At 73.5% G+C, this 57,332-nt stretch carries 50 protein-coding genes and 1 riboswitch (1 of these 51 only partly in view); of the genes, 34 read left to right on the forward strand and 16 right to left on the reverse strand.

The annotated features are described in order from the left end of the window. Positions 1–291: 291 nt before the first annotated feature. Complete coding sequence (locus ABZ920_RS24685) at positions 292–1,494, reverse strand: bifunctional adenosylcobinamide kinase/adenosylcobinamide-phosphate guanylyltransferase (RefSeq protein WP_361508890.1); 1,203 nt, start codon at positions 1,492–1,494, stop codon at positions 292–294. Positions 1,495–1,819: 325 nt separating this feature from the next. Between ABZ920_RS24685 and ABZ920_RS24690 the strand changes: the two genes are divergently transcribed. After that, positions 1,820–2,032, forward strand: coding sequence for a hypothetical protein (locus ABZ920_RS24690; RefSeq protein WP_361508892.1), 213 nt, complete (start codon positions 1,820–1,822; stop codon positions 2,030–2,032). A gap of 57 nt (positions 2,033–2,089) precedes the next feature. Here ABZ920_RS24690 and ABZ920_RS24695 read toward each other — a convergent pair whose 3' ends face one another. The 3 genes from ABZ920_RS24695 to ABZ920_RS24705 all read right to left on the reverse strand — a co-directional run bounded on the left by ABZ920_RS24695 (position 2,090) and on the right by ABZ920_RS24705 (position 4,933). Next, complete coding sequence (locus tag ABZ920_RS24695) at positions 2,090–3,187, reverse strand: trypsin-like peptidase domain-containing protein (RefSeq protein ID WP_361508895.1); 1,098 nt, start codon at positions 3,185–3,187, stop codon at positions 2,090–2,092. 361 nt (positions 3,188–3,548) lie between these two features. Further along, positions 3,549–4,253 (reverse strand): methyltransferase domain-containing protein, encoded by a 705-nt coding sequence (locus ABZ920_RS24700; RefSeq protein WP_361509044.1) that lies wholly within the window; start codon positions 4,251–4,253, stop codon positions 3,549–3,551. Positions 4,254–4,333: 80 nt separating this feature from the next. Then, positions 4,334–4,933 (reverse strand): DUF3043 domain-containing protein, encoded by a 600-nt coding sequence (locus ABZ920_RS24705; RefSeq protein ID WP_361508898.1) that lies wholly within the window; start codon positions 4,931–4,933, stop codon positions 4,334–4,336. Between the two features lie 324 nt (positions 4,934–5,257). Between ABZ920_RS24705 and ABZ920_RS24710 the strand changes: the two genes are divergently transcribed. The 5 genes from ABZ920_RS24710 to ABZ920_RS24730 all read left to right on the forward strand — a co-directional run bounded on the left by ABZ920_RS24710 (position 5,258) and on the right by ABZ920_RS24730 (position 12,376). Continuing rightward, positions 5,258–6,028, forward strand: a complete 771-nt coding sequence (locus ABZ920_RS24710) for a PspA/IM30 family protein (RefSeq protein WP_361509047.1) — start codon at positions 5,258–5,260, stop codon at positions 6,026–6,028. 40 nt (positions 6,029–6,068) lie between these two features. Further along, positions 6,069–6,347, forward strand: a complete 279-nt coding sequence (locus ABZ920_RS24715) for a hypothetical protein (protein WP_361508901.1) — start codon at positions 6,069–6,071, stop codon at positions 6,345–6,347. Positions 6,348–7,173: 826 nt separating this feature from the next. After that, complete coding sequence (locus tag ABZ920_RS24720) at positions 7,174–8,406, forward strand: histidine kinase (protein WP_361508903.1); 1,233 nt, start codon at positions 7,174–7,176, stop codon at positions 8,404–8,406. Continuing rightward, positions 8,403–9,071 (forward strand): response regulator transcription factor, encoded by a 669-nt coding sequence (locus ABZ920_RS24725; protein WP_361508906.1) that lies wholly within the window; start codon positions 8,403–8,405, stop codon positions 9,069–9,071. Before ABZ920_RS24720 ends, ABZ920_RS24725 begins: the two co-directional genes overlap by 4 nt. 194 nt (positions 9,072–9,265) lie before the next feature. Next, positions 9,266–12,376 carry an efflux RND transporter permease subunit gene (locus tag ABZ920_RS24730; protein WP_361508909.1) on the forward strand — a complete coding sequence of 1,037 codons (3,111 nt, stop codon included), beginning with the start codon at positions 9,266–9,268 and terminating at the stop codon, positions 12,374–12,376. 269 nt (positions 12,377–12,645) lie between these two features. Here the strand turns inward: ABZ920_RS24730 and nadA are convergent, their stop codons facing one another. Beyond that, positions 12,646–13,830 carry a quinolinate synthase NadA gene (gene nadA / locus ABZ920_RS24735; RefSeq protein WP_361508912.1) on the reverse strand — a complete coding sequence of 395 codons (1,185 nt, stop codon included), beginning with the start codon at positions 13,828–13,830 and terminating at the stop codon, positions 12,646–12,648. 300 nt (positions 13,831–14,130) lie between these two features. Between nadA and ABZ920_RS24740 the strand changes: the two genes are divergently transcribed. Beyond that, complete coding sequence (locus ABZ920_RS24740) at positions 14,131–14,487, forward strand: iron-sulfur cluster assembly accessory protein (protein WP_006135694.1); 357 nt, start codon at positions 14,131–14,133, stop codon at positions 14,485–14,487. Positions 14,488–14,560: 73 nt separating this feature from the next. Here the strand turns inward: ABZ920_RS24740 and ABZ920_RS24745 are convergent, their stop codons facing one another. Together ABZ920_RS24745 and ABZ920_RS24750 are read right to left on the reverse strand one after the other, a co-directional pair. Further along, positions 14,561–16,465, reverse strand: coding sequence for a hypothetical protein (locus tag ABZ920_RS24745; protein ID WP_361508915.1), 1,905 nt, complete (start codon positions 16,463–16,465; stop codon positions 14,561–14,563). A 176-nt stretch (positions 16,466–16,641) separates the two neighbouring features. Further along, positions 16,642–16,854, reverse strand: a complete 213-nt coding sequence (locus tag ABZ920_RS24750; RefSeq protein ID WP_361508918.1) for a hypothetical protein — start codon at positions 16,852–16,854, stop codon at positions 16,642–16,644. Positions 16,855–17,032: 178 nt separating this feature from the next. On the opposite strand from ABZ920_RS24750, the gene ABZ920_RS24755 reads away from it, so the two are divergent. After that, on the forward strand, positions 17,033–18,007 hold the full coding sequence (locus ABZ920_RS24755; protein ID WP_361508921.1) for a carbohydrate kinase family protein: 975 nt from the start codon (positions 17,033–17,035) through the stop codon (positions 18,005–18,007). A 77-nt stretch (positions 18,008–18,084) separates the two neighbouring features. Here the strand turns inward: ABZ920_RS24755 and ABZ920_RS24760 are convergent, their stop codons facing one another. Next, positions 18,085–19,470, reverse strand: coding sequence for an aminotransferase class V-fold PLP-dependent enzyme (locus ABZ920_RS24760; protein WP_361508924.1), 1,386 nt, complete (start codon positions 19,468–19,470; stop codon positions 18,085–18,087). A gap of 327 nt (positions 19,471–19,797) precedes the next feature. On the opposite strand from ABZ920_RS24760, the gene coxB reads away from it, so the two are divergent. From coxB to ABZ920_RS24780, 4 genes are all read left to right on the forward strand, one after another. Continuing rightward, on the forward strand, positions 19,798–20,757 hold the full coding sequence (gene coxB, locus ABZ920_RS24765) for a cytochrome c oxidase subunit II (RefSeq protein ID WP_361508927.1): 960 nt from the start codon (positions 19,798–19,800) through the stop codon (positions 20,755–20,757). Then, positions 20,754–22,487 carry a cytochrome c oxidase subunit I gene (gene ctaD, locus ABZ920_RS24770; RefSeq protein WP_361508930.1) on the forward strand — a complete coding sequence of 578 codons (1,734 nt, stop codon included), beginning with the start codon at positions 20,754–20,756 and terminating at the stop codon, positions 22,485–22,487. The genes coxB and ctaD overlap by 4 nt, the downstream gene beginning before the upstream one ends. Continuing rightward, positions 22,484–22,882 carry a cytochrome c oxidase subunit 4 gene (locus ABZ920_RS24775; protein ID WP_361508932.1) on the forward strand — a complete coding sequence of 133 codons (399 nt, stop codon included), beginning with the start codon at positions 22,484–22,486 and terminating at the stop codon, positions 22,880–22,882. Before ctaD ends, ABZ920_RS24775 begins: the two co-directional genes overlap by 4 nt. 130 nt (positions 22,883–23,012) lie before the next feature. Continuing rightward, a complete protein-coding gene (locus ABZ920_RS24780) occupies positions 23,013–24,365 on the forward strand; it encodes an Ig-like domain-containing protein (RefSeq protein ID WP_361508935.1) in 1,353 nt (450 codons plus the stop codon). A gap of 335 nt (positions 24,366–24,700) precedes the next feature. On the opposite strand, the gene ABZ920_RS24785 is transcribed toward ABZ920_RS24780, so the two are convergent. After that, positions 24,701–25,102 carry a hypothetical protein gene (locus tag ABZ920_RS24785; RefSeq protein ID WP_361508938.1) on the reverse strand — a complete coding sequence of 134 codons (402 nt, stop codon included), beginning with the start codon at positions 25,100–25,102 and terminating at the stop codon, positions 24,701–24,703. A gap of 202 nt (positions 25,103–25,304) precedes the next feature. Between ABZ920_RS24785 and ABZ920_RS24790 the strand changes: the two genes are divergently transcribed. The 6 genes from ABZ920_RS24790 (at position 25,305) to ABZ920_RS24815 (ending at position 32,634) form a co-directional block, all read left to right on the forward strand. After that, on the forward strand, positions 25,305–25,916 hold the full coding sequence (locus tag ABZ920_RS24790) for a heme-copper oxidase subunit III (RefSeq protein ID WP_361508940.1): 612 nt from the start codon (positions 25,305–25,307) through the stop codon (positions 25,914–25,916). 114 nt (positions 25,917–26,030) lie between these two features. Then, positions 26,031–26,840: a c-type cytochrome gene (locus ABZ920_RS24795; RefSeq protein WP_361508943.1), complete on the forward strand. Its 810-nt coding sequence runs from the start codon at positions 26,031–26,033 to the stop codon at positions 26,838–26,840. Further along, a complete protein-coding gene (locus ABZ920_RS24800) occupies positions 26,837–27,895 on the forward strand; it encodes a Rieske 2Fe-2S domain-containing protein (protein ID WP_361508946.1) in 1,059 nt (352 codons plus the stop codon). The genes ABZ920_RS24795 and ABZ920_RS24800 overlap by 4 nt, the downstream gene beginning before the upstream one ends. After that, the gene (locus ABZ920_RS24805) at positions 27,892–29,553 is read left to right on the forward strand and encodes a cytochrome bc complex cytochrome b subunit (RefSeq protein ID WP_361508949.1); all 1,662 of its coding nucleotides are present in this window, start codon (positions 27,892–27,894) and stop codon (positions 29,551–29,553) included. Before ABZ920_RS24800 ends, ABZ920_RS24805 begins: the two co-directional genes overlap by 4 nt. Positions 29,554–29,719: 166 nt before the next feature. Next, a complete protein-coding gene (gene trpD, locus ABZ920_RS24810) occupies positions 29,720–30,784 on the forward strand; it encodes an anthranilate phosphoribosyltransferase (RefSeq protein ID WP_361508952.1) in 1,065 nt (354 codons plus the stop codon). A gap of 134 nt (positions 30,785–30,918) precedes the next feature. Next, positions 30,919–31,035, forward strand: a riboswitch (SAM riboswitch). Between the two features lie 216 nt (positions 31,036–31,251). After that, positions 31,252–32,634, forward strand: a complete 1,383-nt coding sequence (locus ABZ920_RS24815) for an aminotransferase class V-fold PLP-dependent enzyme (RefSeq protein ID WP_361508955.1) — start codon at positions 31,252–31,254, stop codon at positions 32,632–32,634. Between the two features lie 441 nt (positions 32,635–33,075). Here the strand turns inward: ABZ920_RS24815 and ABZ920_RS24820 are convergent, their stop codons facing one another. Both ABZ920_RS24820 and ABZ920_RS24825 read right to left on the reverse strand, forming a co-directional pair. Next, on the reverse strand, positions 33,076–33,357 hold the full coding sequence (locus ABZ920_RS24820) for an Lrp/AsnC ligand binding domain-containing protein (protein ID WP_361508958.1): 282 nt from the start codon (positions 33,355–33,357) through the stop codon (positions 33,076–33,078). Positions 33,358–33,611: 254 nt separating this feature from the next. Continuing rightward, positions 33,612–34,373 carry a rhomboid family intramembrane serine protease gene (locus ABZ920_RS24825; RefSeq protein ID WP_361508960.1) on the reverse strand — a complete coding sequence of 254 codons (762 nt, stop codon included), beginning with the start codon at positions 34,371–34,373 and terminating at the stop codon, positions 33,612–33,614. 147 nt (positions 34,374–34,520) lie between these two features. Between ABZ920_RS24825 and ABZ920_RS24830 the strand changes: the two genes are divergently transcribed. The 5 genes from ABZ920_RS24830 to ABZ920_RS24850 all read left to right on the forward strand — a co-directional run bounded on the left by ABZ920_RS24830 (position 34,521) and on the right by ABZ920_RS24850 (position 40,055). After that, positions 34,521–34,760, forward strand: coding sequence for a hypothetical protein (locus ABZ920_RS24830; protein WP_361508963.1), 240 nt, complete (start codon positions 34,521–34,523; stop codon positions 34,758–34,760). A gap of 59 nt (positions 34,761–34,819) precedes the next feature. Further along, positions 34,820–36,169: an NYN domain-containing protein gene (locus ABZ920_RS24835; RefSeq protein WP_361508966.1), complete on the forward strand. Its 1,350-nt coding sequence runs from the start codon at positions 34,820–34,822 to the stop codon at positions 36,167–36,169. Positions 36,170–36,498: 329 nt separating this feature from the next. Further along, a complete protein-coding gene (locus tag ABZ920_RS24840; protein WP_361508969.1) occupies positions 36,499–37,551 on the forward strand; it encodes an NlpC/P60 family protein in 1,053 nt (350 codons plus the stop codon). A gap of 247 nt (positions 37,552–37,798) precedes the next feature. Next, entirely contained in the window at positions 37,799–38,797 is a 999-nt protein-coding gene (locus ABZ920_RS24845; RefSeq protein WP_361508972.1) for a C40 family peptidase, read from the forward strand. A 31-nt stretch (positions 38,798–38,828) separates the two neighbouring features. Further along, positions 38,829–40,055, forward strand: coding sequence for a hypothetical protein (locus ABZ920_RS24850; protein ID WP_361508975.1), 1,227 nt, complete (start codon positions 38,829–38,831; stop codon positions 40,053–40,055). A 45-nt stretch (positions 40,056–40,100) separates the two neighbouring features. Here the strand turns inward: ABZ920_RS24850 and ABZ920_RS24855 are convergent, their stop codons facing one another. Then, positions 40,101–41,354 carry a glycosyltransferase family 87 protein gene (locus ABZ920_RS24855; RefSeq protein ID WP_361508978.1) on the reverse strand — a complete coding sequence of 418 codons (1,254 nt, stop codon included), beginning with the start codon at positions 41,352–41,354 and terminating at the stop codon, positions 40,101–40,103. Positions 41,355–41,484: 130 nt separating this feature from the next. On the opposite strand from ABZ920_RS24855, the gene ABZ920_RS24860 reads away from it, so the two are divergent. Continuing rightward, positions 41,485–42,627 carry a glycosyltransferase family 4 protein gene (locus ABZ920_RS24860; RefSeq protein WP_361508981.1) on the forward strand — a complete coding sequence of 381 codons (1,143 nt, stop codon included), beginning with the start codon at positions 41,485–41,487 and terminating at the stop codon, positions 42,625–42,627. Between the two features lie 463 nt (positions 42,628–43,090). On the opposite strand, the gene ABZ920_RS24865 is transcribed toward ABZ920_RS24860, so the two are convergent. Further along, positions 43,091–44,887: an AMP-dependent synthetase/ligase gene (locus ABZ920_RS24865; protein WP_361508984.1), complete on the reverse strand. Its 1,797-nt coding sequence runs from the start codon at positions 44,885–44,887 to the stop codon at positions 43,091–43,093. Between the two features lie 315 nt (positions 44,888–45,202). On the opposite strand from ABZ920_RS24865, the gene ABZ920_RS24870 reads away from it, so the two are divergent. The 6 genes from ABZ920_RS24870 (at position 45,203) to ABZ920_RS24895 (ending at position 50,333) form a co-directional block, all read left to right on the forward strand. Beyond that, entirely contained in the window at positions 45,203–46,018 is an 816-nt protein-coding gene (locus ABZ920_RS24870) for a metallophosphoesterase (protein WP_361508987.1), read from the forward strand. Positions 46,019–46,168: 150 nt separating this feature from the next. Further along, positions 46,169–46,612, forward strand: a complete 444-nt coding sequence (locus ABZ920_RS24875) for an SRPBCC family protein (protein WP_361508990.1) — start codon at positions 46,169–46,171, stop codon at positions 46,610–46,612. 49 nt (positions 46,613–46,661) lie between these two features. Continuing rightward, complete coding sequence (locus ABZ920_RS24880) at positions 46,662–47,837, forward strand: ArsA-related P-loop ATPase (protein WP_361508993.1); 1,176 nt, start codon at positions 46,662–46,664, stop codon at positions 47,835–47,837. 57 nt (positions 47,838–47,894) lie between these two features. Continuing rightward, positions 47,895–48,422 carry a DUF5304 family protein gene (locus ABZ920_RS24885; RefSeq protein ID WP_361508996.1) on the forward strand — a complete coding sequence of 176 codons (528 nt, stop codon included), beginning with the start codon at positions 47,895–47,897 and terminating at the stop codon, positions 48,420–48,422. A gap of 55 nt (positions 48,423–48,477) precedes the next feature. After that, entirely contained in the window at positions 48,478–49,431 is a 954-nt protein-coding gene (locus ABZ920_RS24890) for an ROK family glucokinase (protein WP_361508999.1), read from the forward strand. Between the two features lie 113 nt (positions 49,432–49,544). Next, positions 49,545–50,333, forward strand: a complete 789-nt coding sequence (locus ABZ920_RS24895) for an endonuclease/exonuclease/phosphatase family protein (RefSeq protein ID WP_361509002.1) — start codon at positions 49,545–49,547, stop codon at positions 50,331–50,333. 25 nt (positions 50,334–50,358) lie between these two features. On the opposite strand, the gene ABZ920_RS24900 is transcribed toward ABZ920_RS24895, so the two are convergent. Continuing rightward, positions 50,359–51,042: a hypothetical protein gene (locus ABZ920_RS24900; protein WP_361509005.1), complete on the reverse strand. Its 684-nt coding sequence runs from the start codon at positions 51,040–51,042 to the stop codon at positions 50,359–50,361. Further along, a complete protein-coding gene (locus tag ABZ920_RS24905) occupies positions 51,035–51,814 on the reverse strand; it encodes an alpha/beta fold hydrolase (protein WP_361509008.1) in 780 nt (259 codons plus the stop codon). The genes ABZ920_RS24900 and ABZ920_RS24905 overlap by 8 nt, the downstream gene beginning before the upstream one ends. A gap of 190 nt (positions 51,815–52,004) precedes the next feature. Between ABZ920_RS24905 and ABZ920_RS24910 the strand changes: the two genes are divergently transcribed. The 4 genes from ABZ920_RS24910 to ABZ920_RS24925 all read left to right on the forward strand — a co-directional run bounded on the left by ABZ920_RS24910 (position 52,005) and on the right by ABZ920_RS24925 (position 55,963). Continuing rightward, on the forward strand, positions 52,005–52,787 hold the full coding sequence (locus ABZ920_RS24910) for a lysophospholipid acyltransferase family protein (protein WP_361509050.1): 783 nt from the start codon (positions 52,005–52,007) through the stop codon (positions 52,785–52,787). Positions 52,788–52,829: 42 nt separating this feature from the next. After that, complete coding sequence (locus tag ABZ920_RS24915; RefSeq protein WP_361509011.1) at positions 52,830–54,119, forward strand: DUF5931 domain-containing protein; 1,290 nt, start codon at positions 52,830–52,832, stop codon at positions 54,117–54,119. Positions 54,120–54,151: 32 nt separating this feature from the next. Then, the gene (locus ABZ920_RS24920) at positions 54,152–54,799 is read left to right on the forward strand and encodes a response regulator transcription factor (RefSeq protein WP_361509053.1); all 648 of its coding nucleotides are present in this window, start codon (positions 54,152–54,154) and stop codon (positions 54,797–54,799) included. A 168-nt stretch (positions 54,800–54,967) separates the two neighbouring features. Continuing rightward, complete coding sequence (locus ABZ920_RS24925; RefSeq protein ID WP_361509014.1) at positions 54,968–55,963, forward strand: 2-hydroxyacid dehydrogenase; 996 nt, start codon at positions 54,968–54,970, stop codon at positions 55,961–55,963. Here the strand turns inward: ABZ920_RS24925 and ABZ920_RS24930 are convergent. Then, positions 55,915–57,332 carry the 3' portion of an anthranilate synthase family protein gene (locus ABZ920_RS24930; RefSeq protein WP_361509017.1) on the reverse strand. It continues 556 nt past the right edge of the window, so only the last 1,418 of its 1,974 coding nucleotides appear in the window; its start codon lies off the right edge, out of view; its stop codon occupies positions 55,915–55,917. The two genes, ABZ920_RS24925 and ABZ920_RS24930, sit on opposite strands and share 49 nt — an antisense overlap.

The raw sequence follows: 57,332 nt of genomic DNA on the forward strand, positions 1-57,332 counted from the left end.
CGGTGGCACGCGGCCGGGTGGCCGGAGTGGTTCGTGGGGTCGTGTTCGGGTGGGGTGCGGTCTGTGGCACGCGGCCGGGTGGCCGGAGTGGTTCGTGCGGCCGTGGCCGGATGGCGGCCCGGTCTGTGGCACGCGGCCGGGTGGCCGAGGCGGTTCGTGCCGCCGTGCCGGGTGGCGGTGCGGTCTGCTCCTCGCCGGCCGGGTGGCCGGGCGTCCACGGGCGCGCGGCCGGGGCACGGCCCGGCGACGGGACGGTCCGCCGGCGCGGCGCGGCCGACGGGGCCGTGGTCGTCAGCCGCGCAGGATCAGTGCCTGGCCCGCCACCACCAGCAGCACGTGCTCGCACTCGTCCGCGAACGCCGCGTTCAGGCGCCCGAGTTCGTCACGGTAGCGGCGGCCCGAGGCGGTCGCCGGGACGATGCCCGAGCCCACCTCGTTGGAGACCGCGACCACGGTCCGCCGGGTCGCCCGCACCGCGGACGTCAGCCGTGCCACCCGCTCCCGCAGCGCCCGTTCACCGCCGTCCGCCCACTGCGCGTCGTCCCAGGCCCCGACCGAGTCCATCGCGTCCGTCAGCCACAGCGACAGGCAGTCGATCAGCAGCGGCGGTCCGTCCTGCTCCAGCAGCGGCACCAGGTCGCAGGTCTCGGCCGTGCGCCACGACCCCGGCCGCCGCTCCCGGTGCGCCGTGACCCGCGCCGCCCACTCGGTGTCCCCGTTGCGCGACCCGCCCGTGGCCACGTACAGCACGTCGGGGAAGGACTCCAGCCGCCGTTCGGCCTCCACCGACTTGCCCGACCGGGCCCCGCCGAGCACCAGTGTCCGCCGCGGCACGTCCGGCACCTCCTCGTACGCCCCGACCACCAGCGTGGTCCCGTCCGGCACGGCCCGCGCACCCGCCGCCGCGAGCCGGCGCCGCAGTTCCGCGCCCGGCGGCACGTCGTGGTCGAGGTGCACGGCGACGACGTCCGTGGTCGGCCCGACCGCCCCCACCGCCCGCAGCTTGGCCAGGGCGTCCGGCCGTGCGACGACGTCGGCGAGGACCATGTCGTACCGTTCGGCCGAGCCCTCCTCCAGCCCGGCCGGCGCGCCGCCCGGCGGCAGGTACAGCAGCCGCTGCCCGTCCGGCGCGGTCACCGCGTACCCGGTGCCCGGGGCGTCCAGGGCCACCGCCCGCACCCGGTGCCCCGTCAGCAGGGTCAGTTCGCGCCCGTCCGGCACCCGGCCGGGCTGCGGCAGCCCGTCCGGCACCTCGACCGCGGGACCGTCGTGCGGGTGCGACAGCAGCACCTGGCCCACGCCCGCCAGCGAATGCCCGGCGCGGGCGGCCGCGAACGCCGCGCCGGGCGTCAGGTCCAGCAGCAGCGCCCCGTCGACGAGCAGCGCGGTCGCCGACCGCACGTCGACGCCGAGCGACGTCGCGCACGCCGCGCAGGGACAGTCGGGGCGGGGCAGTCCCGCGGGGGCACCGGTGCCGAGCAGAGTCACATCCACGGACCGATTTTCCCGTCTCGCCGCGGGACCTGCGCGCCCGAGTCCGCCACGGGGTGCCGCCGTACCGAGGCGGGGGCCGCCGGGCGTCGCCGCCTCCCGCCGCACCTGGGGCCGCCGCTTCCTGCCGCCGGGGCGTCACAAGCCCTCGGCCGGGCCGCCCTGCGCGGCCGTCGCCGGCCGGGCGCCCGCCCCGGGCAGCACCGGAGTGCCACCGATCACCCACGGCGTGCTGACGGCGCACCCGGGGCAGCACATAGGCTGCGGGACGGGAGCCGGACCACCATCCGGCTTCCGCTGTGCAGTGTGCTCACACAGGGAGGCGTACATGGCGGCATGGACGTGGCGGTTCGAGACGACCGACGGGACGGAGGTCCAGCCCGCGGTGCAGCCCGAGGAGTTCGGCACGCAGGGCGACGCCGAGTCCTGGATCGGGGAGAACTGGAAGGCCCTGCTCGACGGCGGCACGGACCAGGTCCGGCTGTTCGAGGACGCCACGGAGATCTACGGCCCGATGAGCCTGCACGCGGACGAGTCGTAGCCCGCCGGGCGGGAGCGGGGGAGGGACGGTGCCGGCCGCGGCCGGCACCGTCCCCCCTCACTGCTCGCCCAGCGTCACCTCCGCGGTCCGCTCCTGGCCGTCGCGCACGTACGTCACGGTGGTCTTCTGCCCGGGTTTCCGGGCGGCCAGGGCCTCCGCCAGCGAGGTCATGGTGGTGATGTCCGCATCGCCCAGCCGGGTGATGACGTCCCCGGGCCGCAGACCCGCCGCCTCGGCGGCGCCGCCCCGCTGCACCTCCACGACGACGACTCCGGCGGCCTGGAAGCCGGCGTCGGTGAAGGTGCGGCCCGTGATGTCCAGCGCCGCCCGGCCCGAGTCCGTGACCCTGCCGTCCTTGACGATCTGGCCGGCGACCGTCTTCACCAGCGAGGCGGGGATCGCGAAGCCGATGCCGGGCGCCGCGCTGCCGCCGAGGACGGGGTCGACGGCGGCGAGCGTCGGGATGCCGACGACCTGCCCGGCGAGATCGGCCAGCGCGCCCCCGCTGTTGCCGGGGTTGATGGCGGCCGACGTCTGCACCATGTTGCCGATGGTGGCCCCCGTGCCGCCCTCGCTCTCCCCCTCGCTGACGGTCCGTCCGGTCGCCGACACGATGCCCTGCGTCACGCTCGACGACAGTCCGAGCGGCGAGCCCATCGCCAGCACGATCTGCCCCACCTCGACCTTGGCGGAGTCGGCGAAGGAGGCGGCCTTCAGCCCGCGGGGCACCCGGTCCAGCTTGACGACCGCGAGGTCCTGCTCGGGATACGAGTAGACGAGGCGGGCGGTGAGCACCTCCTGGCTGTTGGCGGTGGTCACCTGGAACGTCCTGTCGTTGCCGACGACGTGCGCGTTGGTGACGATGTGCCCCTTGCCGTCGTACACCACCCCCGACCCCAGGTCGCTGCCGGCCCGGATCTGCACGACCGAGGGCAGGACGGCCCTGATCACCCGCTGGTAGTCCTTCTCGAGCGCGTTGGCCGCCTGCGGGACGACGCTCTGCCGGCTGCGGGGGGCCGCCTTCGTGGCGGCCGCGTTCTCCTCGGGCGCCGAGTCGGTGCATCCGGACAGCGCCGCCGCGGCGCAGACCAGGGCGGCGAGGGCACCGGCCGGCCCGAGGGCACGGCTGCGGACACGGGCGTGGGGAAGGTCCATGTCCCGAGTCTCCCCGCGGGGTGGAGGTCCGGCTTGCGGGACTCACCCGGACGAGCCACGCGCCCGGCGTTCGCCGCACCCGGCCGCCCGGCCCGCTCGGGTCGCGCCGTCCCAGGTCCCGTACCGGCCCTGGTCGCGCGCCGGGCCCCCGTACCGGTACGGGTCGCGCGTCGCAGCCGGCGAACCGGTTCCGGTCGCGCGCGGTGCCCGGCCCCCGCACCGGCGTGTTCCGGTTCCGTACCGTGCCGGGACCCTCACCACCACCCCGTCGGCCCGTGCTCCGGCACGGCGCGGCCCGTCCTCGCCCTCGGGACGGGCCCCACGTTCGCTCCGGGCGCCCCCCGCCCGGTCGCCCCGTTCGTCAGCCGCGTACTCCGCACAGGTGCAGCAGCGCCGCGACCGCGCGGTAGGGATCCGTGCGCCCGGCCCGCTCCTCGGCCGCCAGCAGCGTCTCCAGGTCGGCCGGCGGCTCCGTGCCGTCCGCCGCCGCGTCCGTGAAGACCCGCACGCCGTACCAGGCGTGCAGCGGCGCCCCGATGCCGGCCAGGGTCGCCGTCAGGGTCTCGCGCCGGTCCGCCCGGACGTCCACCCCCAGCCGGTTCCGGTAGGCGGTCGAACCGAAGGCGGCCAGCGACCCCGCCCAGTCCCCGGACAGGCCCGGCCGCATGGCGAGCGCGTCGCCGTTGCGCACCAGCAGCGACAGCAGACCGCCCGGCGCGAGCATGCGCGCCAGCCCCGCCAGCAGCGGATCCGGCTCCTCGACGTACATGAGCACGCCGTGGCAGAGCACCACGTCGAAACTGCCCGGCAGGAAGTGCACGCCGGTCTCCTGGCCGTCACCCTCGACGATCCGCATGCGCGCGCGTATGCCCTCCGGCTCGGCGGCGAGGGCCGCACGCGCCGTGGAGATCATCTTCGCGTCCCGTTCGAGCCCGGTGACCTGGTGCCCGGCCCGGGCCAGGCGCAGCGCCTGCGTCCCCTGGCCCATCCCCACGTCGAGCACCCGCAGCCGCTGCCCCACCGGGAACCGCCCGGCTATCTGCTCCTCGAGCTGGCGGGCGACCAGCTCCTGCCGTACGACGTCACGCAGACCGCCCAGCCTGCTCAGCCAGGCGTCCGCGGCACCCCCGGTGAAAGCGGTCCCGCTCAGGGCCGCTCCCCGCGCTTGACCTGCGGCTTGGGCAGACGCAGCCGGCGCATCTGGAGGGTGCGCATCAGCGCGTAGGCGACGGCGCCCTTCCGGTTCTGGTCCGGGAAGCGCTCGGCGAGCCGCTTCCTGAGGCGGAACCCGGTGGCGAGCGAGTCCAGGACGATCAGGACGATCACCACGAGCCACAGCAGCAGCGCGATGCTCTGCAGCGAGGCCACCCGGATCATGCTGAGCACGAGGATGACGACGGCCATCGGCAGGAAGAACTCGGCGATGCTGAACCGCGAGTCGACGAAGTCGCGGGCGAACTTGCGGACCGGGCCCTTGTCGCGGGCCGGCAGGTACCGCTCGTCCCCGCCGGCGAGCGCCTGGCGCTGCCGCTCCATCGCGGCACGGCGCTCCTCGCGCTGCCGCTTGGCGGCGTCCTTGCGCGTCATCGAGGTGTTGGCGACGCTGCGGCGCTGGGACTGGGCCTCACTGCGCTTGGGCGTGGGCCTGCCCTTCGGGGCCTGCGGGTCGCGGGGCTGCTTGGAGAAGTTGACCGGAGCCTTGTCGGCTGCCGGGGTCTTCTCTTCCTTGGCACGGCTACGGAACACAAAACCCAAGGGTAAGGGCTTGACCCGTATAGACCCCAGTCCCACGGGGAACGATCCGGCAACACAGTTCCGCTGCGGCGGGACGAGGGGAACGACGGACGTGCCCCGCCGTCCGCGGCCGGGGGGTGATCCCTGACGGACACCTCCTCCCTGCGCGGGAGCGCCGGACGTCCGCAGTCGTTCTTGGGGATGACCGCATCCGCAGCCGAACAGTGCGGTAATGGAGGCAGGGCCCGTACTGTGGGTTCTGTCGCAGAGCTGGAGCCGTAGTCCGTCAGAAGGGGGCGCGCGAAGCCCATGAGCGGTGTCATGAAGCGTATGGGGATGATCTTCCGCGCGAAGGCGAACAAGGCCCTTGACCGGGCTGAGGACCCGCGCGAGACCCTCGACTACTCGTACCAGAAGCAGCTGGAGCTCCTGCAGAAGGTGCGCCGTGGCGTCGCCGACGTGGCGACCTCCCGCAAGCGGCTGGAACTCCAGCTCAACCAGTTGCAGCAGCAGTCCACCAAGCTGGAGGACCAGGGCCGCAAGGCGCTGGCGCTGGGCCGGGAGGACCTGGCCCGTGAGGCGCTCTCCCGCCGGGCCGCGCTGCAGCAGCAGGTGACGGACCTCGAGACGCAGCACGCGACGCTCCAGGGCGAGGAGGAGAAGCTGACCCTGGCGGCCCAGCGGCTCCAGGCCAAGGTCGACGCCTTCCGCACGCGGAAGGAGACCATCAAGGCGACCTACACCGCGGCCCAGGCGCAGACCCGCATCGGCGAGGCCTTCTCCGGCATCTCGGAGGAGATGGGCGACGTCGGCCTGGCGATCCAGCGGGCCGAGGACAAGACGGCCCAGCTGCAGGCACGCGCCGGCGCGATCGACGAGCTGCTGGCCTCCGGCGCCCTGGACGACCCCTCCGGCACGCACAAGGACGACATCCAGGCCGAGCTGGACCGGCTCTCCGGTGGTACGGATGTAGAGCTGGAGCTGCAGCGCATGAAGGCGGAGCTGGCCGGTGGCACCTCGTCCCAGCAGCAGGCGATCGAGGGCGGCGCGGGCCAGAACCAGGCCCAGCAGCAGCCGCAGGACACCCCCCGCTTCGACAAGCAGTGACCGCGTCGGGCAGCCGGGGCCGGACGCCGAGGAGGCCGACATGATCGTGCGGATCATGGGAGAGGGGCAGGTGAGGCTGGCCGACAGCCACCTCGCCGAGCTGAGCACGCTGGACGACGAACTTCTGGCCGAGATGGAGAACGGCGACGGCCCGGGCTTCCGCCGCACCCTGCAGGCCCTGCTGTCGAAGGTCCGCGAGCTCGGCGAGCCGCTGCCCGACGACTCCCTGGAGCCGTCGGAGCTGATCCTTCCGTCCCCGGACGCGACGCTGGAGGAGGTCCGGGAGCTCCTCAGCGACGACGGTCTGATCCCGGGCTGACGCCCTCGCCGGCACGAAGTGCCGCCACCGGGCCGGCCCGTCCAGCGGCGCCGGGCCGGTTCGCCGTGCGTGGACGATCCTCCCGTCCGAGCCGGAGGCCCGCCTAGGCGTCACCCCGTACGCGGCGCGGCGGCCGTGCCCTGCGCCCGCCCGCCGGCGCCAGGTCCACTGGCCCCGCGTACACGAACCGGGGCCCCGGTTCAGGCGGGAGCCGGTCGAGAAGCCGCAGCTCGTACGAGGCGCGCTGAAATCCGCCCGCGCCACTGCCCCCGCCCGCCGGCGCCAGGTCCACTGGCCCCGCGTACACGAACCGGCGCCCCGGTTCAGGCGGGAGCCGCTCGAGAAGCCGCAGGCTCGTACGAACGCGCTGGAATCCGCCCGCGCCAGGTCCCCTCCAGCCGTCGGCGCCGGCGTCGGGTCGTCCTGCGTGCACGAACCCAGCGCCCCGGTTCAGTCGCGAGCCGGTCAGCAAGCCGCAGCCCGTACGAGGCGCGCTGCAGTGCGCCCGCACCGGGTCCCCCGCCCGTCGGCACGGGCTCCGCCCGTCCCGCGTAGACGAACCGGCCGTCCGGTCCAGGCCGGAGTCGGTCAAGGGGCGGCATCGCGGCGTACGAGGCTCGTCGTACCCGCCGGCGCCCGATGCCCCGGCCGTCGGCCTCGGCTGCGCCCGTCCCGCGTGGGCGAACCGGTCGTCCGGGCCAGGCGGGAGCCGCCGCACGGCACGGCAGCCCCCCGACGAGCGCGGCGGCGGTCCCGCCCGCGCTCGCCCAGCCGCCCGTCGTCGTGGTCGTCTTCCGCCCTCCGCGACCCCGTACGGTGGACCACCGTGAGTACCGCCGCCACGCCCTTCGCCCGCGCCCGATGCCGCCTCGCGGCACACCCCCTGGCGCTGGACGCGGCGCTCGCCGCCGGTGTGCTGGTGTGCATGGTCGCCGGCTCCTTCGTCGCCCCCCGCGCGGACCACGGCGGCAGCTGGGGCGTGCGCACTCCCGAGGTGCTCAGCCTCGTCCTGATGACCGCCGGCGCCGCCGCCCTGGTCTTCCGCCGCGGCGCTCCGCGCAGCGTGCTCGCCGTCACCGGCGGCGTCTCGCTCGTCGAGTGCGTCACCGGCGACCCGCGTGCCCCGGTCGCCATGTCCGCCGTCGTCGCCCTCTACACCGTCGCCGCGACCACCGACCGCCCCACCACCCGGCGCCTCGGCCTGCTCACCATGACCGTGCTGACCGGCGCGGCCATGCTCGCCGGCCCGCTGCCCTGGTACGCCCAGGAGAACCTCGCCATCTTCGCCTGGACCGGCATGGCCGCCGCCGGCGGTGACGCCGTGCGCAGCCGCCGCGCCTTCGTGCACGCCATCCGGGAGCGCGCCGAGCGGGCGGAACGCACCCGCGAGGAGGAGGCCCGCCGCCGGGTCGCCGAGGAGCGCCTGCGCATCGCCCGCGACCTGCACGACGTGGTCGCCCACCACATCGCCCTCGTCAACGTTCAGGCCGGTGTCGCCGCCCACATGATGGACAAGCGGCCCGACCAGGCCAGGGAGGCCCTCGCCCACGTCCGGGAGGCCGGCCGCAGCGCACTCGACGAGCTGCGCGCCACCGTCGGGCTGCTCCGGCAGTCCGGCGATCCGGAGGCGCCCACCGAACCCGCCCCCGGGCTGGACCGCCTCGACGAACTCGCCGGCACCTTCCGCAGCGCCGGCCTGCACCTGGAGGTCGCCCGCGCCGACCACGGCACCACCCTTCCCGCGGCCGTCGACCTGGCCGCCTACCGGGTCATCCAGGAGGCCCTGACCAACGTGCACAAGCACGCCGGCGGCACGGCGAAGGCCGAGGTCAGCGTCGTCCGCGTCGGACCCCACGTAGAGATCACCGTCCTCGACGACGGAGCGGGCGGCGACCCCGGTCCCGGGGCGGGCGGCGGGCACGGACTGCTCGGCATGCGGGAGCGGGTCACCGCGATCGGCGGCACCCTGACCACCGGTCCCCGCTACGGGGGCGGCTTCCGCGTCCATGCCATCCTGCCCGTCGAGACCCGCACCCGCGCCCCGGGGGACCCCGCATGACGATCCGCGTCCTGCTCGCCGACGACCAGGCGCTGCTGCGCAGCGCCTTCCGCGTGCTCGTCGACTCCGAGGTGGTCGGCGAGGCGTCCGACGGCGCGGAGGCGGTACGCCTGGCGGCGGAGCGGTGCGCGGACGTCGTGCTGATGGACATCCGCATGCCCGGCACCGACGGCCTCGCCGCCACCCGCATGATCAGCGCCGACCCGGCCCTCGCCCACGTCCGCGTGGTCATCCTGACCACCTTCGAGGTCGACGACTACGTCGTGCAGTCGCTGCGGGCGGGCGCCTCCGGGTTCCTCGGCAAGGGCAGCGAACCCGAGGAACTGCTCAGTGCCATCCGGGTCGCGGCCGGCGGCGAGGCGCTGCTGTCCCCGGCGGCCACCAAGGGCCTGATCGCCCGGTTCCTCGCGCAGGGCGACGCCGACGACGACGGCCGCGACCCCGCCCGCTCCGAGCGGCTCGCCGCGCTCACCGTCCGCGAGCGCGAGGTGCTCGTCCAGGTCGCCGGCGGCCACTCCAACGACGAGATCGCCGAACGGCTCCAGGTCAGCCCGCTGACGGTGAAGACGCACGTCAACCGCGCCATGGCCAAGCTGGGCGCCCGGGACCGGGCCCAGCTCGTGGTCATCGCCTACGAGTCCGGCCTGGTCCGCCCCCGGGCCTAGTGAGGGCGGCACGCGCCGGTACGTCCGAGGGTGGACCGCCCTCAGCGGCGCGTACTGCGGCCGGAGTAGGGGCGGCGGAAGAAATCGACCAGGGGGCTACGGTTCGCCGTGAGCCCATGGCCCAAGGTGGAGGGGCGGGCGCTCACCTGCGTCCGGTGCCGCATCCGCCGCTGACTGAAGAGAGACCCTGACCCATGTCCTGGCTGTCCAGATTCAGCCTCGCGCAACGGGCCCTGATCGGGCTGATGTCGATCGTCGCGCTCGTCTTCGGGGCGATAGCGATCCCCCAGCTCAAGCAGCAGCTGCTGCCCAGCATCGAACTGCCCGTCGTGTCGGTGCTCGCGCCCTACCGGGGCGCCGCCCCCGACGTGGTCGAGAAGCAGGTCGTCGAGCCGATCGAGAACAACCTCAAGGCCGTCGACGGCATCACCGGCGTCACGTCCACGGCCGCCGAGGGCAACGCCGTGATCATGGCGTCCTTCGACTACGGCAACGACACCAAGCAGCTCGTCGCGGACGTCCAGCAGGCCGTCAACCGGGCCCGCGCCCAGCTCCCCGACACCGTCGACCCCCAGGTCGTCGCCGGATCGACGGACGACATTCCGACCGTCGTCCTCGCCGTCACCTCCTCCCGGGACCAGCAGGCCCTGGCCGACCAGCTCGACACGACGGTCGTACCGGCGCTGAAGAACATCGACGGCGTCAGCCAGGTCACCGTCAACGGCGTACGGGACGTGCAGGTCACCGTCACACCCGACGAGACGGGGCTGGCCCGCGCCGGCCTCACCACCGCCGCCCTGGGCGACGCCCTGAAGGCGGGCGGCGCCACCGTCCCCGCCGGCTCCTTCGACGAGGGCGGTGCCAACCGCACCGTCCAGGTCGGCGGCGGCCTCACCTCCCTGCGGCAGATCCAGGACCTGATGGTCACCGGGGAGGGCGCCGCCGCGAAGAAGCCGGTCCGCCTCGGCGACGTGGCCACCGTCAAGGAGGAACCGGCCAAGGCCGACGCGATCACCCGCACCGACGGCCGGCCGAGTCTCGCCGTCGCCGTCACCATGGACCACGACGGCAGCGCCGTCGCCGTCTCCGACGCGGTCGAGGACAAGCTGCCTCAGCTGCGCACCAGCCTGGGCTCCGACGCGAGGATCACCGTCGTCAGCGACCAGGGCCCGGCCGTGGCCAAGTCCGTCGAGGGCCTGACCACCGAGGGCGCCCTCGGCCTGCTCTTCGCGGTCGTCGTCATCCTGGTCTTCCTGGCGTCGGTCCGCTCGACCCTGGTGACGGCGGTGAGCATCCCGCTGTCCGTGGTCCTCGCCCTGATCGTCCTGTGGACCCGCGACCTGTCGCTGAACATGCTGACCCTGGGCGCGCTGACCATCGCCATCGGCCGTGTCGTCGACGACTCGATCGTGGTCCTGGAGAACATCAAGCGGCACCTCGGCTACGGCGAGGAGCGCCGCGAGGCCATCCTCACCGCGGTCCGCGAGGTGGCCGGCGCGGTGACGTCCTCCACGCTCACCACGGTCGCCGTCTTCCTGCCGATCGGCCTGGTCGGCGGCATGGTGGGCGAGCTGTTCGGCCCGTTCAGCCTGACGGTCACCGCCGCCCTGCTGGCGTCGCTGCTGGTGTCGCTGACGGTCGTCCCGGTGCTGTCGTACTGGTTCCTGCGCGCCCCCAAGGGCACCCCCGCCCAGGCGGAGGAGGCCCGCCGCCGGGCCGAGGAGAAGGAGGCGAAGAGCCGGCTGCAGCGCCTCTACGTGCCCGTGCTGCGCTTCGCCACGCGCCGCCGCCTGACCAGCGTGGCCATCGCGGTGGTCGTGCTCGTCGGCACCTTCGGCATGACCCCGCTGCTGAAGACGAACTTCTTCGACCAGGGCGACCAGAAGGTCCTCACCGTCAGGCAGCAGCTGAAGCCGGGCACCAGCCTGGCCGCGACCGACGCGCAGGCGAAGAAGGTCGAGAAGCTCCTCGCGGGCATCGACGGCGTCGAGAACTACCAGGTGACCGTCGGCTCCTCCGGTTTCATGGCGGCCTTCGGCGGCGGCACGGACACCAACCGGGCCTCGTACCAGGTGATGCTGGACGACTCCGCCTCCTCCGCGGACGTGCGCGACCGCATCGAGGACGGCCTGGACCGGCTGTCCGGCATCGGCGCCACCACGGTCTCGACCGGCGACGGCTTCGGCGACCAGGACCTGAAGGTCGTCGTCAAGGCCGCCGACGCCGACGCGCTGCGCACGGCGGCGGAACGGGTCCGCAGGACCGTCGCGGGACTCGACGACGTCACCAACGTGACGAGCGACCTGTCCCAGAGCGTCCCGCGCATCTCGGTCCGCGCGAACGCGAAGGCCGCCGCCGCGGGGCTGAACGACCAGGTGCTCGGCGTCGTCGTCGCCCAGGCCGTGAACGGCACCCCGGCCGCCAAGGCGGTCCTGGACGACAGCGAGCGCGACGTCGTCATCCGGTCGGCGAAGCCGGCCACCACGCTCGCGCAGCTGCGCGACCTGCGGGTCGGGCCGGCCAGGCTGTCCGACGTCGCCACGGTCCGGCTCGTGGACGGCCCCGTGTCGATGACGCGCATCGACGGCCGCCGGGCGGCGACCGTCACGGCCAAGCCGACCGGCGACAACACCGGCGCGGTCAGCGCCGACCTCCAGTCCAGGATCAAGGCGCTGAAGCTCCCGGCGGGCGCCACCGCGGAGATCGGCGGTGTCACGCAGGACCAGGACGACGCCTTCGAGAACCTGGGCCTGGCGATGCTCGCGGCGATCGCGATCGTGTTCATGCTGCTGGTGGCGACCTTCCGCTCGCTGGCGCAGCCGCTGATCCTGCTGGTGTCGATCCCGTTCGCGGCGACCGGCGCGCTCGGCCTGCTGATCGCCACGGGCACGCCCCTGGGCGTACCGGCGATGATCGGCATGCTGATGCTCATCGGCATCGTGGTCACGAACGCGATCGTGCTGATCGACCTGATCAACCAGTACCGCGCACAGGGCTGCGGGGTCGTGGAGGCCGTGGTCGAGGGCGGCCGCCACCGGCTGCGCCCGATCCTGATGACGGCGCTGGCGACGATCTTCGCCCTGCTGCCGATGGCCCTCGGCGTCACGGGTGAGGGCGGCTTCATCGCCCAGCCGCTGGCGGTCGTCGTGATCGGCGGTCTGGTGACCTCCACCCTGCTGACGCTGCTGCTGGTGCCCACGCTCTACGCGATGCTGGAGCTGCGCAAGGAACGGCGGGCGGAGAAGCGGGCGGCGAGGAAGGCCGCGAAGGAGCCCGCCGAGTCCCCGGAACCGGCGGGAGTGTAGGCAGGACGGGTCCGGCCCCGGGTCGGGATGCGCCGGTCCCGGCCCGGCGGGCCGGCCCTGTACCGGCCCCGGGTCGGGATGCCGGTCCCGGCCCGGCGGGCCGGCCCTGTACCGGCCCCGGGTCGGGATGCCGGTCCCGGCCCGGCAGGCCGGTGGCCCGGCGCTCCCCGCGGGGCCCGCCCCCACGAACGGCGAAGGCCCGCCGGACCACCCGAAGGTGTTCCGGCGGGCCTTCGCCGTCACCCGCCCCGGCGGGCGGCAACCGCCCGCTACGGCAGCGCCAGCATCCGCTCCAGCGCCAGCTTCGCGAACGCCTCGGTCTCCTGGTCCACCTCGATGCGGTTGACGAGGGTGCCCTCGGCGAGGGACTCCAGCGCCCACACGAGGTGCGGCAGGTCGATGCGGTTCATCGTCGAGCAGAAGCACACCGTCCGGTCGAGGAAGACGATCTCCTTGCCCTCGGGCGCGAAACGGTTCGCCAGCCGGCGGACCAGGTTCAGCTCCGTGCCGATGGCCCACTTGGAGCCGGCCGGGGCGTCCTCCAGCGTCCTGATGATGTACTCGGTCGACCCGACGTAGTCCGCCGCCGCCACGACCTCGTGCCGGCACTCGGGGTGGACCAGCACGTTCACGCCGGGAATGCGCTCGCGGACGTCGTTCACCGACTCCAGACCGAAGCGCCCGTGCACCGAGCAGTGGCCCCGCCACAGGATCATCTTCGCGGCCCGCAGCTCCTCGGCGGTCAGCCCGCCGTTCGGCTTGTGCGGGTTGTAGACGACGCAGTCCTCCAGCGACATCCCCATGTCCCGTACCGCCGTGTTGCGGCCCAGGTGCTGGTCGGGCAGGAACAGGACCTTCTCGCCCTGCTCGAACGCCCACTCCAGGGCGCGCCGGGCGTTGGAGGAGGTGCAGATGGTGCCGCCGTGCTTGCCGGTGAACGCCTTGATGTCCGCGGACGAGTTCATGTACGACACCGGGACGACCTGCTCGGCGACGCCGGCCTCGGTCAGCACGTCCCAGCACTCGGCGACCTGCTCGGCCGTCGCCATGTCGGCCATGGAGCACCCGGCCGCCAGGTCCGGCAGGACCACCTTCTGCTCGTCGTTCGTCAGGATGTCCGCGGACTCCGCCATGAAGTGCACACCGCAGAACACGATGTACTCGGCCTCCGGCCGCGCCGCCGCGTCCCGGGCCAGCTTGAAGGAGTCGCCCGTGACGTCGGCGAACTGGATGACCTCGTCGCGCTGGTAGTGGTGGCCCAGCACGAAGACCTTGTCGCCGAGCTTCTCCTTGGCGGCGCGGGCGCGCTCCACCAGGTCCGGGTCGGAGGGGGAGGGCAGGTCGCCGGGACACTCGACACCCCGCTCGCTCTTCGGGTCGGCCTCGCGACCGAGGAGAAGCAGGGCGAGGGGCGTCGGCTGTACGTCGAGCTCCTGGGCTTGGGCGGTGGTCACCACACGCACCCTTTCTACTTTTCGTCGATGTGACGTTATCCATCATAACCGCTTCACGTCACTTTGACGATCTCCATAGCGTCGTTGTGACGTGAATCCCGTGGACTCCCCGGCGGTCGCCGTCGTCGCGTGCCCCACCCCCGTCCCCGGCCGTGCTGCCCGGTGCCGCGGGCGTGTGCGAGCATGAAGAGGACGAGCATGAGGAAGAGGAAAACCAGGTGCTCGGCCCGGAATGATTCCGCGGCCTTGCCGGTTGCACTCGTCGGCAAGCAGTCTCCGTACAACCCGGGAGAGATGTAGATGTCCGTATCGGACGAGACCACCACCGTCACCGACGGCATCATCCTGACCGACGCCGCCGCGTCCAAGGTCAAGGCCCTGCTCGACCAGGAAGGCCGTGACGACCTCGCCCTGCGCGTGGCCGTCCAGCCCGGTGGCTGCTCCGGCCTGCGCTACCAGCTCTTCTTCGACGAGCGCTCCCTGGACGGCGACGTGGAGAAGGACTTCGGCGGGGTGAAGGTCGTCACCGACCGCATGAGCGCCCCGTACCTGGGCGGCGCGACCATCGACTTCGTGGACACGATCGAGAAGCAGGGCTTCACGATCGACAACCCGAACGCGACCGGCTCCTGCGCCTGCGGCGACTCCTTCAGCTGAGCCGCTCCTGCCCGGCGTGCGAAGGCGGCGGCCCCTGTTCCAGGGGCCGCCGCCTTCGTGTGTCCGGTCACCCTCACCGGGCCTGCGGCGACGCCTCCGGCAGCCGTGCTCCCGGCCTCGCCTGCGGCACGGCCCGGCCGTCCGAGCCGACCACCGTCCGGTCGCCGAGCGGCCGGTCCAGGCGCACGGTCCGCTCCTGCACCTTGGCGATCATGATGCAGACCGTGCCCGCCCGCGGCTCCTCGGTCACCGTGACGGTCACCCGGCCGGCCCCCTCGGCCGCCGAAGCGGTGTAGTCCGAGCACACCCCGCCCTCGAAACGGACGGTGAGGCTGTCGCCGTCCGTGCTGTACCCCGTCACCCGCACGTCGCGCGGAGCGGCCGGCGCCGACGGGCTCGTCTGCGCGGCGGACGTCCCCCCGGCCGGGCCGGCCGGCGTCAGATGGGCCGGGTCGACCGCCGGGTACGTCACCGTGAAGAGGTCCGCGGCACCCGGTGTCCGCGCCTCGAACAGCCAGGAAGGCACCAGCGTCTGACGCCCCCCTGCGGAGTGCGTGGCCAGCCCGAACACGGCCCGCTCCACCGTGACCGCGTCCTGCCGCGGGGCTGCGGTGGACGCCGGCGACCCGCACGGCGCCTCGAGGCGGTCCTTCAGGGGCACGGGGCTCGCACAGCCGCCGATCCCCATCCGGTGGCCGGGCCCGGGAGCGGCGTTCATGAGGTCCAGCGTCTCCCGCGCGCTCAGCACCGGGTACGTGTGGCCCTTCGCCGGAGCCTTCAGCCGGCCGCTGCCCGCGACGACGTCGCCCGACGCCCCGACCGTCAGGCCGGTGGCCCAGCCGTACGTCGGCAGGCCGCCGACCACGGGGTCGGCGTTCACCACCCGCTGGGCGCCCCTGACCTGTCCGGCGTCCACCGCGGCGCCCTCCTGGCCCAGTGCCTTCAGGACGGGAGCCGCCGCCTTCTTCGCCGCGGCCGCGCTCACCGGGTCCGCGGCCGGGGCCGCCGGGGCGGACGTGCACCGCGTGACCCCGGCGCAGTCGTCCGTGCCCGGCGCGTACCGGCTGAAGGTCCAGGTGCCGGGGCCCTGCCGGCTCACCCGGAGGACCGGGCCCGAGCCGTCCCCGGCCGGCCCGACCGTCCAGGCCCGCGTACCGGCCCGCGGCGCCCCCTCCAGGCCGAGCGCGCGGGCGAGACGGGCCACCTCGTCGCGGGTGACCGCGCCGCCCGCCGCGTACACCGGCGCCGAGCCGGGGCCGTCGGGCAGGGTGCCGGCGACCCGGTACGTCCGACCGTAGGGATTGGGCTCGCCGGGCGCGATGCCGTTCGTCCCGCCCGTGCCCGCCCCCGCGCCGCTCGTGTCCGCGCCCCCCGCGTCCGCTCCGCCGGGGGCCGTGCCGGGCGCGGTGTAGCCGTCGAGGGCGAGCGGCGGGGGAGTGCCGTGGCCGGACGCCGCCGGGGCCGTACCACCGCGGGAGGAGCCGGACGCGCTGGTGACCACGTAGGCTCCGCCGCCTCCGACGAGCAGCACCGCGGCGGCGACCGAGGCGGCGACCAGCGGGGAGCGGTGCCGGCCGGGCAGGAACGGCGTGCCGGTCTCCGGAGCCGCGGTGCCCTTGTCCCCGGGCTCCGCGCCCGGCCCCGGGACGGCGTCCGGCTCCGCCTGCGGCTCCGGCACGGACGAGGGCTCGGGCTCCGAAGCGGCGTCGGCCCGGGCCGTGGGCTCCGAAGTGGCGCCGGTCCCAGTCTCGGGCTCCGAAGCCGCGCCGGACGCGACCACGGGCCCCGGAACCGCGCCGGTCCCGGCCCCCGGCTCGGACTCGGCGCCCGTCAGGGGCGCCGCAGTGGCGCCGGTCCCGGCCTTCCCCCGCGGCGCGGTCCCGCCCTCGGCTCGGGACTCCGGGGTCTTCTTCGCCTCCGAGGCCGCCTCGGCGGTACCCGCGGCCGCGTCGTCGTGATCGGGTCGCTCGGTGTTCACCGCATCGCTCCTTCGCCTGCACAGCCGTCATCAGCCGTCATCAGCCGTCCTCGTGCCGACCCTGACCCGCCCCTGACAAAAAGGCCGGCGCCGGGGATCGCCACCCGCGTCCCCTCGACGGGGGCCGGCGATGGGACGCAGCGGGGGAGCGCGCGGTTCCACCGGGCGCGCCGGGTTCAGTCGCCGTAGTCCGACATGGCGTCCAGCAGCCGCGCGGAGGACGCCGGGACGTCCACGCCGTGGATCAGCGACGGCGGTACCGGAGCGGCGGCGGCCCGGTCGGGAGCCTCCCAGTACGGGGCCATCCGGGCGCAGTCCCCGCGCAGAGTCGCGAGATCGCCGTCGAGGTCGGCCGGGGCGGAGGCAGCATGGACCGTGTGGTTCGTCATGACGGCACCGTAGGCAGGCCGGGCCCCATGAAGAAAGATCTACTATCGGGTAGTTTCGCCTGCTTCAGCCGCACGCGCCGAGCGGGTAGCGTGAACTGTCAACCCGGCTCCCGTCCCCCGCACCCTTCCACCGAGCGCTGACGCGCGCCCCTTACATGCCCGCAGGAGAGTCCACGCCGTGCGCATCGCAGTCACCGGCTCCATCGCCACCGACCACCTCATGACCTTCCCCGGCCGTTTCGCCGACCAGTTCGTCGCGGACCAGCTGCACGCGGTCTCGCTCTCCTTCCTGGTCGACCAGCTGGACGTACGGCGTGGCGGGGTCGGCGCCAACATCGCCTTCGGCATGGGGCAGCTCGGCACGAGGCCCGTCCTGGTCGGTGCCGCCGGCGCCGACTTCGACGAGTACCGGGCCTGGCTGGAGCGGCACGGCGTCGACACGGAGTCGGTCCGCATCTCCGAGACCCTGCACACCGCCCGGTTCGTGTGCACGACGGACGCCGACCACAACCAGATCGGCTCCTTCTACACCGGCGCGATGAGCGAGGCCCGCCTCATCGAGCTGAAGACCGTCGCGGACCGCGTCGGCGGCCTCGACCTCGTGTCGATCGGCGCCGACGACCCCGAGGCGATGCTCCGGCACACCGAGGAGTGCCGCGCGCGGTCGATCCCGTTCGCCGCCGACTTCTCCCAGCAGATCGCCCGGATGGACGGGGAGGAGATCCGGATACTGCTGGAAGGGGCCACCTACCTGTTCTCGAACGAGTACGAGAAGGGGCTCATCGAGACCAAGACGGGCTGGAGCGACGCCGAGATCCTGTCCCGGGTCGGCCACCGCGTGACCACCCTCGGCGCGCGGGGCGTGCGCATCGAGAGCGCCGGCGGGGAGACGATCGAGGTCGGCTGCCCGGACGAGGAGCGCAAGGCCGATCCCACGGGTGTCGGCGACGCCTTCCGGGCCGGTTTCCTCTCCGGCCTGGCCTGGGGCGTCTCCCTGGAGCGCGCCGCGCAGGTGGGCTGCATGCTCGCCACGCTGGTCATCGAGACGGTGGGCACCCAGGAGTACCAGCTGCGCCGCGGCCACTTCATGGAGCGCTTCACCAAGGCCTACGGCGACGACGCGGCCCGCGAGGTCCGCGCCCACCTCGCCTGACCGGCCGCGCCCTCCCCGGCGGGCCCGGGTCCTCCCTCAGGAGACCCGGGCCCTCCTCCGGCGGGGCAGGCACCCCGTCACGAGACGCGGCGGACGACGTAGGCGGCGCCCTCGTCCGCCGCTTCCTCGCCCACGTACTCCTGCCCCCGCATCCCGCACCACGCCGGGATGTCCAGCCGCGCCGCCTCGTCGTCCGCGAGGACCCGGACCGTGCCGCCCACCGGGACGTTCCCGATGACCTTCGCCAGCTCGATGACGGGCAGCGGGCAGCGCTTGCCGAGGGCGTCGACGACCAGCGCGTCGCCGGCGCCCGCCACGGCCACCGGGGCCGCGGCCGGCGCGCCCAGCTTCTCCCGCACCGCGGCCACCGCCGCGGGCAGCACGGCGAGGAACCGCTCGACCTCCTCCGCCGGCGTGCCCGGCGGCAGCGACACCCGGACGTTTCCCTCGCTGAGCACCCCCATCGCCCGCAGGACGTGGCTCGGGGTGAGCGTGCTGCTCGTGCAGGACGAGCCGGAGGAGACCGAGAACCCCTCGCGGTCCAGCTCGTGCAGCAGCGCCTCCCCGTCCACGTGGAGACAGGAGAAGGTCACGATGCCCGGCAGGCGGCGCACCGGTTCGCCCACCACCTCCACGTCCGGCACCAGCCGGGGCACCCGCGCCCGGATCCGCTCCGTCAGCTCGCGCAGCCGTACGGCCTCCGCGGCCGCCTCGGCCCGCACCGCGCGCAGCGACGCCGCCGCGGCCACGATCGCCGGGATGTCCTGGAACCCGGCCGCCCGGCCCGACTCCCGTTCGTCCACGGGCCCGGGCGGCGCGAACCGCACGCCCTTGCGCACGACGAGCAGCCCGACCCCCGACGGCCCGCCCCACTTGTGGGCGCTCGCCGTCAGCAGCGACCAGCCGCCCTCGACCCGGCCCCAGCCGAGCGACTGGGCCGCGTCCACCAGCAGCGGGACGCCCGCCGCGCGGCAGGCCTCCGCCACGGCGGCCACCGGCTGCTCGGTGCCGACCTCGTGGTTGGCGGACTGCAGACAGGCCAGGGCGGTGTCGGGGCGCAGCGCGTCCGCGTACGACGCGGCGGCCACCGCGCCCCCGCGGCCGACCGGGACCCGGGTGACCGGGCCGCCGTCCGCCTCGTGGGACTCCGCCGCGTGGAGCACCGAGGAGTGTTCGACGGCTGACACGATCAGGTGGCGTCCGGTGCGCCGCCGCCCCGCCAGTGCGCCCGCGACGCCGGAGTGCACGGCGCGGGTCCCGGAGGAGGTGAAGACCAGTTCGTCGGGCCGGCAGCCCACCGCCTCCGCGGCCGCCTCGCGCGCCGCGTCCAGCAGCAACCGGGCCCGCCGGCCCTCCCGGTGCAGGCGCGCGGGATCGGCCCAGCCCTCGTCGAGGGAGGCCAGCAGAGCCTGCCGGGCGACGGGATGCAGGGGGACGGCGGAAGCCGCGTCGAAGTAGGCCACACCGCAACGCTACGACCCGCGTCCACCCCCGATGCTCGGCGGGCGGCCCCGGGTGCGCTCACGCACCGCCGCACGGCCGCGGAACCCGCCCGCGGCCGGGGCTGCCGGGCGCCCGAATTCCGTCAGCTCCCGCCGGGCCGGGCGGGCGTCCCACCCCTTCGGGGCGATCCGCGGCGCGTATGGCACCCTCCCCGCGACCCGCCGGAAGGCGTCCAGTAGGGTTTGGTCCGCATAAACATCCAAACCCCTGCCCGACGCAGGGCGGCGACCGACCAGCGAGAAGGCCGCAGCCGAACAGCGCGGGCGAGACTCTCGGGAAGGCGCTACGTGAGTCCCAACGGCTCCGACCGCTCGCCGCGGCGCCCGATGCGGCGGAAGCTGCTGCAGGCACTGACTGCGGGCCTGGTCCTGGCGACCGCGACCGGTTGCACATACAAGGACTTCCCCCGGCTGGGTATGCCCACCCCGACCACGGAAGAGGCTCCGCGGATCCTCTCGCTGTGGCAGGGTTCCTGGGCGGCCGCGCTCGCCGTCGGCTGCCTGGTGTGGGGTCTGATCCTGTGGAGTGCATTCTTCCACCGGCGCAGCCGCACCAAGGTCGAGGTTCCGCCGCAGACGCGGTACAACATGCCCATCGAGGCGCTGTACACGGTGGTCCCGCTCGTCATCGTCTCGGTGCTCTTCTACTTCACGGCCCGCGACGAGTCGAAGCTCCTCGACCTCTCCAAGAAGCCCGACGTCACGGTCAACGTCGTCGGCTACCAGTGGAGCTGGGCCTTCAACTACATCCAGCCCGTCGCGGGTTCGACCGGCAACGCGAAGACCGACAAGAACCTGCAGGCCATTCCGCTCCGGTTCAAGAAGGACTTCCCCGCCGACGCCGGCGGCGTCTACGAGGTCGGGACGCCCGGTGAGCGCAACCCGCAGAACGGCAACCCCGGCCCCACGCTGTGGCTGCCCAAGGGCAAGACGGTCCGTTTCGTCCTGACCTCACGGGACGTCATCCACTCCTTCTGGGTGCTGCCGTTCCTCATGAAGCAGGACGTCATCCCGGGCTACACCAACTCCTTCCAGGTGACCCCCAACCAGGAGGGCACCTTCCGGGGCAAGTGTGCCGAGCTCTGCGGCCAGGACCACGCCCGGATGCTGTTCAACGTGAAGGTCGTCTCCCCTGAGCGCTACGAGCAGCACCTCAGGGACCTCGCCAAGAAGGGACAGACCGGTTACGTTCCCGCGGGCATCGAGCAGACGAACCACGAGAAGGACCGGGAGTCGAACATCCTGTGAGCATCGTCAACGAACCTCAAGGTGCCGCGGCACCTGAGGCCCACTACGAGAACGAGCTGCCGGTGCGGCGCAAGCAACCCGGCAATGCCGTGGTGAAGTGGCTCACGACCACGGACCACAAGACGATCGGCACGCTCTACCTGGTCACGTCGTTCGCGTTCTTCTGCATCGGCGGCGTCATGGCTCTGCTCATGCGCGCCGAGCTGGCCCGCCCGGGCCTGCAGCTGATGTCGACCGAGCAGTTCAACCAGGCGTTCACCATGCACGGCACGGTGATGCTGCTGATGTTCGCGACGCCGCTGTTCGCCGGCTTCGCGAACTGGATCATGCCGCTGCAGATCGGCGCCCCCGACGTCGCCTTCCCGCGGCTGAACATGTTCGCCTACTGGCTGTACCTGCTCGGCTCGCTGATCGCGGTCGGCGGCTTCCTGACCCCGCAGGGCGCGGCCGACTTCGGCTGGTTCGCCTACGCGCCGCTCTCGGACGCGGTGCACTCGCCGGGCATCGGCGGCGACATGTGGATCATGGGCCTGGCCTTCTCCGGCTTCGGCACCATCCTCGGCTCGGTCAACTTCATCACCACGATCATCTGCATGCGCGCCCCCGGCATGACCATGTTCCGCATGCCGATCTTCACGTGGAACGTGCTGCTGACCGGTGTGCTGGTCCTGCTGGCCTTCCCGGTGCTCGCGGCGGCCCTGTTCGCGCTGGAGGCGGACCGCAAGTTCGGTGCCCACGTCTTCGACGCGGCCAACGGCGGCGCGCTGCTGTGGCAGCACCTGTTCTGGTTCTTCGGCCACCCCGAGGTGTACATCATCGCGCTGCCGTTCTTCGGCATCATCAGTGAGATCATCCCGGTCTTCTCCCGCAAGCCGATGTTCGGCTACATGGGCCTGATCGGCGCGACGATCGCCATCGCGGGTCTGTCCGTGACGGTGTGGGCGCACCACATGTACGTCACCGGTGGCGTGCTGCTGCCCTTCTTCTCCTTCATGACCTTCCTGATCGCGGTCCCGACCGGTGTGAAGTTCTTCAACTGGATCGGCACCATGTGGAAGGGCTCGCTGTCCTTCGAGACGCCGATGCTCTGGGCGGCCGGCTTCCTGATCACCTTCACCTTCGGTGGTCTGACCGGCGTCATCCTGGCCTCGCCGCCGATGGACTTCCACATCTCCGACTCGTACTTCGTGGTGGCGCACTTCCACTACGTCGTCTTCGGCACGGTCGTCTTCGCGATGTTCGCCGGCTTCCACTTCTGGTGGCCGAAGTTCACCGGCAAGATGCTCGACGAGCGCCTCGGCAAGATCACCTTCTGGACGCTGTTCATCGGCTTCCACGGCACCTTCCTGGTCCAGCACTGGCTGGGTGCCGAGGGCATGCCCCGCCGTTACGCCGACTACCTGGCGGCCGACGGCTTCACCGCCCTGAACACGGTCTCGACGATCAGCTCGTTCGTGCTCGGCCTGTCGATCCTGCCGTTCTGCTACAACGTCTGGAAGACGGCCAAGTACGGCAAGAAGATCGAGGTCGACGACCCGTGGGGTTACGGCCGCTCCCTGGAGTGGGCGACCTCCTGCCCGCCGCCGCGGCACAACTTCCTCACCCTGCCGCGGATCCGCAGCGAATCCCCGGCGTTCGACCTGCACCACCCCGAGATCGCCGCTCTGGACCAGCTCGAGAACGTCGAGCAGGAGAAGGCGCTCGCTGGCGGCAAGGAGGCCGGCAAGTGAAGATCCAGGGCAAGATGTTCATGTGGCTGGGCGTCTTCATCCTCGTCATGGCCATCGTGTATGGCTTCTGGTCGAAGGAGCCGGCCGGTACGACAGCCCTCTTCCTGGCCTTCGGCCTGAGCGTCATGATCGGTTTCTACCTGGGCTTCACGGCCCGGCGGATCGACGCGGGCGCTCAGGACGACAAGGAGGCCGACGTCGCGGACGAGGCCGGCGAGGTGGGCTTCTTCAGCCCGCACAGCTGGCAGCCGCTCGCGCTCGCCTTCGGCGGCGCGCTGGCCTTCCTCGCGATCGCGGTCGGCTGGTGGCTGATGTACTTCTCGGCGCCGATCATCCTGGTCGGCCTGTACGGCTGGGTCTTCGAGTACTACCGCGGTGAGAACCGCACCCAGTAGCACGCCCCGAGCGGCCACGGGAGCCCGGACACTCCACACGGAGGTCCGGGCTCCTGCTTGTGCCGGACAACTCTCCCTCGAACGGATGACCCACCGCGCCGTCGCCGGGGATGGTCCTTAGCGTGAGGCCATGAGCCACACAGTGTTCTTCCGGGGCGCACGAGCCGGCACCGAGGGGCCGGCCGTGCTCAGGCCCTCGGGCCCCGGCGCGCCCTCCCCGGCCCCGGCGCGCACGCGTGCCCGCACCGCCGTCGGCTGCGCCCTGCTGGCGGCCGCCCTCGGCGCGGGCGCCACCGCCTGTGGCGCGGACGGCAACCCGCTGGCCGCCACGCCCTACGACGCCGCGGACGAGATCGCCTTCAACGGCCCGGTCAAGGCCGGCGGGAAGGCGGACCCCGACAAGCCCCTGGAGATCACCGCGAAGGACTCCGGCGGGCGCATCACCGACGTCACCGCCGTGGACTCCGCCGGCCGCCACGTCTCGGGCGAGCTGTCCGCCGACGGCACCCGCTGGCACAGCACCTCGCCGCTCGCCGCGAACGCCCACTACACGGTCCGGGTGAGCACGGAGGACGAGGACGGCGCACCCGGCCGCAAGGTCCTCACCTTCGACACGGGCAAACCCACCAGCACCAAGCGCCTGAACGTGATGTTCGGCCCCAAGGAGGGCACCTACGGCGTCGGCCAGCCCATCACCGCCATGCTGGACCAGCCGGTCAAGGACAGGGCCGAGCGCGCCGTCGTCGAACGGGCCCTGCACGTCGACTCCACCCCCGCCGTGGACGGCTCCTGGTACTGGGTGAGCGACCGGGAACTGCACTACCGCCCCGAGGAGTACTGGCCCACCGAGACCGAGATCGAGGTGTACAGCAACCTCGAGAACATCAAGATCAGCGAGCGGCTGTGGGGCGGCGCCGCCGAGCCGCTGGAGCTCAGCATCGGGGACGCCGTCGTCGCCCGCACGGACGCGGCGGCCCACACCCTGACCTTCTACAAGAACGGCGAGGAGATCAAGAAGTTCCCCGTGACCACCGGCAAGCCCGGCTTCGAGACCCGCAACGGCGTCAAGATCGTGCTCGGCAAGGAGTCCCTCGTACAGATGCGCAGCTCCACCGTCGGCATCGCCGCGGGCTCCGCGGAGTCGTACGACATGCCCGTCTACTACGCCACCCGGGTCACCTGGAGCGGCGAGTACGTGCACGCCGCGCCCTGGTCGGTCGGCTCCCAGGGCTCCGCCAACGTCAGCCACGGCTGCACCGGCATGAGCACCGCCAACGCCAAGTGGTTCTTCGAGAACGTCCGCGAGGGCGACATCGTCGAGGTCGTGAAGTCCAAGGGCAAGCAGATGGAGAACTTCGGCAACGGGTTCGGCGACTGGAACGTGCCCTGGTCGAAGTGGCGCACGGGCAGCGCGCTCGCCTCCGGCGGCCAGGACGCCGGCACCCGGGAGGAGACCGCGCGGCTGGCTCCGGCGCCCCTGTGACGTGCCCCGACGCCCCGGCCGGCATCCACGGGACCGGCCGCGGCGGAGCCCGCGGACCGGGGCGCGGCGAGGCGGCGAAGACCCCCGGACCACGGGCCCGCCGCGCGTCCGGGACGGTGGCGACAGACGCCTCGACGGGCAGCCGCCCGACCGACGGACATCTCGACGGAGCCGCCCGGGGGACGGCCGCCGGCCGTGGGGGCCTGAACGGCCCGCGCGCCGGTACGCGAAGACCCCCGGCGCCGCGGTCCCGCACGGGCCCGCCACACCGGAGGTCTTCGACGTGACCGGGGCCGGCGAGCGCCTCGCGGCGCTCCCGGCCGCCGCGGCCCTGGCTAGGCGCCCACGGCCTGCCGCTGCCGCAGCAGGGCGGCCAGCGCGGAGGCGAACTCCACCGGCTCCACCGGCAGCGCCACGGCCGCGTCGGCCCGGCTCCAGGTGGCCAGCCAGGCGTCCTGCGGCCGGCCGATCAGCACGAGCACCGGCGGGCACTGGAAGACCTCGTCCTTGATCTGGCGGCACAGGCCCATGCCGCCCATGGGCACGGCCTCGCCGTCCAGGACACAGACGTCGATCCCGCCCCGGTCCAGTTCGGTCAGCACGGCCGCCGGGGTCGCGCACTCGACGAACTCGACGGCGGGAACGTCCGGGGCCGGCCGGCGTCCGGTCGCGAGCCGCACCTGCTCCCGGGTGTTGGCGTCGTCGCTGTAGACCAGCACCGTGGCCGTCGCCTGCATGGTTCCTCCACGCATCTCAGTGAGTGCAGCATTGGTCGGGAACTTCCGGGTTCCGATGGCGCGGATGCTACTCCCTTCGACTGCTGGTCAACAGCGCCCGAACGCGCTCCCGATCGACCATACGGGCCCCGCGCGTCCCGCAGACACTCCGAACGGCACCCCCCGGAGTGAGGGCGGGATAAGCGAACGACATAATGTCGGCGTGGCGACAGCAACGACAGTAGATACCGGGCACGCGCACCCGTCGGTCAACCGGCCGAACCTCACCAGCGTCGGAACCATCATCTGGCTGAGTTCCGAGCTGATGTTCTTCGCGGCCCTCTTCGCGATGTACTTCACCCTGCGATCGGTGACCGGACCCGAGCACTGGAAGGAAATGGCCTCGGCCCTGAACTTCCCGTTCTCGGCGACGAACACCACGATCCTGGTGCTCTCCTCCCTCACCTGCCAGCTCGGCGTCTTCGCCGCCGAGCGCGGTGACGTGAAGAGGCTCCGGGGCTGGTTCATCGTCACCTTCATCATGGGTGCGATCTTCATCGGCGGTCAGATCTTCGAGTACACGGAGCTGGTGAAGAAGGACGGCCTCTCGCTGTCCTCCGACCCCTACGGCTCGGTGTTCTACCTGACCACCGGCTTCCACGGCCTGCACGTGACGGGCGGCCTCATCGCCTTCCTGCTGGTCCTCGGCCGCACCTACGCGGCCCGGAGGTTCACTCACGAGCAGGCGACCGCGGCCATCGTCGTGTCCTACTACTGGCACTTCGTCGATGTCGTCTGGATCGGCCTCTTCGCCACGATCTACATGATCAAGTAATCGGCCGCCGCTCGCGGCGGGGTCGTTTCACCCGATGGGGGACCGACCACGCGCGACGGACCGATCCACGTCCCAGAAGCATCGACGCAGAAGATCCTGACACCGGGGTAATCCGTGAAAAAGCTCTCCGCACGACGACGCCATCCGCTGGCGGCGGTCGTCGTCCTACTCCTCGCGCTGGCGGCCACTGGGGGGCTGTACACCGCGTTCGCGCCCGCGAGCAAGGCGAAGGCCGACGACACCGCCCAGTCCCTCACCATCGAGGAGGGCAAGAAGCTCTACGAGGTGGGCTGCGCCACCTGCCACGGCACCGGTGGCCAGGGCACCACTGACGGTCCTTCGCTGGTCGGCGTCGGTGCCGCGTCCGTCGACTTCCAGGTCGGCACCGGCCGTATGCCGGCCCAGCAGCAGGGCGCGCAGATCCCCAAGAAGCGGGTCCAGTACACGCAGGCCGAGATCGACCAGCTGGCGGCGTACATCGCCTCCCTGGGCGCCGGGCCCCCCGTGCCGACGAAGAACCAGTACAGCCCGGAGGGCGCGGACATCGCCAAGGGCGGTGAGCTGTTCCGCACCAACTGCGCGCAGTGCCACAACTTCTCCGGCAAGGGCGGCGCGCTCACGCACGGCAAGTACGCGCCGGACCTCGAGGGCGTCAGCCCGAAGCACATCTACGAGGCCATGCAGACCGGCCCGCAGAACATGCCTTCCTTCCCCGACACCGTCATGACGGAGAAGAACAAGAAGGACATCATCGCGTACCTGAACGAGGTCAACGGCGACGACACCGTGAGCCGTGGCGGCCTGGAACTGGGTGGCCTCGGACCGGTCGTCGAAGGTCTGTTCGCGTGGGTCTTCGGACTGGGCACGCTGATCGCGGTCGCCGTCTGGGTCGCCGCTCGGACCGCAAAGGCCAAGAAGTCATGAGTAGCCAAGACATTCCAGAAGAGAACCTGCCCACCGAGCAGAAGACCGCGCACGGCGCGGTGAGCGTCGCCGACGAGCGGAACCCGTTCGCCGACCCGGGCCTGCCGCCCCACGAGCACCGGATCCAGGACATCGACGAGCGGGCCGCCAAGCGGTCCGAGCGCGCGGTCGCCCTGCTGTTCACGGTGTCGATGCTGGCCACCATCGGCTTCATCGCCGCGTTCGTGACGATCCCGGCCGACAGGCCCGTCTACATCTTCCCGCTGGGTCACGTCAGCGCGCTGAACTTCGCGCTGGGCATGACGCTCGGCGTGGCGCTGTTCACGATCGGCGCGGGCGCGGTCCACTGGGCCCGCACCCTGATGTCCGACGTGGAGGTCGCCGACGAGCGCCACCCGATCGAGGCGCCCCCCGAGGTCCGCGCGAAGGTCTTCGACGACTTCCGCAAGGGCGCCGAGGAGTCGCAGCTCGGCCGGCGCAAGCTGATCCGCAACACCATGCTGGGCGCGCTGGCCCTGGTGCCGCTGTCCGGCGTCGTGCTGCTGCGCGACCTCGGCCCGCTGCCCGAGGACAAGCTCCGGCACACCATGTGGGCCAAGGGCAAGCGCATCGTCAACATGAACACGAACGAGCCGCTGCGTCCCGAGGACGTCCAGGTCGGTTCGCTCACCTTCGCCAAGCCCGACGGCCTGGAGGAGCGGGACGAGGAGTTCCAGAACGAGATCGCCAAGGCGGCCCTGATGCTGGTGCGGCTCCAGCCGCAGGACATCCGGGACCGTCGCGAACTCGACTGGTCGCACGAGGGCATCGTCGCCTACTCGAAGATCTGCACCCACGTGGGATGCCCGATCAGCCTGTACGAGCAGCAGACGCACCACGTGCTCTGCCCGTGCCACCAGTCCACCTTCGACCTCTCCGACGGCGCCCGAGTGATCTTCGGGCCCGCCGGTCACCCCTTGCCGCAGCTGCGGATCGGTGTGGACAATGAGGGTTACCTCCAGGCGCTGGGCGACTTCGAGGAGCCCGTCGGTCCTGCATTCTGGGAGCGCGGATGAGTACTACAGCGAGCAACACGAATCCATCCGGCGCCGACGCCGCGGGCCGTTCGCGCGGCGGGACGTCGGGCGGCGAGCGTCTCGCCGACTGGGCCGACGGCCGGCTGGGGATCTACTCCCTGGCCAAGGCCAACATGCGCAAGATCTTCCCCGACCACTGGTCGTTCATGTTGGGCGAAATCTGCCTGTACAGCTTCATCATCATCATCCTCACGGGTGTGTACCTGACGCTGTTCTTCCACCCGTCGATGAACGAGGTCACGTACCACGGCAGCTACGTCCCGCTGCAGGGACAGCTGATGAGCGAGGCGTACGCCTCGACCCTGCACATCAGCTTCGAGGTGCGCGGCGGTCTGCTGATCCGGCAGATCCACCACTGGGCCGCGGCGGTCTTCATCGCCGGCATGTTCGTGCACATGATGCGCGTGTTCTTCACCGGCGCGTTCCGCAAGCCGCGTGAGGTCAACTGGCTCTTCGGCTTCCTGCTGCTGGTCCTCGGCATGTTCACCGGCTTCACCGGTTACTCCCTGCCGGACGACCTGCTGTCGGGTACGGGTATCCGCTTCATGGAGGGCGCGATCCTGTCCGTGCCGATCGTCGGCACGTACCTGTCGTTCTTCCTGTTCGGCGGCGAGTTCCCCGGCCACGACTTCGTGGCACGGTTCTACTCGATCCACATCCTGCTGCTGCCGGGCATCATGCTCGGCCTGGTGGTGGCGCACCTGATCCTGGTCTTCTACCACAAGCACACGCAGTTCGCGGGTCCCGGAAAGACCAACAACAACGTCGTCGGCATGCCGCTGCTGCCGGTCTACATGGCCAAGGCCGGAGGCTTCTTCTTCCTGGTCTTCGGTGTGCTGGCCGCCATGTCGGCGATCGCCACGATCAACCCGGTCTGGGCCATGGGTCCCTACCGTCCGGACCAGGTGTCCACCGGCGCCCAGCCCGACTGGTACATGGGCTTCTCCGAGGGCCTGATCCGTGTCATGCCGGGCTGGGAGATCAACTTCTGGGGTCACACGCTCGTCCTGGGCGTGTTCATCCCGCTGGTGATCTTCCCGCTGGTCCTGGCGGCGATCGCGGTCTACCCGTTCATCGAGTCGTGGATCACCGGGGACAAGCGCGAGCACCACATCCTGGACCGCCCGCGCAACGCCCCGACGCGCACCGCGTTCGGTGTCGCCTGGATGACGGAGTACTTCGTGCTCCTCGCGGGCGGCGGCAACGACTTGATCGCGACGCACTTCCACCTGTCGATCAACGCCATCACCTGGGCCGTCCGGATTCTGTTCTTCCTCGGACCGGTGATCGCGTTCATCGTCACCAAGCGGATCTGCCTCGGCCTGCAGCGCCGGGACCGGGACAAGGTGCTGCACGGTCGCGAGACCGGCATCATCAAGCGCCTGCCGCACGGCGAGTTCATCGAGGTGCACGAGCCGCTCAGCCAGGAGACGCTCTACACGCTGACCGCGCACGAGCAGTACAAGCCGGCGGAGATCGGACCGACGGTCGACGGCAACGGCGTCGAGCGCAAGGTCAAGGGAGCGCAGAAGCTGCGCGCCAAGCTCAGCAACGCCTACTACGGCGAGGAGTCGCAGATTTCGAAGCCCACCGTAGAGGAGTACAGGGAGATCACGAGCGGTCACGGCCACCACTGATCGCTGCGCACGCCACGCGCCACGGCGAAGGGCCCCCGTCCGGTCTGCGGACGGGGGCCCTTCGCCGTGCCCGGGGCTGGATAGGGTGGAAGGTGCCCGCCCGCGCGGCGGGCTCCCCCTTCCCGAGCGTCCCGGATGCGTCCGGGACCGGACCCAGGAGCGGCTGATGAGCGCTGTGACCCCCGCTGGAGGCGACACCGCGGCGGGCCGTTCCTGGCCCCGCGTGCTGAACGCCCTGCTGGAGGGCCGCGACCAGAGCGCGGACGACACGGCCTGGGCGATGGACCGGATCATGCGCGGCGAGGCGACGGACGCCCAGATCGCCGGGTTCGCCGTCGCCCTGCGGGCCAAGGGCGAGACGGTCGAGGAGATCACCGGCCTGGTCCGCGCGATGTACGAGCACGCCACCGTCATCGAGGTGCCCGGCCCGGCCGTCGACATCGTCGGCACCGGCGGCGACGGCGCCAGGACGGTGAACATCTCCACGATGTCGTCGATCGTCGTCGCGGGCACGGGCGTGAAGGTGGTCAAGCACGGCAACCGGGCCGCGTCCTCGGCGTCCGGGTCCTCGGACGTCCTGGAGAAGCTGGGCATCAACCTCGGGCTGAAGCCGCAGCGCGTGGCGGAGGTCGCCGAGGAGGCGGGCATCACCATCTGCTTCGCGGTGCGCTTCCACCCGGCACTGCGCCACGTGGCCGCCGCCCGGGGCCAGCTGGGCATCCGCACGACGTTCAACATCCTCGGCCCGCTGACCAACCCGGCCAGGGTGCGGGCGCAGGCCGTGGGCGTCGCGGACGCCCGCATGGCGCCGATCGTCGCGGGCGTCTTCGCCGAGCGGGGCAACTCCTCCCTGGTCTTCCGGGGCGACGACGGCCTCGACGAGCTGACGACCACGTCCACCTCCCGGGTGTGGGTCGTCCGGGACGGCAAGGTCACCGAGGAGGTCTTCGACCCGCGGGACGTCGGCATCGAGCTGGTGCCGGTGGACGCGCTGCGCGGCGCGGACGCGTCGTACAACGCCGAGGTCGCGCGCCGGATCCTCGACGGCGAGAAGGGCCCCGTCCGGGACGCGGTGCTGCTGAACTCGGCCGCCGCGCTGGTGGCCCTCCAGCCGGGCGACGAGCCCCTGACGGCGCAGATCCGGACCGGCATGGCGAAGGCGGCCGAGTCCATCGACTCCGGGGCCGCGCGGCGGACGCTGGAGCGCTGGGTCGCCGCCAGCAACAAGTGAGCGGCCTCCCAGGAGGGCCTTCCACGGGAACGGGTGCCGGTGCCTCCGGGTGCCGGCACCCGGCCGTCCGCGGCCGTCCCGTCATCCGGACACGGGTTGCGGCCCGCTGATCACGTCCCGTACATTCCTGTCCAGGTCATGAGCGACAGCCACAAGGCCCCGGCCGGCTGTCCGGCAACCCTCCGTCCGTGGCGGGGTGCCCCGGGTGAGGACCAGGCCGCAGGCAGCGAGGTCTGCGGCAAGCGCGGACCCCTCGCACGCTTTCGCCGAGCGTGGGACCAGGGGTCCTGGTCGTCGAGGGAGCCTTCCGTGAGCAAGCGAATGCGATAGGGCCGCAGAGCCCCGCCTCCGCACACCCTTTTCCCCTTCTCCGGGATGTCCCCTTCCCGGCTCGCCCTCCTGTGCCGTCGACGTGGTCTCCGAGGTGTCCGGCAGAGGGCTGCCGCCTGTCTCACGGGAGTTCAGCCATGTCCGTTTCCGCCCCGCTTCCCGCCGCCCCCACCGTCGCCCCCGACCAGTCCGTCCGCGCCCCGCTGCCCGTCCTGGGCCGGGACGTCACCGTCCCGCTCGTCACCGGCGGCGAGGTCGGCTACGCCGCGCTCGACTACGCGGCCAGCGCCCCGGCGCTCCAGCGGGTCTGGGACGACGTGGCGGCCTACGCGCCGTACTACGGCAGCGTCCACCGCGGTGCCGGCTACCTCTCCCAGCTGTCCACCGACCTCTTCGAGAACGCCCGCGGGACCGTCGCCCGGTTCCTGGACTGCCGTGACACCGACCAGGTGGTCTTCACCCGGTCCACCACCGACTCCCTGAACCTGCTGGCCCGCGCGCTCCCCGCCGACTGCCACGTCTTCGTCTTCGAGACCGAGCACCACGCCGCGCTGCTGCCCTGGAACGACGCGCGGCTGACCTGCCTCGACGCCCCGCGCAGCCCGGAGCAGGCCGTGCGGGTCCTGGAGCGGGCGCTGGCCGACCGCGCCCACCACGGTCCCGCGCTCGTCTGCGTCACCGGCGCCTCCAACGTCACCGGTGAGCTGTGGCCGGTGCGGGAACTGGCCGCGGCGGCCCACGCGCACGGCGCCCGGATCGTCCTGGACGCCGCCCAGCTCGCCCCGCACCACCCGGTGTCGGTGCGCGACCTCGACGTCGACTGGGTCGCCTTCTCCGGCCACAAGCTGTACGCCCCCTTCGGCTCCGGCGTGCTGGCCGGGCGCGCCGACTGGCTGCGCGCGGCGGAGCCCTACCTCGCGGGCGGCGGCGCCAGCCGCGCGGTGACGCGGCGGAGCGACGGGGGAGTGGACGTGGAGTGGCACGACACCGCCGCCCGGCACGAGGCCGGCTCCCCGAACGTCATCGGCGCCTACGCCATCGCCTCGGCCTGCAGGGCCCTTACCGAGGCCGGATTCGACGGCCTGGTCGCCCGGGAGCGGCACCTGGTCCGCGTGGTGCGCGCCGGCCTCGCGGCGGTCCCCGGGGTCAGGGTCCTGTCGCTGTTCGGCGACGACGCGCCCCGCGTCGGGGTGATCTCCTTCGTCGTCGAGGGCTGGAACAGCTCCCACCTCGCCGCCGCGCTCTCCGCCGAGTACGGCATCGGCGTCCGGGACGGCCTGTTCTGCGCCCACCCGCTGGTCCGGACGCTGCTGGGCGGCGACCCGCAGGTCCAGGGCGTGTGCGGGTCGCCCGACGCCGCGCCCGGCGGGACGCCCCTCAACGCCGTCCGCGTCAGCTTCGGCGCCGGGACGCCCGACGAGCACGTGGAACGGTTCGTGACCGCGGTGCGGGAACTCGTGCGCGACGGCGCCCAGTGGACGTACCGGACGGAGAACGGCCGGTGCGTGCCGGCGGTCTAGGTGTGCGGTCCGGAGAGGTTGGTGAGGGGGCTGGCTGGTGGTCGGCCGCTGATGCCGGTGCGGGGCCGGCCCGGTCGTCCGGATCGGGCCGGCGTCGCAGGGCCCGGCACGCGCGAGGCCGGCGGCTCGGCCGCGGCGTCGCGTGGCCGGCGCCGTGCCCCCAGCCCGCCCTTGGGCCGTGCGGGCCCGCGCCCGAACGGCACGCCCCGCGGGGCGCGATCCGCCGCGGCGGCGCCGGCCGCCGACGCTCCACGTCGGCGCCCTCCGCACGGCCTTCGGGAAGGGAGCCGGCCGGGCCGGTCTTCGGCAGGCAGCCGGCCGGGTGGGCGCCCGGCCGTGCCGGCGCGCGGCCGTGCCGGCGCGCGGCGGCGTGGGCGCGCGGCCGTGCGCCCCGCACGCGCCGGCGGCCCGCACGGCGGGCGGACCGGCGGCTCCGGGTCGTCAGGAGTCGAGCCCGATGGCGAAGGCCGCCTCCAGGTCGTGCTGCGAGTACGTGCGGAACGCGACGTGCGTGTCCGTCGCCTCGACCCCGGGGATCTTGCTGATCCGGCCGGGGATGACCTCGGCCAGGTCCTCGTGCTCGCGCACCCGGACGATGGCGATCAGGTCGTACGTGCCGGTGACGGAGAAGACCTCGCTCACGCTCTCCAGCGAGGCGATCTGCTCGGCGATCTCGGGGATCCGGTCCACGCTGGTCTTGATGAGGACGATCGCGGTGATCACGGCTGGTTCTCTCCCTCGGGGGCCGGAGCAGGGGCGCAGTTCACTCTAGTGCCGCGACGGACGACGTTCGCCCCGTCGCGAGGCCCGGCACGCGCCCCCGTCCTCGAACCGGTTTCGCACGGCTCGGACGGGGGACCCCCTTCGCCGCACCGGCCGAAAGCGCGAGCACATCCGGTACGAGGGCCTCCGGCCGACACCCCGGGAGCGCGCACCGGACGCCGCTCCTCGCCGGGCGGACGTCGCCTGCCGCGGCACTAGTCGCCCACCGGTTCCCCACCACCGCCCTTCCCGGGCCGTGCCGGGCGCCCCCGGGCCGCCCCGAAGCGGGCCCAGGCGTACGCGAAGCCCAGCGCGAAGCCGACCAGGTGGGCCAGGTAGGCCACTCCCGGCCCCTGGGACGCCTGTCCCGCCGCCAGCCACTGCAGGGCCGCCCAGAAGGGCAGCACCACCCACGCGGGGAAGCGGAGGGGCAGGAAGAACAGGAACGGGAAGAGACTGGTGACCCGGGCCCGCGGGAACAGGTACAGAAAGGCGCCGAGGACCGCGGAGATCGCCCCGGACGCGCCCACGAGGGTCTGCGCGGAGGAGGCGTTGGCGGCCGCGTAGCCCACCAGGGCCAGGTACCCGCAGGCGACGTAGAACAGCGTGAACTGGACGCGGCCCATGCGTTCCTCGGTCATCGCCCCGAAGACGTAGAGGAAGAGCATGTTGCCGAGCAGATGCACCCAGCTGCCGTGCACGAACAGGGCCGTGGCCGGGGTGAGCGCGGCCGCCGCGGAGTCCTGGAACAGATCGGCGGGGACCACGCCCCAGCGCCGGAAGTAGGACCGCTGGGCGGCGAGCAGCCCGTCGCCGGAGCCGTAGGCCGGATCGAGCCCGGCCGCCGGGCCGGCCAGGAAGACCAGGCAGCACAGCCCGATCAGGGCGTACGTCACCGGCGCGGGCACGCCCCGCACCGCCCGGACGGCCCGTGCCCACCGGACGGCCGCCGTGTTCCCGTCGCTGATCACGAACACAGAGCATGGCGTAACGGGACGCAACCGAACAGACCGCCTCGCCGCCGTGGACGGGCGGGCGGCGACCGACCGCCACCCCGTAGGGTTACGGCCACAAGCACCAGGGAAGCTGGCGCAGACGGACACGAGAAGGAGCGAACAGCGACGATGACGGTTCCCCTGCCGACCGCCACGACCCGGTGGCGATGCACCCTCTGCGGCAACCTGACCCGCTTCGACGTGACACGCTCGTCGAAGGTCGTCGAGTACGTGCACCTGGACCTCGCCGGGGAGCCCACGGTCGAGGAGCGCGAGGTGGTCAGTGAGACCGTCGAGTCGGTGCGCTGCCGCTGGTGCAACGCCGTGGACCAGGTGGAACTCGTGGACAGGCCGGGCGCCGGCTCCTGAGCGGAGCGGGCCCGCACAGGTGGTCCCCGAGGGGGCCGGCACAGGCATTGGGGTGACGGATGGCGGAGACGCGAGGCGGGGGGCCGGACGACGGCACCGCTGAGGTGCTCGACCGCCCGCTGCCCGAAGGAGTGCGCCGCAGGGTCGTCCAGATCGTGTCCGACGCCTTCGGCGCGCTGACCGTGGGCGAGCTGCCCGCGCAGCTGCGGCAGTACGCGCGGTTCACCCCGACGCGCCGGGCGAAGTTCGCGGGCAACGCCATGGCGGCGGCGCTGGAGACCGATCCGCTGTTCCGGCAGCGCATCGGCGAGAAGTTCAAGGAGGCGCAGCAGGAGCTGTGCTCCGCCCTCGACTCCGGCGCGCCGCCCCCGGCCGCGGACCCGCTCGACGTGGCGGCCGCCGCCTACGTGCTGCGGCCGGCGGGCTGGGTCAAGCTGGTGACCGCGGCCGGCGAGGAGGCCCAGCGGGCCCACGCCGAACGCGCCGACGAGGAGAGCCGGGCGGAGCTGGAGCGGCTGCGCGCCGAGCTGGCCGCGGCCCGCGAGCAGACCAGGGCCGAGACCGAGCGGCTGCGGGCCGAGCTGGACCAGGCCCGCAAGGACGGCGAGTCGCTGCACCGCAAGCTGCGGGCCGCGCTCAGCGACGTCAAGCGGGGCGAGGCCGCGCTGCGCAAGGCGCGGGGCGAGATGGAGGCGGTGCGGGCCGAGGGCCAGGCGCAGGTGTCGGCCGCGGAGAGCGAGGCGCGGCGGGTCAAGGCGCGCCTGGCCGAGGCGGAGGCGGCCCTGGAGGCCACCCGCCGGGCCGCCCGGGAGGGCCGCAGCGTCGAGGACATGCGGTTGCGGCTGCTGCTGGACACGGTGCTGGACGCCGCCCAGGGCCTGCGCCGGGAACTGGCGCTGCCGCCGGTGTCCGTGCGGCCCGCGGAGACCGTGGACGCCGTCGAGCCGGGGCGGATGAGCCCCAAGGACATCGCGGCCCGCGCGCTCTCGGAGCACGACCCGGCGATCCTCGACCAGCTCCTGGCGCTGCCGCAGGCGCACCTGCTCGTGGACGGCTACAACGTCACCAAGACCGGCTATCCGCAGATGCCGCTGGAGAAGCAGCGGCTCCGGCTGCTCGGCCAGCTCTCCCAGCTCGCCGCGCAGACCGGCGCCGAGGTCACCTGTGTCTTCGACGGGGCGGAACTGGCGGCCCCGGTGCTCCTCGCGCCGCCGCGCGGGGTGCGGGTGCTGTTCTCCAAACCCGGCGTCACCGCCGACGAGTTGATCCGGCAGCTGGTGCGCGCCGAGCCGCCCGGCCGGCCGGTCATCGTCGCCTCCACCGACCGCGAGGTGGCCGACGGGGTCGCCAGGGCCGGCGCGCGGCCGGTGGCGTCGGCCGTGCTTCTGAAGCGTTTCTCCCGGGTCTGACGGAATTCCCCGCGCGAACCGGCCGTTGCGGCTAAAAGCACCTTGAGCGGCGTACACCCCAAGCGCAACGTACCTGCTCATTGCCCGAATTGAGCGCCCTCTTGTGCGACGCACGGTCAAAGTCGCGTTACCGCATGTGAGTTCAGAGCAAAATATGTATGGCATGAAGGAGTTTTTCCGGCTCAGGATTTGAACTGATCACAGCCGGGTCACTAGGGTCTGGGCTCGAACCTCCGCACGGGTGACCACTCACATGGGGTGAGTGGCGGCGGAGGGCACCGCCCACCGGCGTGTCGGTAGGCGGCTGAAGGAAGAAGGAGCTCGCCCCCGTGGCGTCCCACCGTCGACCCAAGCAGCCGAGCCGCGCACGTGTGACCGTGCTCACCACCGCAGCGGCCGCTGCCGTCGCCCTGAGCGCCCAGGCCGCCAACGCCGCGCCGAGCGAGAAGCCGAGCAAGGACGAGGTCAAGGCCAAGGTCGACAAGCTCTACGAGCAGGCGGAGCAGGCCACCGAGAAGTACAACGGGGCCAAGGAGAAGCAGGAGAAGCTCCAGAAGGAGATCTCCACCATCCAGGACAACGTCGCCCGCGGCCAGGAGGAGCTCAACAAGCTCCGCGACGGCCTCGGTTCGATGGCGGCCGGCCAGTACCGCTCCGGCGGCATCGACCCGTCCGTCCAGCTCTTCCTGTCCTCGGACCCGGACGACTACCTCGACAAGGCGTCCACGCTCGACCAGTTGAGCAGCCAGCAGGTCGACGCGCTGAAGAAGATCCAGGACAAGCAGCGCGAACTCGCCCAGGAGCGGGCCGAGGCCACCGAGAAGCTCAAGGACCTCGCCACCACCCGGACCGAGCTCGGCAAGAAGAAGAAGGAAGTCCAGGGCAAGCTCGCCGAGGCCCAGAAGCTCCTCAACTCCCTGACGGCGAAGGAGAAGGCGGAGCTCACCGCCGAGCAGGCGCGGGCCACGCGCGCCAGCGAGCGCACCGTCCTGAGCGGCTCCCCCGGCTCCGCCGGCAGCTCCGCCTCCGGCCGGGCCGCGGCGGCCTTCTCCGCCGCCCAGAGCAGGATCGGCTCGCCCTACGTCTACGGCGCCACCGGCCCGTCCTCCTTCGACTGCTCGGGTCTGACCTCCTGGGCGTACGCGCAGGCCGGCGTCGGCATCCCGCGCACCTCCGAGTCGCAGTCGACCATCGGCACCCGGATCTACTCCATGGGCGACCTGCGCGTCGGCGACCTGGTGTTCTTCTTCAACGACCTGCACCACGTCGGGCTGTACGCCGGCAACGGCCAGGTGCTGCACGCCCCGCGCACCGGCACCGTCGTCCGCTACGAGTCGATGGGCACCATCGGCGGCCCGTTCATGTTCGGCGTCCGGGTCTGACCCGGACCGCTGCGCGATCAAGCCGCTGTGCCGCCCGATCGGGCGAAAATTTCCACGGTGCGCCGACCCCACGCCCCGCCTCTGACCTGCGTCCGAGGCGGGGCGTCGCGCTGCCGGCCCGCTGACGCCCCCGGTCGCCGGGCGACGGCGCGACTACTGTCTGGCGCGTTTCCCCGACCGCCGGGGCTCTTCCGCCCGGCGCCCGGGGAAGCGGTCATGTCCGCCAGCGGAAGGAGCAGCGCCACCCGTGGGGTCCCATCGCCGTCCCGCACCGTCCGGATCCGACCGGGGCGCCGCGGCCGCCCTGTGCGCCCTGTCCGCCGCCGCGGTCCTCGGGGCCCTGCCGGCCGCCGCCGCGCCGCACGACGGCACCCGGGCCGAGGTGGACCGGCTCTACCAGGAGGCCGAGAAGGCGACCGAGGCGTACAACCGGGCCGGGGAACGCGCCGGCGCGCTGCGCCGGCGGGCGCGCGACGCCCAGGACCGCGCCGCCCGGCAGCAGCAGCGCGTCAACGCCCTGCGGCAGAGGCTCGGTTCGGTCGCCGGGGCCCAGTACCGCACCGGCGGCATCGATCCCCACCTCGCCCTGCTGTTCTCGGACGACCCGGCCGACTACCTCGACAGGGCGGCCGCGCTCGACCGGATCGGCGCCCGCCAGGCCGACGAGCTCAGGAACCTGAGGTCGGCCCTGCGCGAACTCGCCCAGGAGCGCGCCGAGGCCACCGGCGCCCTCGCCGAACTGGCCAGGAGCCGCGGGTCCGCCGCCGCGCACCGGCGGACGGTCGAGGCGAAGCTCGCCCGGGCCCGGCAGCTCCTCGGCTCCCTGACCGACGAGGAGCGCGCGGCGTACGGCCGCGCCTCCCGCTCCGGCCGCTACGGCTTCGGCGTCCCCGCCGCGTCGGGCCGCGCGGCCCTCGCGGTCGCCGCCGCCCGCTCCGCCCTCGGCCGCCCCTACGTCTGGGGCGCCAACGGCCCGTCCGGCTTCGACTGCTCGGGCCTCGTGCAGTGGGCGTACGCGCGGGCCGGCGTCCAGCTGCCGCGCACCTCGCAGGAGCAGCGGCACGCGGGCCGCCGGATCCCGCTGTCCGAGGCGCGGCCCGGCGACCTCGTCGTCTACCGGTCCGACGCCGGGCACGTCGGCATGTACGTCGGCGGCGGCCGGGTGATCCACGCCCCCCACCCCGGCGCGCCGGTGCGCTACGACCCGGTGGGCATGATGCCGGTGGCCGCGGTCACCAGGGTCTGACGGCGCGGGCGCCGCACCGTACGATCGGCCCATGGCAGCCGGCAGACGGGCGAGGTGCGCACTGGTGGCGCTCTGCCTGCTGCCGGTGTTGCCGGCGGCCTGCGGGGAGCGGCCCACCACGGACCCGGCCCGGGCCGCGGTGCAGCGGGTCCTCGACCGGCGGGCGGAGGCGGTCCTGCGCCACGACGAGGCCGCGTACGCCGCCACCGGCACCCGCACCCCGTACGCGAACCTGCGCGCCCTGCCCCTCGCGGCCTGGTCCTACCGGCTGACCGGACTGCGCCGCAGCGGCGGCACCGCCACCGCCGAGGCGCGGCTCAGCTACCGGGTGCGCGGCTACGACACGGCGCCCGTGACCGTCGGCCGCACGCTGACCCTGTCCACCGGCGCCGGCGGCGCCTGGTCCGTCGACTCCGACCGGCCCGCGAAGAAGGCGCCCCAGCAGCTGTGGGACCAGGGCCCGGTGTCGGTCGTCCGCGGGCGGCACAGCCTCGTCCTCGGGGTGGGGCAGAGCACCGGGGCGCTGCGCCGCTACGCCGGCCTGGCCGACCGCGCCGTGCCCGCGGTGTCGGACGCCTGGGGCACGGACTGGAGCCGTCGGGTCGTCGTGGTCGTCCCGGGGTCCCTGGAGGGGATGGCCGGACTGCTCGGCTCGCCCGCCTCGGAGTACCGCGGCATAGCCGCCGTCACCACCGGCGAGGTGGGCGTGGCGGAGCCGGGGTCCGCCCGGCCGGGGGCCGGGCCGGGGCCGGACCGGACGCCCGCCGACCGGATCGTCGTCAATCCCGACGCCTACGAGGTGCTCGGCTCGCTGGGCCGGCAGGTGGTCCTCACCCACGAGGCCGCGCACGTCGCCACCCGCGCCCACACCGACCCGGCCACGCCGCTGTGGCTGTCCGAGGGGTACGCCGACTGGGCCGGCTACCGGGGCAGCGGGCGCACACCGGGCCAGGTGGCGCCGGAGCTGCGGCGGGCCGTGGCGCAGGGGCAGGCGCCGGCCGCGCTGCCGGCCGACGGCGACTTCGCCTTCACCGGTGACGCGGCCCGGCTGTCCCGGGCCTACGAGGGGGGCTGGCTGGCCTGCAGACTGATCGCCGAACGCTGGGGCGAGGCCCGGCTGCGCGCGTTCTACCGGGCGGTGGGCGCGCACGAACGGCGGGCGGGCGCGGTCGAGGACGCGCTGCGGGAGGTGCTGGGGACGGACCTCGGGACGTTCACCGCGCAGTGGCGGGAGTACCTGCGGACGCACCTGCGCTGACGCCCGCGGGCGCTGCCGCCGGGGCGTCGTCGCGGCGGCGGGTCGTCAGGAGGGCACCGTGCTCTCCCTGACGCGCGCGGCCCGGTCCGGCACGGCGGGCGGTGCCGTCGCGGCGGCCGTGGAGCGCCACAGCTCCCGGGCCGCGGACACGGCGGCGGCGACGAGCAGGCCGTTCCGGACGAACAGCAGGGCGACGCCGAGCGGGGCGCCGGTGACGACGTCGGTGAAGAAGAGCGGGAACTCCAGCGTGGTCACCGGGGCCGCCGCCAGCACCAGCCGGGCGGGCCGCCGCATCCCGCCGCTGCCGGAGCACCGGCAGACGGCCGCCAGCCCGACCAGCCACACCAGGTACTGCGGACTGATCACCCGGCTGGTGACCGTGAACAGCAGCACCGCCGTGAACGCGGCGTCCGCGGGGGTGTGCGGCAGGACGGTCCCCGACCGCCCCGCGCGCAGCCGCCACAGCAGCAGCCACCCGAGGGCGGCGCCGGTGAGGACCAGCGACCCGGTGCTCACCACCGCCACGTACGGGCCGGTGAACTCCAGCGAGCCGTACGAGAAGACCACCCGCCCGCTCCAGCCGGCCCACCGGGCCACGTGCAGGACGAGCCCGCCCAGCGACTCCACCTCCGTGCCCCGGCCGCGCTGCGAGGTCCAGAAGGACAGCGCGCCGGGCAGGGCGAGCGTGAACAGCGCCGTCAGCGCGGCCACGGTGACCGCCGCCGCGCCCCACGTCCGGTACCGGTCCCGGCCGAGGACGCCGGCCAGCGCCAGCACCGGCCACACCTTCAGCAGCGTCCCGAGGCCGGCCAGCGCGCCCGCCGTCCGCGGATGCCGGGCGCCCGCGAGCAGCGCCGCCACCGCCACCACGGTCACCATGACGTCGTAGCGCGCGTACACGGTGGGGCCCAGCAGCGGGACACCCGCCACCCAGAGGCCGGCGCCGCGCCGCGACCGGCCGGGGCCCCGGGCCGCGCGCAGGAGCAGGCACAGCACCGCCAGGTCCGCCAGGCACGCCAGCACGAAGAAGGCGGTGGCGTAGCCGAGGAAGGGCAGGGCGGCAGGGGACAGGACGGCCAGAGCGGCGGCCGGCGGGTACTGCCAGGTGACGTCGCCGAGGGGGAAGCCGCCCTGCCGCAGCACCTCGTACCAGCCCCGGTAGATCACCGACACGTCCACGGTGACGTCCGGGCCGGGGAACACGAGCACCTTCAGGACGCACAGCAGCAGCACCAGCCGGGTCGCGCCCCACACCGCGAGCAGCACCACCGGACCTCGCCCCGCGCCCGCCCTGTCCACCCGGTTGCCTTTCGTTCGCCTTCCGCATGTTTCGCGTGCCGAGGTCACATGATCCCCTTCGGCCCGGACGCGGACCATCAGGCACGGCCGCGGACGGCCGCGTCCGGGGGGTTGGATAGGGTCGGCGGCGATGCGAAAGACCCTCATCGTGACCAACGACTTCCCGCCCCGCCCGGGCGGGATCCAGGCGTTCCTGCACAACATGGCGCTCCGGATGGATTCCGGGCGCCTGGTCGTCTACGCCTCCACGTGGAAGCGCAGCCGGGAGGGGATCGAGGCCACCGCCGCCTTCGACGCCGACCAGCCCTTCACCGTCGTGCGCGACCGCACGACGATGCTGCTGCCGACGCCCGCGGTGACCCGGCGCGCCGTCGGGCTGCTGCGGGAGCACGGCTGCGCCTCGGTGTGGTTCGGGGCGGCGGCACCGCTCGGGCTGATGGCACCGGCGCTGCGCCGGGCGGGCGCCGGGCGGCTGGTGGCCACCACCCACGGCCACGAGGCCGGGTGGGCCCAACTGCCCGCCGCGCGAGGCCTCCTGCGCCGGATCGGCCAGTCGACGGACACCATGACCTACCTCGGCGAGTACACCCGATCCCGGATAGCCGCCGCGCTGACGCCGGAGGCGGCCGGCCGGATGGTCCAGCTGCCGCCCGGCGTCGACGAGAAGACCTTCCACCCGCGGTCGGGCGGCGACGAGGTGCGGGCCCGGCTCGGGCTCGCCGACCGGCCGGTGGTCGTGTGCGTCTCGCGCCTGGTGCCGCGCAAGGGCCAGGACACCCTGATCCGCGCGATGCCCCGCATCCTGGCCGCCGAGCCGGACGCGGTGCTGCTCGTCGTCGGCGGCGGCCCGTACGGGAGCGATCTGCGCCGGCTCGCGCGCGAGACCGGGGTCGCCGACTCCGTGCGCTTCACCGGCGCGGTCCCCTGGGAGGAGCTGCCCGCCCACTACGGCGCGGGGGACGTCTTCGCCATGCCGTGCCGCACCCGGCGCGGCGGCCTCGACGTCGAGGGGCTCGGCATCGTCTACCTGGAGGCCTCGGCGACCGGGCTGCCCGTCGTCGCCGGGGACTCCGGTGGCGCGCCCGACGCCGTGCTCGACGGCGAGACCGGCTGGGTGGTGCGCGGCGGTGTGCCCGAGGAGGCCGCCGACCGCATCGTGGCCCTCCTCCAGGACGCCGGGCTCCGGCGCAGGATGGGGGAGCGGGGACGGCAGTGGGTCGAGGAGAAGTGGCGCTGGGACCTGCTGGCGCAGCGGCTGGAGGAACTGCTCTGAGCGGGGCGCCGCACGAAGGGCGGGGCAGCCCCCGGAGCGGCACGGCACGCAGGGAACCGTGAGGTGCCACCGGCCGCCCGCCCGGCTGCGACGGGCGCGGCCGGGCCCGCGCCGCACACGGGCCCGCGCCGCACACGGCCCCGCGGACGGCACGCACACGGACGCCGTACGCCCGTCGACCGGGCGGCGGCAGGAACGGCGCCCGGCCCTTCAGACCAGTAACGGCGTGCGGCCTCGTGCGCCGGGAACGGCGTGCGGCCTCGTGCGCCGGGAACGGCGTGCGGCCTCGTGCGCCTGGAACGGCGTGCGGCCTCGTGCGCCGGGAACGGCGTGCGGCCTCGTGCGCCGGGAACGGCGTCCGGCCTCGTGCGCCGGGAACGGCGTCCGGCCCCGCACGCCTGGAACGGCGACGGCGCGGTGCCCTCCGCGAGGGCACCGCGCCGTGACTCCGGGCGCCGGGTGACTACTTCGCGTAGATCGCCTCGATCTCGCCGGCGAAGTCCCTCGCCACCACGTTCCGCTTGAGCTTCAGCGACGGCGTCAGATGACCCGACTCCTCCGTGAACTGACACGGCAGGACACGGAACTTGCGCACCGACTCCGCCTTCGACACCGCCGCGTTGCCGTCGTCGACCGCCGTCTGGATCGCCGCGAGCAGGTCCGGGTCCTCGCACAGGGACGCCGCGGTGGAACCCGCCGGCTTGCCGTGCTCGGCGCACCAGCGGCCCAGGAACTCCTCGTCGAGGGTGACCAGCGCGCCCACGAACGGCCGTCCGTCGCCCACCACCATGCACTCCGCGACCAGCGCGTGGGCGCGGATGCGGTCCTCGATCACGGCCGGGGCGACGTTCTTGCCGCCCGCGGTGACGAGGATCTCCTTCTTGCGGCCGGTGATCCGCAGGTAGCCGTCCTCGTCGAGGGTGCCGATGTCCCCGGTGTGGAACCAGCCGTCGGCCAGCGCCTCGGCCGTCGCGCCCGGGTTGTTCCAGTACTCCTTGAACAGGTGCTCGCCGTGCAGCAGCACCTCCCCGTCGTCGGCGATGCGGACGACGGAGCCCGGCAGCGGCTGGCCGACCGTGCCGATCTTCTGCCGGTCCCAGGGGTTGAACGCGGTGGCCGCGCAGGACTCGGTCAGGCCGTAGCCCTCCAGCACCGTGAAGCCGATGCCGCGGAAGAAGTGGCCGAGGCGCTCGCCGAGCGGGGCGCCGCCGGAGATGGCGAACTCGCCGCGGCCGCCGAGCACCGCGCGCAGCTTGCCGTAGACCAGCTTGTCGAAGGCCTTGTGCTTGATCCGCAGGCCGAGGGACGGGCCCGAGGGGGTGTCCAGCGCCCTGCTGTACGCGATCGCGGCGTCCGCGGCCTTGTCGAAGATCCTGCCCTTGCCGTCGGCCTGCGCCTTGGCGCGCGCCGAGTTGTAGACCTTCTCGAAGACGCGGGGGACACCGAGGATCAGCGTCGGGCGGAACGCGGCCAGTTCGGCGGTGAGGTTCTTGATGTCCGGGACGCAGCCGAGCTTGATCGGCGCCATCATCGGCGCGACCTGCACCAGGCGCCCGAAGACGTGCGCGAGCGGCAGGAACAGCAGCACGGAGCACTCGCCGGTGCGGAACAGCGGGCGCAGCCGCTCGACGATGTTGCCGCACTCGGCGAAGAAGCTGCGGTGGGTGAGCACACAGCCCTTGGGGCGGCCCGTCGTGCCCGAGGTGTAGACGATGGTCGCCGGGTCGTCGGCCTTCGCCAGCGAGCTGCGCTCCTCGACCGTCTCGTCGCTGATGCCCTGGCCGGCCCGTCCGAGCTCCTCGATCGCGCCCGCCTCGATCTGCCAGACGTTCTTCAGGGCGGGCACCTTCTCCCGCACCGACTCGACGGCGGCGGCGTGGGCGTCGAGCTCCACGACGCAGGCGGTCGCCCCGGAGTCGCCGAGGATCCACTGGACCTGCTCGGGCGAGCTGGTCTCGTACACCGGGACGGTGATGGCGCCCGCGCTCCAGATGGCGAAGTCCAGCAGCGTCCACTCGTACCGGGTGCGGGACATCAGGCCCACCCGGTCGCCGGGCTGGATGCCCGAGGCGATGAGGCCCTTGGCCACGGTCCGCACCTCGGCCAGGAAGGCGGTGGCGGTGACGTCCCGCCAGACACCCCCCACCTTGCGCGCGATGACGGCGACGTCGGGATGCTGCGCGGCGTTTCTGCGGACGATGTCGGTCAGGTTGCCGTCCGCAGGGACCTCGTACAAAGCCGGAAGGCTGAACTCGCGCAAGACTGCTGCTCCTCATAGGGCGCCGGCGCCACGACGATGTGTGATGCGACGGTGCCGGTCCACGGCTCGGGCGGGTGCTCCGGGCCCCACCGACAAGCCGAGGACTCGTTGGCCGAGATCCAGAGCACGACTGGACGGCCCGGACGTTACCCGTCGGTATGGCCATTTCGACAGGGGTTCCCGGCGAGATGTTCGCTGCGTCACACGGAATGGGTTTCCTTCGCGCACAGTAGTCCACGCGCGTCCCGACGAGCCAGTAACCGCAGGTTGGACCCCAGTTGTTCACGTACGCCCCCGCGCCTACCCTTGATCGCCATGGCACCCACACCGGCCCGAAAACGCGGCACGCGCGGCACGCGCGGCACGCGCGTCCACGTGGTGAGCGACGTGCACGGCAACGCACGCGATCTGGCCAGGGCAGGCGACGGTGCCGACGCCCTGATCTGCCTCGGCGACCTGATCCTCTTCCTCGACTACGCCGACCACTCCCGCGGCATCTTCCCCGACCTGTTCGGCGTCGAGAACGCCGACCGCATCGTCGAACTGCGCACCGCCCGCCGCTTCGAGGAGGCACGGGAGCTCGGCGCCCGGCTGTGGGCGGGCATCGCCGAGGACCGGGCGACGGTCATGGAGCAGGCGGTGCGCAAGCAGTACGCCGAGCTGTTCGCCGCGTTCCCCACCCCCACGTACGCCACCTACGGCAATGTCGACGTGCCGCCCCTGTGGCGCGAGTACGCCGGACCGGGCACCACCGTGCTCGACGGCGAGCGGGTGGAGATCGGCGGCCGGGTGTTCGGCTTCGTCGGCGGCGGACTGCGCACCCCCATGCGGACGCCGTACGAGATCGGCGACGAGGAGTACGCGGCGAAGATCGAGGCGGTCGGGGAGGTCGACGTGCTGTGCACGCACATCCCGCCCGAGGTGCCCGAACTCGTCTACGACACCGTCGCGCGCCGCTTCGAGCGGGGCAGCCGCGCCCTGCTGGACGCCATCCGCCGCACCCGCCCCCGGTACGCGCTCTTCGGCCACGTCCACCAGCCGCTGGCGCGCCGGATGCGGATCGGCGCGACCGAGTGCGTGAACGTCGGGCACTTCGCCCGGAGCGGGAAGCCGTGGGTGCTGCAGTGGTGACGTTCGCGCCGGGGCGCGCGGGCGGGGCCCGGCGGGATGCCGTCGGGCGGAGGCCGCGCGGTAGCCTTCACGCTGCACACGCGTGCGCACGACCACAGCACTGACCGGCCTCACGAGGCCTACCGGCCCGCATCTGGAGGAGCCACGGCGATGGCGGAACACACCAGCTCGAGCATCACGATCGAGGCGGCACCGGCCGAGGTCATGGGGGTGATCGCCGACTTCGCCCGCTACCCCGACTGGACCGGTGAGGTGAAGGAGGCCGAGGTCCTCACGACGGACGGCCGGGGCCGCGCCGAGCAGGTCCGTCTCGTGATGGACGCGGGCGCCATCAAGGACGACCAGACGCTCGCGTACACCTGGAGCGGTGACGGCGAGGTGTCCTGGACCCTGGTGAAGTCCCAGATGCTGCGCTCCCTGGACGGCTCCTACCTGCTGAAGCCGACGGGCGACGGCGCGACCGAGGTGACCTACCGGCTCACCGTCGACGTCAAGATCCCGATGCTCGGGATGATCAAGCGCAAGGCGGAGAAGGTCATCATCGACCGCGCGCTGGCGGGCCTGAAGAAGCGCGTGGAGTCGGGGGAGAAGTAGCGGCGCCCCGCAGGCGGACGGGCCGTCGGCACGGCTACCGTTCACCATCATGCGCACCCTCCTGATCACGGGCCCCGGCGGCTCGGGCCGTACGACCGTTGCCGCCGCGACCGCCCTCGCCGCCGCCCGTGACGGCACCCCCACCCTCCTCCTCGGCGCCGGCCGCACGGACACCCTCGGCGCGGTGCTGGGCGTGCCGACGGGAGCGGAGCCGGTGCCCGTCGCGCCGCGCCTGACGGCCTGGCGCCCGGACGCGGCCACGGCGTTCCGCGACGACCTGACCGCCTTCCAGGACCGCGCCGCCGGCGTCCTCGACCTGCTGGGCGCCGCCCGCCTCGACGCCGAGGAGGTCACCCCCCTGCCCGGCGCGGAGGAGCTCACCCTGCTGCGCGCGCTGCGGGACGCGGCGCTGTCGGACTCGTTCGGCCTGCTGGTCGTCGACCTGCCGCCCGTCCCGCGGGCCCTCGACCTGCTCGCCCTGCCCGAGGAGCTGCGCCGCTACCTGCGCCGGCTGCTGCCGCCGGAGCGGCAGGCCGCCCGCGCCCTGCGGCCCGTCCTCGGCCGGCTCGCCGGCGTCCCCATGCCCGCCGAGTGGCTGTACGAGACCGCCGCCCGCTGGGACCTGGAACTGGCCGCCGTCGAGGCGGTCGTCGCCGACCGCGGCACCGCCGTCCGGCTGGTCGCCGAGCCGGGCCCGGCCGGCGCCGACGCCGTCCGCACCGCCGCCCTCGGCCTCGCCCTGCGGGGTCTGGCGACCGAGTCCCTCGTCGCCAGCCGGGTCCTGCCCGAGACGGGCGGCGAGGCGTGGCCGGCGGCCCCGGTCGCCCAGCAGCGCAAGACCCTCGCCGAGTGGCGGGAGGCGTACGCCGTGCACACGGTCCGCCACCTGGGGCGCGACCCGCGCGGCCCGGAGGACCTGGCCGCCCTCGACGTGCCCGGTGCCGACCCGGCGCACGCCCCCGTCGAGTGGCCCGTCACCGGCCGCGGCGCCGAGGACGGCGGCACCGGCTACGTGTGGCACATCCCGCTGCCCGGCGCCCTGCGCGACGAGCTGGACCTGATCCGGCGCGGCGACGAGCTCGTCGTCGCCGTCGGGGGGTTCCGCCGGATCGTCCCGCTGCCCTCCGTGCTGCGCCGGTGCACCGTCGACGGGGCCGCGCTGCGCGAGGGCGTCCTGCGCATCCGGTTCACGCCGGACCCGGCACAGTGGCCGCGCGAGAAGTGAAGCGGTTACGCCCGTTCGGGTAACGTCGGAAGGACGAGCCGTAGTCAGGAGTCCGTCATGAGCGAAGAGCGCCCCACGCCCGACGCCGACGCCGCCCGCGAGGACGCGGTCGACGAGGCGCCTCACGCCACCGACGCCGACGCGTGGGCCACGGCCACCGCCGAGGACCTCGCGGCGGAGAAGGCCCGCCGCCGCGCCCGGTACGGCACGCCTCCGGGCTCGGCCGCCGAGGAGCTGCGCAAGCTCGTCGACGCCGTCGCCGACAAGCTCTCCTCGATCCGCTCGCCGCTGCTCGGCGCGGTCGCCGGACCCGCCGCCCAGCAGGCCGTGCGGCAGGTCGTGCAGCAGGCCAGGGCGGCCGTGGAACCGGTGATCGAGCGCAACCCGGACGTCTTCGACCACCTCGCGGCGGCCGGCGGCGAGCTGCTCGCCGCCTACCGCTCGGCCGTGCAGCACCAGGAACGGCGCTGGACGGCCGGCCCGGACCGCCCGGACGACGGGCCGGACCACGGCAGCGGCGACCCGGGCGGCCGCCGGGACCGGGGCGAGGGCACGGGCCCCGGCGAGCGCATCGACGTGGACTGACGCCCCCCTCGGGTACGGTGGGCCGTAGCGGGGCTCGACCGGAACTGAGGGATTCATGGGACTCACCATCGGCGTCGACATCGGCGGCACGAAGATCGCGGCCGGCGTGGTCGACGAGGAAGGCAACATCCTCTCGACCTTCAAGGTGCCGACCCCCACCACGCCCGAGGCCATCGTGGACGCCATCGCCTCGGCGGTGGAGGGCGCACGCGCGGGGCACGAGATCGTCGGTGTGGGCATCGGCGCCGCCGGATACGTGAACCGGCAGCGCTCCACGGTCTACTTCGCACCGAACATCGACTGGCGCCAGGAGCCGCTGAAGGAGAAGGTCCAGGCCCGCGTGGGCCTCCCGGTGGTCGTGGAGAACGACGCGAACGCCGCGGCCTGGGGCGAGTACAAGTTCGGCGCGGGCAAGGGCCACCGGAACGTCATCTGCATCACGCTCGGCACCGGCCTCGGCGGCGGCATCATCATCGGCAACAAGCTGCGCCGCGGCCACTTCGGTGTGGCCGCCGAGTTCGGCCACATCCGGATGGTGCCGGACGGCCTGCTGTGCGGCTGCGGCAGCCAGGGCTGCTGGGAGCAGTACGCCTCGGGCCGGGCGCTGGTCCGGTACGCCAAGCAGCGGGCGAACGCCACCCCGGAGAACGCCGAGCTGCTGCTGTCGCTGGGCGACGGCAGCCCGGAGGGCATCGAGGGCAAGCACATCTCGATGGCCGCCCGCCAGGGCGACCCGGTGGCCGTCGACTCCTACCGCGAGCTGGCGCGCTGGGCGGGCGCGGGCCTGGCCGACCTGGCCTCCCTCTTCGACCCGTCCGCGTTCATCGTCGGCGGCGGCCTGTCCGACGAGGGCGAGCTGGTGCTCGACCCGATCCGCAAGTCGTACAAGCGCTGGCTGGTCGGCGGCAACTGGCGTCCGGTCGCCGAGGTGATCGCCGCGCAGCTCGGCAACGAGGCCGGCCTGGTGGGCGCGGCCGACCTGGCGCGGGAGCCCGACCCGATCATGTAGCGCCGGCCGCGCACGGGAGCGCCCACCGCCCGACCGGGCCGGTGGGCGCCGCCGTCTGCCGGGGACCCACCCGCCTGACCGGGGAGCCGGGCACCCCGACGTATCTTGACGTCATGGCGACCTCGACCCCGCTGCTGCCCAACTCCCGCACCGAACCCGACGGTTCCGCCGTCGTCCGCGTCCTCGGCTACAACATCCGGTCGATGAAGGACGACACGGCCGCCCTCGCCCGGGTGATCAGCGCCTGCGACCCGGACCTCGTGCTGCTCCAGGAGGCCCCCCGCTTCTTCCGCTGGCGCAAGAAACTCGCCCGCCTGGCGGCCGCCTCCGGGCTGGTGACGCTCTCCGGCGGAGCCACCGCGGCCGGCCCGGCCCTGCTCTGCTCGCTGCGCGCCACGGTGGAGCGGACGGAGGACGTGCTGCTGCCGCTCACCCCCGGCCGCCACCGGCGGGGCCTCGCCACGGCGGTCGTCCGCTTCGGCGGTGCCCGGCTCGGCGTGCTGAGCTGTCACCTCTCGCTGCACGGGGACGAGCGGTACGAGCAGGGCGGCATGCTCCTCGACCGGCTCGCCGGCATGGGCGTGGAGCACGTGGTCGCCGGCGGCGACCTCAACGAGGAGCCGGGCGGGCCGACGTACCGGCGCCTGGCCGGCCGGCTCCAGGACTGCCGGGCCGTCGCGCCCTGGGGCGCCGAGCAGACCTTCCCGGCCACCGGGCCCCGCAAGCGCCTGGACTCCCTGTTCGCCGGCCGGGGCGTCGAGGTGCTCGGCTGCGGGGTGCCCGTGGGCCTCCCCGGCGTGACGGAGGCGGACCTGAGGGCGGCGACGGACCACCTCCCGGTCCTGGCCGCCCTGCGGATCCCGGCGCACCGGGGCGCCGGGAGCCCGCGCGACGGGTCTTAGGGGGGCTGACACGTGTGTCAGCCCCCTAGACCACCGCACCCCGGCCCGGGTCGTCGTCCTCGTCGTCGCCCGGGTTCATGCGCATCACCAGCGTCGCGAAGCCGCCGAGGAAGCCGCCGATGCCGAGGGTGGCGAGCCACCAGGTCATGTCCCAGCGGAACAGCACCGCCAGCAGGAGCAGGACGGGCCCGCCGATCACCGCGAGCCAGGCGAACTTCGCCGTGGCGTCGGAGTCCGGCAGCGGCGGCGGCTCGGGCGGGACGAAGTGGCCCTCGTCGTCCGCGTCGAAGTCGTCGTCGGACGGCTCGCGCACGGTGTAGTCGCGCGGTCCGACGCCGGGCGCAAAGGAGACGGAGCCGCCCAGCGGCCGGACCGGGGCGGGGCCGTCCTTCTCCCCGGGCCCGGGCTCCGCAGGCCCGGCGCCGTCCGCGGCGCCCTTCGCGTCCGCCGCGGGCGCGTCCGCCGCGGGCGCCGGGGGCGTGCGGTCCGTCCCGGGCGTGTCGTTCCCGCCGGGCGTCTCGTTCGTCGCGAACGCCGGCAGGGCGAGGTCCTCGACCGGCTTGAAGGACCTGGTGCCCGGCGGGTCCGGCGGTTCCTCGCCGTACCCGGCGACGATGGCGGCCCAGGCGGCCTCCTCGTCCAGGGGAACGCCCCTGTCGTCCGGCTCGCGGTCCTCGCGCCTGTCGCGGTCGGAGTCGTGCTCAGCCACCGGCGGCCGTCCCTTCCTTGCCGACACTGGGTGCGAGCCGGCCGATGAAGGCGAAGCTCTCCTCGAAGATCCGGTCCGCGTCGTGGTCCAGCGTCGCGACGTGATAGCTGTGTTCCAGCAGGATCTCCGTGACGTCCACCGACGAGACGCGGCTGAGCACACGGGCGGAGTCGGCCGGCGGCACCACGTGGTCCTGCGGACTGCGCAGGAGCAGCAGCGGCTGCGTGACCTGCGGAAGCTCCCCGTCGACCACCCGGAAGAAGCTGCGCAGCGAGTGCGCGGCGTGCAGCGGCACCCGGTCGTAGCCCAGTTCCGTGCTGCCCTCCTTCGCGATGTCGCTGGCGATCCCCCTCGTCGACCGGACCAGGTGGCGGGCCACCGGCAGGACGTACGAGGACAGGCCGTGCACCCGGTTGGCGGGGTTGACGACCACCACCCCGTCGACCGCGTCCCCGTGCCGGGCGGCCAGCCGCAGCGCCAGGGCGCCGCCCATGGACATCCCGGCCACGAACACCCGCGCGCTGCGCCGGCGCAGCGCGCGCAGCTCGCGGTCCACCTCCGCGTACCAGTCCTGCCAGCCGGTGAGCTGCATGTCCTCCCACCGTGTGCCGTGCCCGGGCAGCAGCGGCAGCGAGACGGTCAGACCGCGCTCGGCGAGGAACTCCGCCCAGGGGCGCAGCGACTGCGGGGAACCGGTGAAACCATGACAGAGGAGGACGCCGACCTCCCCGCCCTCGTGGCGGAACGGTTCGGCTCCGGGGAGCACCGGCACGTCGGTCTCCTGTTCGTGAAGGGGCTGGCACGTCGAGCAGCGGACACGCCCGGCGCGTACGTCGTGAAGTGCGGGTACTTCACCGTACGCGACCGCACTGACACCGACCAGGGCCGCAGACACCTTCCGCCGCACTCCGGGTTATGGTCTGATCGACACACAGGAGGTCACTCGGTTGTTCTACGGCACGATGAAGCTCGCCATCGGAGGGCCGCTGAAGCTTGCCTTCAGGCCCTGGGTGGAGGGCCTGGAGAACGTCCCGGCCGAGGGCCCCGCCATCCTGGCGAGCAATCACCTGTCATTCTCCGACTCGTTCTTCCTTCCCGCGGTGCTCGACCGGAAGGTCACCTTCATCGCGAAGGCCGAGTACTTCACCACGCCCGGTGTGAAGGGCCGGCTGACCGCCGCGTTCTTCAAGGGCGTCGGCCAGCTCCCCGTCGACCGCTCCGGCGCGCGCGGCGCCGGTGAGGCCGCGGTGAAGAGCGGCATAGAGGTGCTGGAGCGCGGCGAGCTGTTCGGCATCTACCCGGAGGGCACCCGCTCGCCCGACGGCCGCCTCTACCGGGGCAAGCCGGGCGGCCTGGCGCGCGTGGCGCTCGCCACCGGCGCCCCCGTGCTCCCCGTGGCCATGATCGACACCGAGAAGATCCAGCCGCCCGGCAAGGTCGTCCCGAAGCTGATGCGTCCGGGCATCCGCATCGGCAGGCCGCTGGACTTCAGCCGCTACCAGGGCATGGAGCACGACCGCTTCGTGCTGCGCGCGGTGACCGACGAGGTCATGTACGAGATCATGAAGCTCTCCGGCCAGGAGTACGTCGACATCTACGCGACCGCCGCCAAGCGGCAGATCGCGGAGGCCGCGAAGGCCGAGAAGGAGGCGGACAAGGCCGCGAGGGAGGCGGACAGGTCGGCGCGGGCCGCGCTCGCCCGGGCCGAGAAGGAACAGGCCGAGAAGGAGAAGAAGGCGCAGTAGGCGGGCCGGTCCCGGCCCGCACCGGGGGAGGGCAGGGGGAGCATGGCCGGACGCGAGAAGGTCATGAGGATGTCGGTCGAGCTGCCGCTGTGGCGCGCGCTCACCGCCTACCGGCCGCTGACGATGCTGTACGCGGTCGGCCTGTTCGTCACCGCCTACGACGACTTCCCGCGCCCCGGCGTGGCCGTCGCCTACTACGGCGTGCTGTGCGTGTGGACCCTGGCCACCCTGACCCGGGTCGCGAACGCCGCCCGCTGCACCTGGCGCTTCCTCGCCGCCGACCTCACCGTGGCCGTCGCCGGCATCCTCCTCACGCCGGTCGCCGACGCGCACGAGCGGATCGTCGCCGGCGGCCCGACCCTGCCGTCGATCTGGACCGCCGGATCCGTGCTCGCCTTCGCCGTCAAGGGCGGCTGGCGCTGGGCGGCCGCCGCCTCCACCGCGGTCGCCGCCGCCAACCTCGTCGAACGCGGCTCCCCGGCCCGCGACACCGTGCACAACGTGATCCTCGTCTGGGTCGCCGCCATCGCCATCGGCTACGTCGTCGAGGTGGCCCGGGCCTCCGAGCGCACCCTCGCCCGCGCCCTGGAGATCGAGGCCGCCACCCGGGAGCGGGAGCGGCTCGCCCGCGACATCCACGACAGCGTCCTGCAGGTGCTCGCCATGGTGCAGCGGCGCGGCGCCGTCATCGGCGGCGAGGCGGCGGAGCTGGGCCGGCTGGCGGGCGAGCAGGAGGTGGCGCTGCGCACCCTGGTGTCCGGCGGGCTCGCGCCGGTCTCCCGGGTGTCGCGGGACGCGTCGGAGGGCGCGGTGGTCCGGGTGGTGGAGGAGGACCCGGACGACGAGGAGGCCGCGGCCGCCCGGCCCGTCGACCTGCGTCCCCTGCTCGCCCGCTGCGCCGGCTCGCGGGTCGCCCTCGCCGAGCCCGGCGCCCCGGTGCTGCTGCCCGCCTCCGCCGCCCGTGAGGTGGCCGCCGCGGTCGGCGCCGCGCTGGACAACGTCCGGCGGCACGCGGGCGACGGCGCCCGGGCGTGGATCCTCCTCGAGGACGAGCCGGAGTCGGTGATCGTGACCGTGCGGGACGACGGCCCGGGCATCCCCGAGGGCCGGCTCGCGCAGGCGGAGCACGAGGGGCGGCTCGGGGTGGCCCAGTCGATCCGGGGCCGGCTGCGCGACCTCGGCGGCCGGGCCGAGCTGACGTCGGTGTCCGGACAGGGCACGGAGGTCGAACTGACCGTACCGAAGAGCGCGAAGAACGTGAAGAATGCGGAGGGCGCGGCCGGTGCCGGGAGCACCGGGGGCGCCGCGCGGGCCCGGGGGAGGGCGGAGTGACGACGAGCGAGCGGAACGACCCGATCAGGGTGATGGTGGTCGACGACCATCCCATGTGGCGCGACGCCGTCGCCCGTGACCTGGCCGAGTCCGGCTTCGAGGTGGTCGCCACCGCGGGCGACGGCGAGCAGGCGGTGCGCCGTGCCAGGGCGGCCGCCCCGGACGTGCTCGTCCTGGACCTGAACCTGCCCGCGAAGCCCGGCGTCCAGGTCTGCAAGGAGCTCGTCGCCGCCGACCCGGCGCTGCGCGTGCTCGTGCTGTCCGCGAGCGGGGAGCACGCCGACGTCCTGGAGGCGGTGAAGTCGGGCGCGACCGGCTACCTGCTGAAGTCCGCCTCGACGGGGGAACTGCTGGACGCGGTGCGCCGCACGGCGGCCGGCGACCCGGTGTTCACGCCCGGTCTGGCCGGCCTGGTCCTCGGCGAGTACCGGCGCCTGGCCGCCGAGCCGGCGCCCGCCCCGGACGCCGGCGCGCCGAAGGCGCCGCGGCTCACCGAGCGCGAGACCGAGGTGCTGCGGCTGGTCGCCAAGGGCCTGAGCTACAAGCAGATCGCCGAGCGCCTCGTCATCTCCCACCGCACGGTGCAGAACCACGTGCAGAACACCCTGGGCAAGCTCCAGCTCCACAACCGCGTGGAACTCGTCCGGTACGCCATCGAACGCGGGCTCGACGGCGAGTAGCGGGCCGTCCGGGCCGCCGTCCCTTCGGGTGGCCCGGCGCGTGGCCCGCGCCCGGCGCAAGACCGCGCACCGCAGCCGTACCGGGCGGCCGGGGCCTTCTCCGGCTGACCCGGCACCGGAGGACCACGGACCGTATGCTCGCCCCAAGACGTCCCGGAGGGAGCAGCCGTGAGGATCCTGGCCGTCGGCGTGCAGGCCGACGAGAAGCCGCTGATCGAGCAGGCTTTCGGAGACCACCACGAGGTCCGCTGCCTGGACGTGTTCCTGACCGAGGACACCGCCCCCATCGCCGCCGGCTACGAGGTCCTGTCCACCGGGGTCAACGACGACCTGGGCGGCCCGGTGCTCAGGACCCTGGCGGCCGGCGGCACACGCATGATCGCCCAGCGCTCCACCGGCTTCAACAACATCGACCTCCAGACCGCCGAGCGCCTCGGCCTCACGATCGCCCGCGTGTCGTCCTACTCGCCGTACGCGGTCGCCGAGTTCGCCTGGGCCCTGGCGCTGGCCGTCAACCGGCGCATCGTGCGGGCCTCCACCCGCACCCGCGACTTCGACTTCCGCCTCGACGGCCTGATGGGCCGGGACCTGCACGGCCGCACCGCCGGCGTCATGGGCACCGGGAAGATCGGCGAGGCGTTCGCCCGGATCGCCCACGGCTTCGGCATGCGGCTGCTCGGCTGGGACATCGCCGAGAACCCCGCCTGCACGGAGCTCGGCATGAAGTACGTCCACAAGGACCGGCTCCTCGCCGAGTCGGACCTCGTCACCCTGCACGTCCCCCTCATGCCGGAGACGCAGCACATCATCGACGCCCGCGCCCTGAAGGCCATGAAGGACGACGCGATCCTCGTGAACTCCAGCCGCGGCGGCCTGATCGACACCGTGGCCCTCGTCGCGGAACTGCGCGAGGGCCGCTTCACCGGCGTCGGGCTCGACGTGTACGAGGCCGAGGCGGGCCTGTTCTTCCTCGACAAGTCCCTGCAGGCGATCGAGGACGACACCCTCGCCCGCCTGGTCACCTTCCCCAACGTCCTGGTCACCTCGCACCAGGCGTTCTACACCGAGGACGCCGTGCGGCAGATCGTCGACACCACGGTGCGCAACGTCCTCGACTACACGGCGGGCCGCCGCTCGGCGAACGTCCTGGTGCCGCGCAGCTGACCGATCAGCTCCCGCAGGATCGCGGCGCCGTTCAGCGACAGCACCGACTCCGGGTGGAACTGCACCCCCGCGAACCCGGGACCCCGCAGGGCGTGCACCTCCCCCGAGGCGCCACGGCTCACCTCGACGCCGCGCTCGGCCAGTTCCGCGTACGCGTCGTCGTCGCAGCGGGCGACGAAGCTGTTGTAGAAGCCGACCGTCTCCGTGCGCCCGAACAGGTCGATCGCGGTCTGCGCCCCCTGGTACGGCACCTCCTTGCGGACGATCTCCAGGCCCAGCCCGGCCGCGATCAGCTCGTGCCCGAGGCAGACGCCGAGAACGCCGTGCCGGTGCGGCAGGGGCCCCTCCGCTCCGCCGGGCCGGAGGGTCCGGGAGCTGATCAGCTCGGCGGTCAGCGCGCGCAGGAAGCGCATCTTCGCCTCCCGCGGGTCGGACGGGTCGCCGGGGCCGGGGCCGAGGACGACCGGGCCCTCGTGCGCGAGCACGGCCCCGCGCAGCCGGGGCTCGTCGTAGCGGCGGACCGTGACCGTCAGCCCCGAGGAGCGCAGCACGTGCGCCAGCATCGCCGTGAAGGTGTCCTCGCCGTCCACCACCAGGGCGTGCCCCGCCGCTTCCGCGGCCCGCTCCTGCATCCGCAGCCAGAACGGCGCCAGCGAGGCCCGGCGGCCGTCCAGCGCCGCCCGCACCCGCGGGTCGTCGGCGAGCCGGGGCAGCGCCCGCTCCCGACGCGGCCGTGACGGCGCCACGCCCAGCGCCGCCAGCACCCCGGCCGCCTTGGCATGGGTCTCCGCGACCTCGCTCGCCGGGTCCGAGCCGCGCACCAGCGTGGCACCGACCGGGACCCGCAGCCCGCCGGCCGCGTCGATGTCGGCGGTGCGGATGAGGATGGGGGAGTCGAGGGTCTGCGCCCCGCGGGCGTCCCGGCCGAGCAGCGCCAGCGCGCCGGCGTAGTAGCCGCGCCCGCCGGCCTCGTGCCGCGCGATCACCCGGCACGCGTTCTGCACGGGCGAGCCGGTGACCGTGGCGGCGAACATCGTCTCCCTCAGCACCTCCCGCACGTCCAGGGACGAGCGGCCGCGCAGCTCGTACTCGGTGTGCGCGAGGTGCGCCATCTCCCTCAGCCGCGGGCCGACGACCATGCCGCCCCTGTCGGCGACGGTGCACATCATCTTGAGCTCCTCGTCGACGACCATCGACAGCTCCTCGGTCTCCTTGCCGTCGGCGAGGAAGCGCAGCAGGTCCCCGGCCGTGGGGCCCGCGGCCGGGTAGCGGTAGGTACCGCTGATCGGGTTCATCACGACGGAGCCGCCCGCCTCCGCCCGCCCGTCCCCGCCCGGCAGCGCGTCGCGCCCGCCGGCTCCGCCCGACA

The organism is Streptomyces sp. NPDC046831, assembly GCF_040645305.1.
In the GTDB taxonomy this organism is placed as follows: Bacteria; Actinomycetota; Actinomycetes; order Streptomycetales; family Streptomycetaceae; genus Streptomyces.

Coding starts and splice junctions, on each gene's coding strand:
- ABZ920_RS24730 (WP_361508909.1), top strand. CDS start 9,266: ATGTCCTGGCTGTCCAGATTCAGCCTCGCGCAACGGGCCCTGATCGGG.
- ABZ920_RS24780 (WP_361508935.1), top strand. CDS start 23,013: ATGAGCCACACAGTGTTCTTCCGGGGCGCACGAGCCGGCACCGAGGGG.
- ABZ920_RS24875 (WP_361508990.1), top strand. CDS start 46,169: ATGGCGGAACACACCAGCTCGAGCATCACGATCGAGGCGGCACCGGCC.
- ABZ920_RS24710 (WP_361509047.1), top strand. CDS start 5,258: ATGATCTTCCGCGCGAAGGCGAACAAGGCCCTTGACCGGGCTGAGGAC.
- ABZ920_RS24915 (WP_361509011.1), top strand. CDS start 52,830: ATGGCCGGACGCGAGAAGGTCATGAGGATGTCGGTCGAGCTGCCGCTG.
- ABZ920_RS24895 (WP_361509002.1), top strand. CDS start 49,545: ATGGCGACCTCGACCCCGCTGCTGCCCAACTCCCGCACCGAACCCGAC.
- ABZ920_RS24890 (WP_361508999.1), top strand. CDS start 48,478: ATGGGACTCACCATCGGCGTCGACATCGGCGGCACGAAGATCGCGGCC.
- ABZ920_RS24880 (WP_361508993.1), top strand. CDS start 46,662: ATGCGCACCCTCCTGATCACGGGCCCCGGCGGCTCGGGCCGTACGACC.
- ABZ920_RS24860 (WP_361508981.1), top strand. CDS start 41,485: ATGCGAAAGACCCTCATCGTGACCAACGACTTCCCGCCCCGCCCGGGC.
- ABZ920_RS24695 (WP_361508895.1), bottom strand. CDS start 3,187: ATGGACCTTCCCCACGCCCGTGTCCGCAGCCGTGCCCTCGGGCCGGCC.
- ABZ920_RS24800 (WP_361508946.1), top strand. CDS start 26,837: ATGAGTAGCCAAGACATTCCAGAAGAGAACCTGCCCACCGAGCAGAAG.
- ABZ920_RS24715 (WP_361508901.1), top strand. CDS start 6,069: ATGATCGTGCGGATCATGGGAGAGGGGCAGGTGAGGCTGGCCGACAGC.
- ABZ920_RS24835 (WP_361508966.1), top strand. CDS start 34,820: ATGGCGGAGACGCGAGGCGGGGGGCCGGACGACGGCACCGCTGAGGTG.
- ABZ920_RS24750 (WP_361508918.1), bottom strand. CDS start 16,854: ATGACGAACCACACGGTCCATGCTGCCTCCGCCCCGGCCGACCTCGAC.
- ABZ920_RS24805 (WP_361508949.1), top strand. CDS start 27,892: ATGAGTACTACAGCGAGCAACACGAATCCATCCGGCGCCGACGCCGCG.
- ABZ920_RS24740 (WP_006135694.1), top strand. CDS start 14,131: ATGTCCGTATCGGACGAGACCACCACCGTCACCGACGGCATCATCCTG.
- ABZ920_RS24725 (WP_361508906.1), top strand. CDS start 8,403: ATGACGATCCGCGTCCTGCTCGCCGACGACCAGGCGCTGCTGCGCAGC.
- ABZ920_RS24815 (WP_361508955.1), top strand. CDS start 31,252: ATGTCCGTTTCCGCCCCGCTTCCCGCCGCCCCCACCGTCGCCCCCGAC.
- ABZ920_RS24830 (WP_361508963.1), top strand. CDS start 34,521: ATGACGGTTCCCCTGCCGACCGCCACGACCCGGTGGCGATGCACCCTC.
- trpD (WP_361508952.1), top strand. CDS start 29,720: ATGAGCGCTGTGACCCCCGCTGGAGGCGACACCGCGGCGGGCCGTTCC.
- ABZ920_RS24885 (WP_361508996.1), top strand. CDS start 47,895: ATGAGCGAAGAGCGCCCCACGCCCGACGCCGACGCCGCCCGCGAGGAC.
- ABZ920_RS24785 (WP_361508938.1), bottom strand. CDS start 25,102: ATGCAGGCGACGGCCACGGTGCTGGTCTACAGCGACGACGCCAACACC.
- ABZ920_RS24870 (WP_361508987.1), top strand. CDS start 45,203: ATGGCACCCACACCGGCCCGAAAACGCGGCACGCGCGGCACGCGCGGC.
- ABZ920_RS24850 (WP_361508975.1), top strand. CDS start 38,829: ATGGCAGCCGGCAGACGGGCGAGGTGCGCACTGGTGGCGCTCTGCCTG.
- ABZ920_RS24910 (WP_361509050.1), top strand. CDS start 52,005: ATGAAGCTCGCCATCGGAGGGCCGCTGAAGCTTGCCTTCAGGCCCTGG.
- ABZ920_RS24690 (WP_361508892.1), top strand. CDS start 1,820: ATGGCGGCATGGACGTGGCGGTTCGAGACGACCGACGGGACGGAGGTC.
- ABZ920_RS24920 (WP_361509053.1), top strand. CDS start 54,152: ATGGTGGTCGACGACCATCCCATGTGGCGCGACGCCGTCGCCCGTGAC.